Annotated in this window: 44 protein-coding genes, 1 tRNA gene and 1 rRNA gene (1 of these 46 cut by a window edge); 37 read left to right on the top strand and 9 right to left on the bottom strand. The window is 73.9% G+C overall.

Features of this window, described 5'->3' with window-relative positions:
• Positions 1-83 precede the first annotated feature (83 nt).
• Positions 84-200: ribosomal RNA gene (rrf, locus tag CCO04_RS20900) — 5S ribosomal RNA — on the top strand.
• A 234-nt stretch (positions 201-434) separates the two neighbouring features.
• Complete coding sequence (locus tag CCO04_RS20895; protein ID WP_215816071.1) at positions 435-803, top strand: single-stranded DNA-binding protein; 369 nt, start codon at positions 435-437, stop codon at positions 801-803.
• Here CCO04_RS20895 and CCO04_RS20890 read toward each other — a convergent pair.
• The gene (locus CCO04_RS20890; protein ID WP_215816070.1) at positions 763-1,920 is read right to left on the bottom strand and encodes a DUF1015 family protein; all 1,158 of its coding nucleotides are present in this window, start codon (positions 1,918-1,920) and stop codon (positions 763-765) included. The genes CCO04_RS20895 and CCO04_RS20890 overlap by 41 nt on opposite strands.
• 50 nt (positions 1,921-1,970) lie before the next feature.
• Between CCO04_RS20890 and CCO04_RS20885 the strand changes: the two genes are divergently transcribed.
• From CCO04_RS20885 to CCO04_RS20765, 25 genes are all read left to right on the top strand, one after another.
• Positions 1,971-3,044, top strand: coding sequence for an HAD-IIA family hydrolase (locus CCO04_RS20885; RefSeq protein ID WP_308281411.1), 1,074 nt, complete (start codon positions 1,971-1,973; stop codon positions 3,042-3,044).
• 9 nt (positions 3,045-3,053) lie between these two features.
• Positions 3,054-3,239: a hypothetical protein gene (locus CCO04_RS20880; RefSeq protein ID WP_215816069.1), complete on the top strand. Its 186-nt coding sequence runs from the start codon at positions 3,054-3,056 to the stop codon at positions 3,237-3,239.
• Positions 3,239-4,072 (top strand): TlyA family RNA methyltransferase, encoded by an 834-nt coding sequence (locus tag CCO04_RS20875; protein WP_215816068.1) that lies wholly within the window; start codon positions 3,239-3,241, stop codon positions 4,070-4,072. Before CCO04_RS20880 ends, CCO04_RS20875 begins: the two co-directional genes overlap by 1 nt.
• Positions 4,069-5,052 (top strand): NAD kinase, encoded by a 984-nt coding sequence (locus tag CCO04_RS20870; RefSeq protein ID WP_215816067.1) that lies wholly within the window; start codon positions 4,069-4,071, stop codon positions 5,050-5,052. Before CCO04_RS20875 ends, CCO04_RS20870 begins: the two co-directional genes overlap by 4 nt.
• The gene (gene recN / locus CCO04_RS20865; RefSeq protein WP_215816066.1) at positions 5,049-6,797 is read left to right on the top strand and encodes a DNA repair protein RecN; all 1,749 of its coding nucleotides are present in this window, start codon (positions 5,049-5,051) and stop codon (positions 6,795-6,797) included. Before CCO04_RS20870 ends, recN begins: the two co-directional genes overlap by 4 nt.
• 33 nt (positions 6,798-6,830) lie before the next feature.
• Positions 6,831-8,540 carry a CTP synthase gene (locus CCO04_RS20860; RefSeq protein ID WP_215816113.1) on the top strand — a complete coding sequence of 570 codons (1,710 nt, stop codon included), beginning with the start codon at positions 6,831-6,833 and terminating at the stop codon, positions 8,538-8,540.
• A 10-nt stretch (positions 8,541-8,550) separates the two neighbouring features.
• Positions 8,551-9,171, top strand: a complete 621-nt coding sequence (locus CCO04_RS20855) for an NUDIX domain-containing protein (RefSeq protein ID WP_215816065.1) — start codon at positions 8,551-8,553, stop codon at positions 9,169-9,171.
• The gene (locus CCO04_RS29915) at positions 9,164-9,649 is read left to right on the top strand and encodes an Lrp/AsnC family transcriptional regulator (RefSeq protein ID WP_215816064.1); all 486 of its coding nucleotides are present in this window, start codon (positions 9,164-9,166) and stop codon (positions 9,647-9,649) included. The genes CCO04_RS20855 and CCO04_RS29915 overlap by 8 nt, the downstream gene beginning before the upstream one ends.
• A 136-nt stretch (positions 9,650-9,785) precedes the next feature.
• On the top strand, positions 9,786-10,901 hold the full coding sequence (ald, locus tag CCO04_RS20845; RefSeq protein ID WP_215816112.1) for an alanine dehydrogenase: 1,116 nt from the start codon (positions 9,786-9,788) through the stop codon (positions 10,899-10,901).
• A 4-nt stretch (positions 10,902-10,905) separates the two neighbouring features.
• A complete protein-coding gene (xerD, locus tag CCO04_RS20840; protein ID WP_308281410.1) occupies positions 10,906-11,859 on the top strand; it encodes a site-specific tyrosine recombinase XerD in 954 nt (317 codons plus the stop codon).
• Complete coding sequence (locus CCO04_RS20835) at positions 11,852-14,362, top strand: RNA helicase (protein ID WP_215816063.1); 2,511 nt, start codon at positions 11,852-11,854, stop codon at positions 14,360-14,362. The genes xerD and CCO04_RS20835 overlap by 8 nt, the downstream gene beginning before the upstream one ends.
• A 226-nt stretch (positions 14,363-14,588) precedes the next feature.
• Positions 14,589-15,500 carry a ParA family protein gene (locus CCO04_RS20830; protein ID WP_374197017.1) on the top strand — a complete coding sequence of 304 codons (912 nt, stop codon included), beginning with the start codon at positions 14,589-14,591 and terminating at the stop codon, positions 15,498-15,500.
• A 2-nt stretch (positions 15,501-15,502) separates the two neighbouring features.
• A complete protein-coding gene (locus CCO04_RS20825; RefSeq protein WP_215816061.1) occupies positions 15,503-15,850 on the top strand; it encodes a hypothetical protein in 348 nt (115 codons plus the stop codon).
• The gene (locus CCO04_RS20820; protein ID WP_215816060.1) at positions 15,843-16,715 is read left to right on the top strand and encodes a ScpA family protein; all 873 of its coding nucleotides are present in this window, start codon (positions 15,843-15,845) and stop codon (positions 16,713-16,715) included. The genes CCO04_RS20825 and CCO04_RS20820 overlap by 8 nt, the downstream gene beginning before the upstream one ends.
• Complete coding sequence (gene scpB / locus CCO04_RS20815; protein ID WP_215816059.1) at positions 16,708-17,352, top strand: SMC-Scp complex subunit ScpB; 645 nt, start codon at positions 16,708-16,710, stop codon at positions 17,350-17,352. Before CCO04_RS20820 ends, scpB begins: the two co-directional genes overlap by 8 nt.
• Positions 17,342-18,094 (top strand): pseudouridine synthase, encoded by a 753-nt coding sequence (locus CCO04_RS20810; RefSeq protein WP_215816058.1) that lies wholly within the window; start codon positions 17,342-17,344, stop codon positions 18,092-18,094. The genes scpB and CCO04_RS20810 overlap by 11 nt, the downstream gene beginning before the upstream one ends.
• A gap of 15 nt (positions 18,095-18,109) precedes the next feature.
• Positions 18,110-18,949 carry a helix-turn-helix transcriptional regulator gene (locus CCO04_RS20805; protein WP_308281409.1) on the top strand — a complete coding sequence of 280 codons (840 nt, stop codon included), beginning with the start codon at positions 18,110-18,112 and terminating at the stop codon, positions 18,947-18,949.
• The gene (locus tag CCO04_RS20800; RefSeq protein ID WP_215816057.1) at positions 18,930-19,334 is read left to right on the top strand and encodes a VOC family protein; all 405 of its coding nucleotides are present in this window, start codon (positions 18,930-18,932) and stop codon (positions 19,332-19,334) included. The genes CCO04_RS20805 and CCO04_RS20800 overlap by 20 nt, the downstream gene beginning before the upstream one ends.
• A 26-nt stretch (positions 19,335-19,360) precedes the next feature.
• Positions 19,361-20,440 carry a prephenate dehydrogenase gene (locus CCO04_RS20795; protein WP_215816056.1) on the top strand — a complete coding sequence of 360 codons (1,080 nt, stop codon included), beginning with the start codon at positions 19,361-19,363 and terminating at the stop codon, positions 20,438-20,440.
• Positions 20,441-20,450: 10 nt separating this feature from the next.
• Positions 20,451-21,116 carry a (d)CMP kinase gene (gene cmk, locus CCO04_RS20790; RefSeq protein WP_257750753.1) on the top strand — a complete coding sequence of 222 codons (666 nt, stop codon included), beginning with the start codon at positions 20,451-20,453 and terminating at the stop codon, positions 21,114-21,116.
• Positions 21,113-21,808, top strand: coding sequence for a 1-acyl-sn-glycerol-3-phosphate acyltransferase (locus tag CCO04_RS20785; RefSeq protein WP_215816055.1), 696 nt, complete (start codon positions 21,113-21,115; stop codon positions 21,806-21,808). The genes cmk and CCO04_RS20785 overlap by 4 nt, the downstream gene beginning before the upstream one ends.
• On the top strand, positions 21,801-23,141 hold the full coding sequence (gene der, locus CCO04_RS20780) for a ribosome biogenesis GTPase Der (RefSeq protein ID WP_215816054.1): 1,341 nt from the start codon (positions 21,801-21,803) through the stop codon (positions 23,139-23,141). Before CCO04_RS20785 ends, der begins: the two co-directional genes overlap by 8 nt.
• A gap of 174 nt (positions 23,142-23,315) precedes the next feature.
• On the top strand, positions 23,316-23,924 hold the full coding sequence (locus tag CCO04_RS20775; RefSeq protein WP_215816053.1) for a hypothetical protein: 609 nt from the start codon (positions 23,316-23,318) through the stop codon (positions 23,922-23,924).
• The gene (locus CCO04_RS20770; protein WP_215816052.1) at positions 23,924-25,567 is read left to right on the top strand and encodes a DNA polymerase Y family protein; all 1,644 of its coding nucleotides are present in this window, start codon (positions 23,924-23,926) and stop codon (positions 25,565-25,567) included. Before CCO04_RS20775 ends, CCO04_RS20770 begins: the two co-directional genes overlap by 1 nt.
• Positions 25,568-25,741: 174 nt before the next feature.
• On the top strand, positions 25,742-26,314 hold the full coding sequence (locus CCO04_RS20765) for a hypothetical protein (protein WP_215816051.1): 573 nt from the start codon (positions 25,742-25,744) through the stop codon (positions 26,312-26,314).
• Here the strand turns inward: CCO04_RS20765 and CCO04_RS20760 are convergent.
• Entirely contained in the window at positions 26,311-27,135 is an 825-nt protein-coding gene (locus tag CCO04_RS20760) for a 2-phosphosulfolactate phosphatase (RefSeq protein ID WP_215816050.1), read from the bottom strand. The two genes, CCO04_RS20765 and CCO04_RS20760, sit on opposite strands and share 4 nt — an antisense overlap.
• Before the next feature lie 36 nt (positions 27,136-27,171).
• Here CCO04_RS20760 and CCO04_RS20755 point away from each other — a divergent pair, with 36 nt between their 5' ends.
• The gene (locus tag CCO04_RS20755; protein WP_215816049.1) at positions 27,172-27,564 is read left to right on the top strand and encodes a hypothetical protein; all 393 of its coding nucleotides are present in this window, start codon (positions 27,172-27,174) and stop codon (positions 27,562-27,564) included.
• Between the two features lie 39 nt (positions 27,565-27,603).
• Positions 27,604-30,915 carry an error-prone DNA polymerase gene (locus CCO04_RS20750; protein WP_215816048.1) on the top strand — a complete coding sequence of 1,104 codons (3,312 nt, stop codon included), beginning with the start codon at positions 27,604-27,606 and terminating at the stop codon, positions 30,913-30,915.
• Here CCO04_RS20750 and CCO04_RS20745 read toward each other — a convergent pair.
• Complete coding sequence (locus CCO04_RS20745) at positions 30,912-31,448, bottom strand: hypothetical protein (RefSeq protein WP_215816047.1); 537 nt, start codon at positions 31,446-31,448, stop codon at positions 30,912-30,914. The genes CCO04_RS20750 and CCO04_RS20745 overlap by 4 nt on opposite strands.
• Positions 31,449-31,647: 199 nt before the next feature.
• Here CCO04_RS20745 and CCO04_RS20740 point away from each other — a divergent pair.
• Positions 31,648-31,721, top strand: a tRNA-Pro gene (locus CCO04_RS20740).
• Positions 31,722-31,766: 45 nt separating this feature from the next.
• On the opposite strand, the gene CCO04_RS20735 is transcribed toward CCO04_RS20740, so the two are convergent.
• Positions 31,767-32,780, bottom strand: coding sequence for a YafY family protein (locus tag CCO04_RS20735; protein ID WP_215816046.1), 1,014 nt, complete (start codon positions 32,778-32,780; stop codon positions 31,767-31,769).
• A 186-nt stretch (positions 32,781-32,966) separates the two neighbouring features.
• Here CCO04_RS20735 and CCO04_RS20730 point away from each other — a divergent pair, with 186 nt between their 5' ends.
• Genes CCO04_RS20730 through CCO04_RS20720 form a run of 3 tightly spaced genes read left to right on the top strand, consistent with a single transcriptional unit; the run spans position 32,967 to position 35,035 of the window.
• Positions 32,967-33,140, top strand: a complete 174-nt coding sequence (locus CCO04_RS20730; protein WP_215816045.1) for a hypothetical protein — start codon at positions 32,967-32,969, stop codon at positions 33,138-33,140.
• 33 nt (positions 33,141-33,173) lie between these two features.
• A complete protein-coding gene (locus CCO04_RS20725; protein ID WP_215816044.1) occupies positions 33,174-33,866 on the top strand; it encodes a TetR/AcrR family transcriptional regulator in 693 nt (230 codons plus the stop codon).
• The gene (locus CCO04_RS20720; protein ID WP_215816043.1) at positions 33,863-35,035 is read left to right on the top strand and encodes a serine hydrolase; all 1,173 of its coding nucleotides are present in this window, start codon (positions 33,863-33,865) and stop codon (positions 35,033-35,035) included. Before CCO04_RS20725 ends, CCO04_RS20720 begins: the two co-directional genes overlap by 4 nt.
• On the opposite strand, the gene CCO04_RS20715 is transcribed toward CCO04_RS20720, so the two are convergent.
• On the bottom strand, positions 35,036-35,386 hold the full coding sequence (locus CCO04_RS20715) for a nuclear transport factor 2 family protein (protein ID WP_215816042.1): 351 nt from the start codon (positions 35,384-35,386) through the stop codon (positions 35,036-35,038). It abuts the gene before it with no gap.
• Between the two features lie 131 nt (positions 35,387-35,517).
• Here CCO04_RS20715 and CCO04_RS20710 point away from each other — a divergent pair, with 131 nt between their 5' ends.
• Positions 35,518-36,294, top strand: coding sequence for a helix-turn-helix domain-containing protein (locus CCO04_RS20710; protein WP_215816041.1), 777 nt, complete (start codon positions 35,518-35,520; stop codon positions 36,292-36,294).
• A gap of 27 nt (positions 36,295-36,321) precedes the next feature.
• Positions 36,322-37,365 carry an NADP-dependent oxidoreductase gene (locus tag CCO04_RS29910; protein WP_215816040.1) on the top strand — a complete coding sequence of 348 codons (1,044 nt, stop codon included), beginning with the start codon at positions 36,322-36,324 and terminating at the stop codon, positions 37,363-37,365.
• Between the two features lie 7 nt (positions 37,366-37,372).
• On the opposite strand, the gene CCO04_RS29905 is transcribed toward CCO04_RS29910, so the two are convergent.
• A complete protein-coding gene (locus CCO04_RS29905) occupies positions 37,373-38,062 on the bottom strand; it encodes a septum formation family protein (RefSeq protein ID WP_215816039.1) in 690 nt (229 codons plus the stop codon).
• Complete coding sequence (locus CCO04_RS20695) at positions 38,059-38,655, bottom strand: hypothetical protein (RefSeq protein WP_215816038.1); 597 nt, start codon at positions 38,653-38,655, stop codon at positions 38,059-38,061. The genes CCO04_RS29905 and CCO04_RS20695 overlap by 4 nt, the downstream gene beginning before the upstream one ends.
• 110 nt (positions 38,656-38,765) lie before the next feature.
• On the opposite strand from CCO04_RS20695, the gene CCO04_RS20690 reads away from it, so the two are divergent.
• Positions 38,766-39,362 carry a TetR/AcrR family transcriptional regulator gene (locus tag CCO04_RS20690; protein ID WP_215816037.1) on the top strand — a complete coding sequence of 199 codons (597 nt, stop codon included), beginning with the start codon at positions 38,766-38,768 and terminating at the stop codon, positions 39,360-39,362.
• Here the strand turns inward: CCO04_RS20690 and CCO04_RS20685 are convergent.
• Entirely contained in the window at positions 39,325-40,278 is a 954-nt protein-coding gene (locus CCO04_RS20685; protein ID WP_215816036.1) for an alpha/beta hydrolase, read from the bottom strand. The two genes, CCO04_RS20690 and CCO04_RS20685, sit on opposite strands and share 38 nt — an antisense overlap.
• Positions 40,275-41,222 (bottom strand): SDR family NAD(P)-dependent oxidoreductase, encoded by a 948-nt coding sequence (locus tag CCO04_RS20680; RefSeq protein WP_215816035.1) that lies wholly within the window; start codon positions 41,220-41,222, stop codon positions 40,275-40,277. The genes CCO04_RS20685 and CCO04_RS20680 overlap by 4 nt, the downstream gene beginning before the upstream one ends.
• A 115-nt stretch (positions 41,223-41,337) precedes the next feature.
• Here CCO04_RS20680 and CCO04_RS20675 point away from each other — a divergent pair, with 115 nt between their 5' ends.
• Positions 41,338-42,210, top strand: partial view of an NAD(P)/FAD-dependent oxidoreductase gene (locus tag CCO04_RS20675; RefSeq protein WP_215816034.1) — the beginning only. The gene runs 1,074 nt beyond the window's last position; 873 of the gene's 1,947 nt are visible here — the first part of the coding sequence; the start codon lies at positions 41,338-41,340; its stop codon lies off the right edge, out of view.

Below are 42,210 nucleotides of genomic sequence, written 5' to 3'. Positions count from 1 at the left end.
CCAACAACACACAAGATGAACACTTGGTGTGCTGCGCGTCCACATGAAGACCAACCCCAGACCATATATGGGGTTCATAGAGTTACGGCGGCCATAGCGGCAGGGAAACACCCGGTCCCATCCCGAACCCGGAAGTTAAGCCTGCCAGCGCCGATGGTACTGCAACCGAGAGGCTGTGGGAGAGTAGGACGCCGCCGGACATACATTGGCTCAGGGCCAGCACTTTTCAGTGCTGGCCCTGAGTTCTTTTTGCGTCCTTTTGCGTGTCAGCAGGCGCGAGATCGTCCGTGGATCGTCCCCAGGGGCGGTGGTGCGCGGGTCTTGTCCACAGGGCTGGGCGGAGCGCTTCGCGCGAGGGCGTGCGCGGGCGAGGATCGATGCGAAGGAGGAGCCAGGAGGCTCTTCACGCGGGTTCTCGGGAAGCAGGTGACGACATGACGGCGGACGTCGCGTCAGGAGCGGTGAGCAACAACAGCGTCGTGCTGAGCGGCCGGGTCGGCGGTGAGCCGGTGGAGCGCGAGCTGGCCAGTGGTGATCGGGTGTGCAGCTGCCGGCTCATCGTCACGCGTTCCGACGTGCGGGTGCTCGCGTCGGGGCGCCGGAGCTCCTCGGTCGACGTCATCGACCTGGTCAGCTGGACGCCACGGATCCGTCGGTCGATGCGCAGCTGGCACGCCGGCGACGAGGTCCGGGTCGAGGGTGAGCTGCGCCGGCGCTTCTTCAAGGCGGGGGAGCGGACCGCTTCGCGGGTGGAGGTCGAGGTCAGTGCGGCGCGGCGGAGTCGTCGCGGAGCGAGCGGATGAGCACGCCCAGGCTCGGTTTGGGCTGGAACGAGGTGGCCTTCTCCGGGAGCAGCCGGTCGGCCGCGGCGACGCGGAGCACGAGCTCGACCGAGGGTGCCGGCATCAGGACCGAGATGGCATCCGGCCGGGCGCCGCCGAGGGCGTCGTCGACCGTGTGGTGATAGGCGATCGCCGCGGGTCCGTGCGGCAGGGCCGGCACGATCCGGCGGTGCAGCGCCTCGACCGCAGCCTCGTCGGGTCCGATGTCGAGGGTGACCACGGCCCAGCGCTCCCCGTCGGTGGCAGCCAGCCGCTGGGCGGACAGTGCGCTGACGGCGTCGGCCTGGCTGTGCAGCCGGAACTCGAGCCCGAGCGTCTCGGCGGCGTCACGCAGGTCGTCGAGCGAGGTCCCGCTCAGGGTCCGGTGGATCGGACCGAGGAAGAGCGGCGTCGCGTCCTGGTCGACCAGCATGGCCAGGCCGAGGTCGGTCGGCGGCGGGGTGGAGGGCGAGGGTGCTCCGGCCTGGCGGCGCTGCAGGCGCAGGTACGCGGCGTAGCGGTGGTGCCCGTCGGCGATGAGGGCCCGGCTGTCCGCGAGCTGCTCGGCGATGGTGGCGAGGTCGGTGGCGTCGCGGATCGCCCAGATCCGGTGCTCCTGGCCGCCGCGGTCGGTGAAGGCGTGGTCGGGCTCGCCGTCCACCACACGGTCGAGGAGGGTGCGCAGCTGCGGTGTCCCCTGGTGCACCAGGAGGATGGGCGCGGGGTTGAGCTGCATCTCCTCCATCCGGTCGGCCAGGTCGTCGGCCTGGGCGGGGTGGATGCCCTCGTGCGGCAGGATCGCACGGTCCTCGGGCCGGGCGGCGCGGCGGGAGACGTCGAGGGCCCCGACCAGGCCGCGCACGGTCATCCCGGCGGAGCTGTACTCGTGGAGGTAGAGCGCCGGCTCGCGGTCGGCACGGACGAACCCGCGGGCCTGCCAGCGCAGGAGCCGGGCCGAGACGTCCTTGTAGGGCCGGGCGAAGGCCCGGCCGGTGGTCGGGTTGCCGACGCGGGCGGGCGCGAGCATGAGCGCCGCGAAGGGCTCGAGGCGCAACGGACCAGCGACGTACGGCGGCGTCACCAGGGTCGTTGCGTCCATCAGGGCATCGTACGGAGCCCGTGGGTGGGGCGGCTGGCAAGGTGGAGGCTGTGTTGCTCACATCCAGCGAACCGCTCGCCCACGCCTACGACCTCGCGATGCTCGACCTCGACGGCGTGGTCTACGTCGGATCGGACGCGGTGCCGGGAGCGGCCGCGCACGTGGGGTGGGCGCGGGAGGCGGGGATGCGGGTCGCCTTCATCACCAACAACGCCTCGCGGCCGCCGCAGGCGGTGGCCGCGCACCTGTCCGAGCTTGGGGTGAGCGCGACGGCTGACGACGTGGTGACGAGTGCCCAGGCGGCCGCGCGGGTGCTGCGCGAGCGCTACGGGGCGGGGGCGCGGGTGGTCAGCCTCGGGGCGGACGGGCTCCGGGCGGCGCTCGAGGAGGCGGGGCTGGTGCCGGTGGGCTTCGCGGACGAGGCGGTGGCGGTGGCCAGCGGGTACGGCCCCGACCTGCGCTGGAGCGACTTCATGCGGGTGGCGGTGCGGATCCGGGACGGGCTGCCGTGGCTGGCGAGCAACAGCGACCACACCATCCCGACCCCGTACGGCGTCGCGCCGGGCCACGGCGTCCTCGTGGACATGCTCAGCCGGTTCGCCGGGGTCACGCCGGAGGTCGCCGGCAAGCCGTCGCGGCCCCTGCTGGACGAGACGATCCGCCGGGTCGGCGGGGACCGTCCGCTGATGGTGGGCGACCGGCTCGACACCGACATCGAGGGCGCCCGCAACGCAGGCGTGGACTCGCTGCTGGTGCTGACCGGCGTGACCGGGCTGGGCGAGCTGGTCGCGGCGCGCGGGGCGCTGCGGCCGACGTACGTGGCGCCGGACCTGGGCGGGCTGACGACCGGGCACGGCGCGCCGGAGCGCGACGGGGAGCGCTGGGGGCTGGGCGGCTGGGCGGGCTCGGTCCGTGACGGCCGGCTGCAGGTCGACCGGCACGGCGCCGACGCCGCCGACGCCGCCGCCGACGCCGCCGACGCTGCCGGTGGCTGTGACGCGGCGGCCGCGGCCGACTGGTGGCGGGTGGCCGCGGTGACCGCCTGGCACCACCTCGACACGACGGGGACGGTGGTCGACATCGCCGGGGTCCGGGTCCCCGGGAGCGACGGGGCGGCGCGGTAGCCTCGCAGCATGACCGAGGTACCTGTGCCGGCGCCCACGCCGACCGGCATCGACGCCGTCGACCGCGTGCTCGACCTGGTCGCCGGGCTCGACCGGCGACCGCTCGAGGAGCACGCGGGTGTCCTCGAGGAGGCGCACGCCGAGCTGCGGCGCACCCTCGACCACCCGCCGGCTCCACCGACCGCCGCGCCGTAGTGCCACCGCGACGACTGCGGCTCGACGCGGAGCTGGTCCGCCGCGGGCTGGCGCCGTCCCGCGAGCGCGCGGCCCAGCTGATCGCCGACGGGCGGGTCAAGGTGGCGGGTGCGGTGGCGTCCAAGGCGGCCACGGGGGTCACCACCGACGTGGCGATCGTGGTGCGCGAGGGCGAGCACGGTCCGGACTACGTCTCGCGCGGGGCGCACAAGCTGCTGGGGGCGCTGACCGCGTTCGCTCCGCTGGGTCTGGCGGTGGCCGGGCGGCGGTGCCTGGACGCGGGGGCGTCGACGGGTGGGTTCACCGACGTCCTGCTGCGGGCGGGGGCGGCCGAGGTGGTGGCGGTCGACGTCGGCTACGGGCAGCTGCACTGGTCGCTGCAGCAGGACGAGCGGGTGAGCGTCCACGACCGGACCAACGTCCGGACGCTGAGCGCCGACGACATCGGGGGACCGGTGGACGTGGTGGTGGGCGACCTGTCGTTCATCTCGCTGCGCCTGGTCCTCGACGCCCTGCTCGGGGTGACCCGGGACGACGGCGACCTGGCGCTGATGGTCAAGCCGCAGTTCGAGGTCGGCAAGGACCGGCTGGGCAAGGGCGGCGTGGTCCGGGACCCGGAGCTGTGGGTCGAGACCGTCCTGGACGTCGCCCACGCGGCGGCCGAGCGGGGCTGGGGGGCGCGGGCGGTGACGGTGAGTCCGCTGCCGGGTCCCTCGGGGAACGTGGAGTTCTTCCTGTGGCTGCGCAAGGGGGCGCCGGAGCTGGACGACGAGTCCATCGCGGAGGTCGTCCGGCGCGGAACGTCGGGGGTGGATGAGAGGGTGAGTCCATGACCACCACAGGGACGGGCGCGACGCCGGCGGAGACGCCACGGCGGGTGCTCGTCCTCGCCCACACCGGCCGGTCCGAGGCGCGCGACGTGGCGCGGGCGTTCGTCAAGGAGCTGACCGGGCACGGCATCGTGGTCCGGCTGCTCCACCACGAGGCCGACGACCTCGACCTGGTGCCCGAGGACTACGTGCCGCGGGTCGAGCTGACCGACTCCGAGACCGACGCGAGCCACGGCTGCGAGCTGACGGTGGTGATCGGCGGCGACGGCAGCATCCTGCGCGCGGCCGAGGTGACCCACGAGCGCTCGACGCCGGTGCTGGGGGTCAACCTGGGCCACGTCGGGTTCCTGGCCGAGGCCGAGCACGAGGACGTGGCGGCGACGATCGACGCGATCGTCGAGCAGCGCTACACGACCGAGGACCGGCTGACCCTCGACGTCCGGGCGTTCGTCGACGGCGAGCTGGTCTACGCGACGTTCGCGGTCAACGAGGCGAGCGTCGAGAAGGCGGCCCGCGAGCGGATGCTCGAGGTGGTCGTCGAGGTCGACAGCCGTCCGCTCTCGCGCTGGGGCTGCGACGGGGTGGTGTGCGCGACGCCGACGGGGTCGACCGCCTACAACTTCAGCGCCGGCGGGCCGATCGTGTGGCCCCAGGTCGAGGCGCTGTGCATCGTGCCGCTGAGCGCGCACGCGCTGTTCTCCCGGCCGATGGTGGTGGCGCCGTCGTCGGTGATCGCGATCGAGGTGCTCCAGGGCAACCAGGGCTCCGGGGTCCTGTGGTGCGACGGGCGGCGCAGCGTCGACCTGCCGCCGGGGGCCCGGATCGAGGTGAGCCGGGGGCTGCGGCCGGTCCGGCTGGTCCGGCTGCACCAGGCGCCGTTCACCGACCGGCTGGTGGCCAAGTTCGGCCTCTCGGTCGAGGGCTGGCGCGGGGCGGCGGAGCAACGACGACAAGAACGACGGGCTCGAGGGGAGGACGCATGATCGAGGAGCTGCGGATCAGCTCGCTGGGAGTCATCGACTCCTCCACGCTCGAGCTCGGTCCGGGTCTGACCGTGATCACCGGTGAGACCGGTGCCGGCAAGACCATGGTGGTCACCGCGCTCGGGCTGCTGCTGGGCGGGCGGGCCGACAGCGGCGCGGTCCGGGCCGGTGCCAAGCAGGCGCGCGTCGAGGGCCTGGTCTCGGTCAAGGCGCTGCCCCAGCTGCTCGCCGCGGTCGAGGAGGCCGGCGGCGAGGCCGACGACGACGGCGTGGTGCTCGCCCGCAACGTGAGCGCCGAGGGGCGTTCGCGGGCGTTCGCGGGCGGTGCCTCCGTCCCGATCGCGACGCTGGCCGAGATCGCCGAGCCGCTGGTCGCGGTCCACGGGCAGTCCGACCAGCACCGGCTGCTCAAGCCGCAGACCCAGCGCCAGGCGCTCGACCGGTTCGGCAAGCTCGACAAGCTGCTGACGAAGTACGCCACCGTCCACGACCGGCTGGTCGCCACCGAGCGCGAGCTGGCCGAGGTGACCGCGACGGCGCGCGAGCGGGCCCGCGAGGCCGACCTGCTGAGGTTCGGCGTCGACGAGGTGGCCGCGGTCGCGCCCCAGCCCGGCGAGGACGCCGAGCTGGCGGCCGAGGAGGCCCGGCTGGGCCACTCCGACACCCTGCGCGGTGCCGCCGAGCAGGCCCGCGAGGCGCTCTCCAGCGAACAGGGCTCGCCCGACGCGATGGGAGCGGTCGCCGCGGCGCGGGGGCTGCTCGACGGCGTGCGCGACCACGACCCCGCCGCGGCCGAGCTGGCCGACCGGGTCACCGAGGTGAGCTACCTGCTCTCCGACGTGGCGGCCGACGTGGCGTCGTACGCCTCGCGCATCGACACCGACCCGCACCGGCTCGCGGCCGTCTCCGAGCGCCGGGCGGCGCTCGTCGCCCTCACCCGCAAGTACGGCGAGACGGTCGACGAGGTCCTCGCGTGGGCCGAGCGCTCCGCGATGCGCCTGCTCGACCTCGACTCCACCGACGACCGGATCAAGGAGCTCGCGGCCCGGTCCGCGGCGCTGCGGGCCGACCTGGCCGCCGCGGGTGCCGAGCTGACCGAGGCCCGGGTCAAGGCCGCCAGCCGGCTCGGTACGGCGGTCTCCGACGAGCTGACCCTGCTGGCGATGCCGCACGCGGTGGTCACCCTCCGGGTCGCGCCGCGGGCCGCCGAGGCGCCGGCCGATCCCGCGCACCCGCCGGCCGACCTGCTGCTGGTGGGGGAGCGCTGGGTCCGGTTCGGGCGCAGCGGGCTCGACGAGGTCGAGTTCCTGCTGGCGGCCAACACCGGCTCCGAGCCCCGCCCGCTCCACAAGGGCGCCTCGGGCGGTGAGCTGTCCCGGGTGATGCTGGCCGTCGAGGTGTGCCTGGCCGGCACCAGCCCGGTGCCGACGTTCGTCTTCGACGAGGTCGACTCGGGCGTGGGCGGTGCGGCGGCGGTCGAGATCGGGCGCCGGCTGGCGACGCTCGCCGGCGACGCCCAGGTCCTCGTGGTCACCCACCTGCCGCAGGTGGCCGCGTTCGCCGACCGGCACGTGCTGGTCGAGAAGTCCAGCGACGGCACGGTGACCAGCTCAGGCCTGGTCACGCTCGACGACGCGGCCCGCGAGCGGGAGCTCTCCCGCATGCTGGCCGGCCTCGCCGAGTCCGACACGGCACTCGCGCACGCACGCGAGCTGCTCGACCTGGCGCGGCGACGTAACGGTTGAGGACTTCGAGTAGTAGGATGGAATCCCGTGAACATGGCGCCGGGTAGTGGTTCGAATCGACAGGCAAAGCACGTCTTCGTCACCGGGGGCGTCGCCTCCTCGCTGGGCAAGGGCCTGACCGCCTCCAGCCTCGGCCGGCTGCTGCGCTCGCGCGGCCTGCGGGTCACGATGCAGAAGCTCGACCCGTACCTCAACGTCGACCCCGGGACGATGAACCCGTTCCAGCACGGCGAGGTGTTCGTCACCAACGACGGCGCCGAGACCGACCTCGACATCGGGCACTACGAGCGCTTCCTCGACACCGACCTCAACCAGATCGCCAACGTGACGACCGGGCAGGTCTACTCGTCGGTCATCGCCAAGGAGCGCAAGGGCGAGTACCTCGGCGACACGGTCCAGGTGATCCCGCACATCACCAACGAGATCAAGGACCGCATCCTGGCCATGGGCCACGGTGAGGAGCCGGTCGACGTGGTGATCACCGAGATCGGTGGCACGGTGGGCGACATCGAGTCGCTGCCGTTCCTCGAGGCCGCGCGCCAGGTGCGTCACGACATCGGCCGCGACAACGTCTTCTTCCTGCACGTCTCGCTGGTGCCGTTCATCGGCCCCTCGGGCGAGCTCAAGACCAAGCCCACCCAGCACTCGGTCGCCGCGCTGCGCCAGGTCGGCATCCAGCCCGACGCCGTGGTCTGCCGCGCCGACCGCGAGCTGCCGGAGAGCATCAAGAAGAAGATCTCCCTGATGTGCGACGTCGACCAGGAGGCCGTGGTCACCGCGGCCGACGCGCCGTCGATCTACGACATCCCCAAGGTGCTGCACCGCCAGGGCCTCGACGCCTACGTTGTGCGCCGGCTCAACCTGCCCTTCCGCGACGTCGACTGGACCGTCTGGGACGACCTGCTCCGCCGGGTGCACCACCCCAAGGAGGACGTCACCATCGCGCTGGTCGGCAAGTACATCGACCTGCACGACGCCTACCTCTCGGTCACCGAGGCGCTGCGCGCGGGCGGCTTCGCCCACGAGGCCAAGGTCCACCTGCGCTGGGTCGCCTCCGACGAGTGCGAGACCCAGGCCGGCGCGACCAAGCACCTGGCCGACGTCGACGCGATCTGCGTCCCCGGCGGCTTCGGCATCCGCGGCCTCGAGGGCAAGCTCGGCGCGCTGACCTACGCCCGGGCCCACGGCATCCCGACCCTCGGCCTGTGCCTGGGCCTGCAGTCGATGGTCATCGAGTACGCCCGCACCGAGCTCGGCCTGACCAAGGCCGGCTCGACCGAGTTCGACCCGGACACCCCGGAGCCGGTCATCGCCACGATGGAGGAGCAGAAGTCCATCGTCGAGGGCGCCGGCGACCTGGGCGGCACCATGCGCCTGGGTCTCTACCCGGCCCAGCTCAAGGCCGGCACGATCGCGCGCGAGGTCTACGGCGCCGAGGTGATCGAGGAGCGGCACCGCCACCGCTACGAGGTCAACAACGCCTACCGCAGCCAGCTCGAGGAGGCCGGGCTGGTCTTCTCCGGGCTCAACACCGACCTCGACCTGGTCGAGTTCGTCGAGCTGCCGCGCGAGGTGCACCCCTACTACATCGGCACCCAGGCGCACCCCGAGCTCCGGTCCCGGCCGACCCGTCCGCACCCGCTGTTCGCGGGTCTGGTCGGCGCCGCGATCGCCCGGCAGCGCGAGACGCGCCTCGAGATCGACGACTCCGGCCTGCACGCCGAGCCGACCGACGACGAGTGACGGCCGCGCCGTGGCGGTCCTGAGGGACACTCCCGAGGTCTGGCCGGTCGACTCCAGCACCGACCTGCACCGTGACGGCTGGGTGCTGGCCCTGCGCTCGGACCAGGTACGCCGGCCGGGCGCCGACGACGAGGGCGACTTCCGGCGCCTGGTCGTCGAGCACCCGGGCGCGGCGGTCATCTTGGCCGTCGACGCCGAGGACCGGGTGCTCTGCCTGCGCCAGTACCGCCACCCGGCGGCGCACCGGCTGGTCGAGCTGCCCGCCGGCGTGTGCGACCACCCCGGGGAGGACCCGGTCGAGGTCGCTCGGCGCGAGCTGCGCGAGGAGGCCTCGCTGGCCGCCGAGCGGTGGACCCACCTGCTCTCGACGTGGAGCTCGCCGGGCTACTCCGCCGAGCGGATCCACTACTTCCTCGCCGAGGACCTGAGCGAGGCCGACCGCGGCGACTTCGAGCTGCGCCACGAGGAGGCCGACCTCGAGGTGCTCTGGGTGCCCTTCGCCGACCTCGTCGACGCGATCCTGGCCGGCGACGTCGCCGACGGGCCCGTCGTCCAGGCGGTGCTCGCGCTCCAGGTCCGCCGGGACCGCGACCGGGACCGCGACCGGGACCAGGAGCCGCGCCGTGGTTGAGCTCGACCCGATCGACGCCGCCATCGTCCGCGAGCTCCAGGACGACGCCCGCCTCGCCAACAACGTGCTGGCCGCCCGGGTCGGCATCGCCCCCTCGACCTGCCACGGCCGGGTGCGCGCGCTCTTCGAGCGCGGGGTCATCCGCGGCGCGCACGCCGAGGTCGACCAGGCCAGCATCGGCCGCCCGCTCCAGGCGATGATCTCGGTCCGGCTGCGCCCGCACGCCCGGGGCGAGCTGAGCGCCTTCGCGCACGCCATGTCGACGCTGCCCGAGGTGCTCAACGTCTACTTCCTCGCCGGGGCCGACGACTTCCTGATCCACGTCGCCACGGCCGGCTCCGAGGAGCTGCGCGAGTTCGTGCTGCACCACCTCAGCGGCACCAAGGACGTCGCGATGACCGAGACCAGCCTGATCTTCGAGCACCTGCGGGGCAGTCCGGTCGCACAGGCTTCGGCGCAGCGCCCGGCGCAAGCCTGATCGCCGACGATCCGATCCGGATTTCCGCGCGCGGCACGAATTCTCGCTGGCGTGTCTAGCGGTGGCGCCGACTGATCTTCATGATTTCTCTCCACAGAGGAATTCGCCACGGATTCCACGATCAGGAGGGATGCCCATGCGCGTCGGCGTGCCGAAGGAAGTCAAGAACCACGAGTACCGGGTGGCGATCACGCCGATCGGTGTCCACGAGCTGGTGGCGCACGGCCACGAGGTCGTGATCCAGACCGGTGCCGGGGTCGGCTCGTCGATCAGCGACGACGACTACACGGCCGCGGGCGCCACGATCCTCCCCGACGCGGACGCGGTCTGGGGCAGCGCCGAGATGATCCTCAAGGTCAAGGAGCCGGTCGCCGAGGAGTACCACCGGATGCGGGAGGGCCAGGTCCTCTTCACCTACCTCCACCTGGCCGCCGACAAGGCGCTGACCGACGAGCTCGTCGCGCGCAAGGTCACCGCGATCGCCTACGAGACGGTGCAGCTGCCCTCGGGCGCGCTGCCGCTGCTCTACCCGATGTCCGAGGTGGCCGGCTGCCTGGCGCCCCAGGTCGGCGCCTACTCGCTGATGAAGGCCCAGGGCGGCCGCGGCGTGCTCATGGGCGGCGTCGGTGGCGTCGCGAACGCCAAGGTCGTCATCATCGGCGCCGGCGTCTCGGGTCAGAACGCGGCCAACATCGCGCTCGGCATGGGGGCGGACGTCACCCTGCTCGACACCGACCTCGACAAGCTGCGGATGTCGTTCTGGCGCTACAACAACCGGGTGCACGGCCTGGCCTCGTCCAAGCTGACGCTCGAGCAGCAGGTGATGGAGGCCGACCTCGTCATCGGCGCGGTCCTCATCCCCGGCGCGGCGGCGCCCAAGCTGGTCTCCAACGAGCTGGTCTCGCGGATGAAGCCCGGCTCGGTGCTCGTCGACATCGCCGTCGACCAGGGCGGCTGCTTCGAGGACACCCGGCCCACCACGCACGCCGACCCGACCTACCAGGTGCACGGCTCGACGTTCTACTGCGTGGCCAACATGCCGGGCGCCGTGCCGAACACGTCGACCTACGCGCTGACCAACGCCACCCTCCCGTACGCCGTGGCGCTGGCCGACAAGGGCTGGCGCGACGCGTGCCGGGCCGACGCGAGCCTGGCGCTGGGCCTCAACACCCACGCCGGCCTGCTGACCAACGCCCCGGTGGGCGAGGCCACGGGCGTCCCGGCGGTGCCGATCAGCGAGGCGCTAGCCTGACCAGGTGAGTCAGGGAGGTGCGGTGGATCGAGCGGTCCGCACCTATCTGGACCACCTCGCCGTCGAGAAGGGCCTGGCGGTCAACACGCTGACCTCCTACCGGCGCGACCTGCGCCGCTACCGGGAGCACCTCGCGGGCGAGGCGATCACCTCGCTCGACGAGGTCACCGAGGCCACCGTCACCGAGTTCCTGATGAGGCTGCGCGAGGGCGACGCCGAGCACCCGCCGCTGAGCGCGTCGAGCGCGGCGCGCACGGTGGTCGCGGTGCGCGGCTTCCACAAGTTCGCGGTCGCCGACGGGCTGGCCGCGGCCGACCCGGCCGCGGGGGTCAAGCCGCCCAGCCCGGCCAAGCGACTGCCGAAGGCGCTCCCGCTGGCCGACGTCGAGGCGATCCTCGAGGCGGCCGGCGCAGCGGACACCCCGCTCGCGCTGCGCGACCGGGCGCTGCTGGAGATCCTCTACGGCACCGGCGCGCGCATCTCCGAGGCGGTCGGCCTCGACGTCGACGACGTCAGCCACCTCGCGGTGCCCGAGCTCGACCAGGCCGACGCGACGGTGCTGCTGCGCGGCAAGGGCGGCAAGGAGCGGCTGGTGCCGGTCGGCTCCTACGCCCGCGCCGCGCTCGCGGCGTACCTGGTGCGGGGGCGGCCGGCGCTCGTCGCCGCCGCGACACCGGCGCTGTTCCTCAACGCCCGCGGCGGTCGGCTGAGCCGGCAGTCGGCCTGGGCCGTGCTGGTCAAGGCCGCCGAGCGGGCCGGGGTGACCCGCGACGTCTCACCCCACACGCTGCGCCACTCGTTCGCGACGCACCTGCTCGACGGCGGCGCCGACGTACGTGTCGTCCAGGAGCTGCTCGGCCACGCGTCGGTCACGACCACGCAGGTCTACACGCTCGTCACCGTCGACAACCTGCGCGAGGTCTTCGCCACCGCGCACCCGAGGGCCCGCCATGGCTGACGCCTACGACCGCATCCTGGAGCACGCCGAGAGCCAGGGGCTCACGCTCTACCCGCACCAGGAGGACGCGATCCTGGCGCTGCTCTCCGGCGACAACGTCGTGCTGGCCACGCCGACCGGCTCGGGCAAGTCGCTGGTCGCGATGGCCGCCGCGATGGGCGCGATCGCCGACGACCGGGTGACCTTCTACACCGCGCCGATCAAGGCGCTGGTGAGCGAGAAGTTCTTCGACCTGGTCGAGGTCTTCGGCGCCGCGGACGTCGGCATGCTCACCGGCGACGTCGCGGTCAACGCCGACGCCCCGATCATCTGCTGCACCGCCGAGGTGCTCGCCAACATCGCGCTGCGCGAGGGCACGGCCGCCGACGTCGGCATGGTCGTGATGGACGAGTTCCACTTCTACGGCGAGCCGGGCCGCGGCTGGGCCTGGCAGGTGCCGCTCATCGAGCTGCCCCAGGCGCAGTTCCTGCTCATGTCGGCGACCCTCGGCGACACGACCGAGCTCGCCGCCGACCTGACCCGCCGCAACGGGCGCGAGACCACGATCGTCGACGACGCCGAGCGGCCGGTGCCGCTGGACTTCAGCTGGTCGCTGGAGCCGATGGGGGACAAGCTCGAGGAGCTCGTCACCACCGGCCAGGGCCCGGTCTACGTCGTCCACTTCACCCAGGCCGCCGCGGTCGAGCACGCGGTCTCGCTGCTGAGCGGGCCCGGCCGCCTCGACACGGTCCTGCCCAAGGACCGCAAGGAGCAGATCGGCGAGCGGATCGCCGGGGTCCGGTTCGCCGCCGGCTTCGGCAAGACCCTCAACAAGCTGCTGCGCCAGGGGATCGGCGTCCACCACGCCGGCATGCTGCCGCGCTACCGCCGCCTGGTCGAGCAGCTCGCCCAGGCCGGCCTGCTGACCGTCATCTGCGGCACCGACACCCTCGGCGTCGGCATCAACGTCCCCATCCGCACGGTGCTGTTCACCGGGCTGGCCAAGTTCGACGGGTCGCGGCAGCGGGTGCTGCGCACCCGGGAGTTCCTCCAGATCGCCGGGCGCGCGGGCCGTGCGGGCTACGACACGGCCGGGTACGTCGTCGTCCAGGCGCCCGAGCACGTCATCGACAACGAGAAGGCCAAGGCCAAGTCCGAGGCCAAGAACGCCGCCAACCCCAAGAAGAAGTCCAAGCCCCAGCTGCGCAAGCCGCCCGAGGGCACGGTCGTGTGGAGCGAGCAGACCTTCGAGAAGCTGGTCGCCGGCAAGCCGGACCCGCTCAAGTCGCAGATGAAGGTCGACAACGCGATGCTCGTCAACGTCCTCTCCCGCGAGGAGGACGCCTTCCCGGTGCTGCGCCGGCTGCTGATGGACAACCACGAGGAGCGGCGCAGCCAGCTGCGGCTGGCCAAGCGGGCGGTCCGGCTGGCCCGCAGCCTGGTCACCTCCGAGGTGGTGACCCGGCTCGACGAGCTCGACGGCTTCGGCCGGCGCTACGTGCTGACCGAGGCGCTGCCCGACGACTTCGCGCTCAACCAGCCGCTCTCGCACTTCGCGCTGGCGGTGCTCGACGTGCTCGACCCCGACAGCGACACGTTCATGCTCGACGTGATCTCGGTCGTCGAGGCCACGCTCGAGGCGCCGCGGCCGCTGCTCATGGCCCAGCGCCACGCGGCCCGGGGCGACGCGATCGCCGCGCTCAAGGCCGACGGCGTCGAGTACGACGAGCGGATGGCCCTCGTCGAGGACATCACCTGGCCCGAGCCGCTGAGCGACCTGCTGGAGCCGCTGTTCGAGACCTACCGCGAGCGCCACCCCTGGCTCTCGCCCGACGCGCTGGCGCCCAAGTCGGTCGTGCGCGAGATGTGGGAGCAGGGGATGGGGTTCACCGACCTCGTCTCCCGCTACCAGGTGGCGCGCTCCGAGGGACTGGTGCTGCGCTACCTGACCGACGCCTACCGGGCGCTGCGCCAGACCGTGCCGGCGTCGTACCGGACCGAGGAGCTGGAGCTGCTCGTCGACTGGCTGGGCGAGACGGTGCGCCAGGTCGACTCCTCGCTGCTCGACGAGTGGGAGGCGCTCAACGACCCCGCCCACGCGACGCGCGAGGTCAGCCACCACGCGCCGCCGCCCCCGCCGCGACCGCTCAGCCAGCAGGGCCGGGTCTTCGACGTCATGGTGCGCAACGCGATGTGGCGCCGGGTCGAGCTCTTCGCCCGCGATGACGTACCGGGGCTGGCCGCGCTCGACGAGGGCGGCGACTACGGCGAGGCCCAGTGGGACGCCGCGCTCGAGGCCTACTTCACCGAGCACGACCGGCTGCTCACCGACGGCGACGCCCGCGGCCCGGTGCTGCTCACCGTCGAGAAGCGGCCCGGCACCACCTGGGAGGCCACCCAGACGCTGCACGACCCGGAGGGCAACCACGACTGGGTGATCGTCGCCGACGTGGACCTCGCGGCCAGCGACGAGGCGGGGGAGGCCGTCGTACGGACGGTCGACGTGCGCTCGCTCACCGACTGAGCCCGACGCCACGCCGCGGCGCTCCGGCGCGCCTCCAGAATGTCGCCGTGTCGACATTGTTGGATGAAGGGGTCACGGGCTCTGGGGAAGGAGCCCGACCACAACACACGTGAGGTGAGCCACCATGGTCGGCGGTTTCTACGGAGGATCCAGCGCGCCGGACATGCCGCCGCGGGCGCCGATCCCGGCCCCGGGCAGCGACGTCCCGCTGGGGACGGAGGATGCGATGACACTGCAGTTCCCGGTACCCGAGCGCGAGCCGGAGCCCAGCCGCGCGTCGGTCCAGACGCTCAGCGGCGAGCCCGGCCCGACCGGTCGCCCGATGCCCGAGCTGCCCGACCCGAAGCCGGTCGCCCAGCACGGCAACGCGCGCGTGATCGCCATGTGCAACCAGAAGGGCGGCGTCGGCAAGACGACGACCACCATCAACCTCGGCGCCGCGCTGGCCGAGTTCGGCCGCAAGGTGCTGCTGGTCGACTTCGACCCGCAGGGCTCGCTGTCGGTGGGCCTGGGGCTCAACCCGCACGAGATGGACCTGACGGTCTACAACCTGCTGATGGACCCCGAGACGCGCCTCGACGAGGTCGTCGTCCCCTCGGGCGTGCCCGGCATGGACCTGCTGCCCTCCAACATCGACCTGTCGGCCGCCGAGGTGCAGCTGGTGCACGAGGTCGCGCGCGAGCAGACCCTGCAGCGCGTGCTGGCCCCCGCCGTCGCCGAGTACGACGTCATCCTGATCGACTGCCAGCCCTCCCTGGGCCTGCTCACGGTCAACGCGCTGACCGCCTCGAACGGCGTGATCGTGCCGCTGGAGTGCGAGTACTTCGCGCTGCGCGGCGTCGCGCTGCTCAAGGCGACCATCGACAAGGTCAAGCAGCGGCTCAACCCCGACCTCGAGGTCGACGGCGTCCTCGGCACCATGTACGACGGCCGCACGCTCCACGGCCGCGAGGTGCTCGAGCGGCTGGTGCAGGCCTGGGGCGACCAGGTCTTCCACACCGTCATCCGCCGGACCGTGAAGTTCTCCGACTCCACCGTGGCCGGCGAGCCGATCACGTCGTACGCCTCCGGGTCGAGTGGAGCGGAGGCGTACCGCCAGCTCGCGAAGGAGGTGGCGCTGCGGTGTCCCGACGTGTGAGCATGCCCGCCGCGGACGACCTCTTCCGGCCGACCGCGGACGGCGAGGCGCCGGCGGCGCGCCGGGGCAAGGTCCGCGCCGTCCCCGACGCCCCCGAGCCGGTCGCGACCGAGCCCGAGGCCGAGCCGCAGAAGGCCCCCAGCGGCCGGATCCGGCACGACGAGAAGATCACCGTCTACGTCACCTCGGCCGAGCTGATGGAGCTGGAGCAGGCGCGGCTCACCCTGCGGGGCGAGCACGGCCTGGCCGTCGACCGCGGCCGCCTCGTGCGCGAGGCGCTGCACCTGGTCCTCGGTGAGCTCGAGTCCGAAGGAGAGAGCTCCGCGCTGGTCAGGCGCCTGCGTGAGTGACGACACCGGAGCGCCGGTCGAGGCCGCGGTCGAGGAGAACGAGACCGCGGCCACGACCGGCTTCCAGGTCCACCTGGCGAACTTCGAGGGACCGTTCGACCTGCTGCTGGGCCTGATCTCCAAGCACAAGCTCGACGTCACCGAGATCGCGCTGTCCAAGGTCACCGACGAGTTCATCGCGCACGTCAAGAACCTGCCCGACAGCGACCTGGAGGAGACGACGTCGTTCCTCCTGGTCGCGGCGACCCTGCTCGACCTCAAGGCGGCCCGGCTGCTGCCGGCCGGCGACGTGGAGGACGAGGAGGACCTCGCCCTGCTCGAGGCCCGGGACCTGCTGTTCGCGCGGCTGCTGCAGTACAAGGCCTACAAGCAGGTCGCCGCCGTCCTCGACGGCCGGCTCCAGGCCGAGGCGAAGAGGTTCCCGCGCGCGGTCGGGCTGGAGGAGCGCTTCGCCGGGCTGCTGCCCGAGGTGCTCATCGGCATCGGCCTGGACCAGTTCGCCGCGCTCGCGGCCAAGGCGATGACGCCCAAGCCCGAGCTCCAGCTGACCCTGCACCACATCCACGCCCCGACGGTCAGCGTGCGCGAGCAGGCGGCCATCGTGGTGGACCGGCTGCGCCGGAGTGGGACGATGACCTTCCGGGCGCTGTGCGGCGACTCGCCCGACACGCTGACCACGGTGGCGCGCTTCCTGTCGCTGCTCGAGCTCTTCCGCGAGGGAGTGATCGGCTTCGACCAGATGACGCCGCTGGGCGAGCTGACGGTGCGCTGGACCGGCGACGAGGCGGTCGACATCGAGGACCTGATCACCGACGAGTTCGACGGGGCGGCCCCGCCCCCGGAGGAGACACCGAGCGATGACTGAACAGACCGAGGAGCCGGACGGCACCGCGGAGGAGGCGCTCCCGCTCGTCGAGCTGCGCCCCGCGCTCGAGGCGGTGCTCATGGTCGCCGACCAGCCGCTCGACGAGCTCGCCCTGGCCTCCGCCGTGGGCCACCCGGCCCCCGACGTCGTCACGGCGCTCGCCGCCCTCGCCACCGAGTACGACGAGCAGGGCCGCGGCTTCGAGCTGCGCAACGTCGCCGGCGGCTGGCGCTACTACACGCGCGAGGAGTTCGCGCCCGTCGTCGAGGCCTTCGTCCTGGAGGGCCAGCAGGCCCGGCTCACCCAGGCCGCGCTCGAGACGCTCGCCGTCGTCGCCTACCAGCAGCCCGTCTCGCGGGCCCGGGTCTCGGCGATCCGCGGGGTCAACGTCGACGGCGTGATGCGCACCCTCATCAGCCGCGGTCTGGTCGAGGACGCCGGCCAGGACGGCGAGCACGGCGCGACGCTGTACCGCACGACGTCGTACTTCCTGGAGCGGATCGGCATCGTCTCGCTCGACGAGCTGCCCGACCTCGCGCCGCACCTGCCCGACCTCGCCGAGGTCGAGGAGGAGCTGGCGCCCACCCCCGAACCGCAGCCTGACGACCAGAACGAGGACACCCCTGATGACGCGTGAGATCGCCGTCGACGACGACGGCCAGATCCGCCTGCAGAAGCTGCTCGCCCAGTCCGGCGTGGCCTCGCGCCGGCGCTGCGAGGAGCTCATGCTCGCCGGGGAGGTCGAGGTCGACGGCGAGGTCGTCACCCGCCTCGGCACCAAGGTCGACCCGCGCACCGCGGTGATCAAGGTGTCCGGCAAGCGCCTGCCCCCGGTCTCCGACCACGTCTACCTCGTGCTCAACAAGCCGCGCGGCGTCGTCTCGACGATGTCCGACCCCGAGGGGCGCCCGACGCTGACCGACCTCGTCGCCGACCGCGAGGAACGGCTCTTCCACGTCGGGCGGCTCGACACCGACACCTCCGGCCTGCTGCTGCTCACCAACGACGGCGACTTCGCGCACCGCATGGCGCACCCGTCGTTCGAGGTCGAGAAGACCTACGTCGCCGAGGTCGCCGGGCGGCTGGCCAAGGGCACCGTCGGCGACCTGCTCGCCGGCGTGACGCTCGAGGACGGCCCGGTCGAGGTCCGCCGCGCGCGCATCCTCGCCACCGCGGCGGACAAGTCGATCATCGAGCTGGTCATCCACGAGGGCCGCAACCGCATCGTGCGCCGCCTGCTCGACCAAGTCGGGCACCCGGTGCGCCAGCTCAGCCGCACGAAGTTCGGTCCGATCGAGCTCGGCACGCTGCGCAGCGGCACCCTGCGCGAGCTCTCCGACGACGAGCTCGGCCAGCTGCTGGAGCTCGTCGGTCTCTAGACCTACGGTGGACGGGTGATCCCGGTCGCCCCGGTACCGGCCGCGCTGCGGCGCTATGTCGTCTCCCGGATCCCCTACGACGTGGACTTCGGCGCGCCCGGCGTCCACCGCGGGCTGCCATCGACCACGCTGACCTTCGTGCTCCCGGTCGACGAGCCGATCCGGGTCTCGTGGGCCGGCCGGGACGAGACCCTGCACGCCGGGTGGACCTCGCTGTCGGGGCTGCACACCGCGCCCGCGGCGATCCACCACACCGGCACCCAGCGCGGCGTCCAGCTCGCGCTCACCGTCGCGGGCGCGCGGGTCCTGCTGGGGCGCCCGGCCGCCGACCTGGCCGGCGCGCTGACCGACCTCGACGAGGCCGACGCGCTGCCGGCGCTCCTGCGCGCGCTGCCCGAGCGGCTGCACGCTGCGCCCACCTGGGCTGCACGCGTGGCGCTCGTCGACCGCACCCTGGCGACCCTCGCCGCGCGGGCCGGCGACCCGGCGCCGCGGGCGGAGGTCGCCCGGGCGCTGGGCCTGCTCACCTCCGCGGTGCGGGTCGCCGACGTCGCCGGGGACGTGGGCTACAGCCGGCGGCGGCTGACCAGCCTGGTCCAGGCCGAGTGCGGACTGGCGCCCAAGGCGTTCCAGCGGGTGGCCCGGTTCGAGGCGGCGCGGCAGCTGCTCGGCGTACGGCCGCTGGCCGAGGTCGCCACGGCCTGCGGCTACAGCGACCAGGCGCACCTGACCCGGGAGTGGCGGGCGCTGGCCGGCTGCACGCCGACGACCTGGCTGCGCGAGGAGTTCCCGTTCGTTCAAGACCGCGACCCGGGTCGGGGAGGAGGCTCGGGCCATGAGCACCTTAACCCGTGATCAGGCAGCGACCGTCCGGCTCTGGCCGGCCCTGCAGTTCCACGACGTCGACACGATGATGGGCTGGCTGGGGGCGATCGGCTTCGTCGAGCACGCCACCCACCGCGACGAGTCGGGCACCGTCGTCCACGCCGAGTGGCTGTGGCCCGGCGGGGGCGGGCTGATGTTCGGGGCCGTGCGCGCGGAGAGCCCGCTGCAGCCGGCCGGCACCGGGGCGGCGTACCTGGTGAGCGAGGACCCGGACGCGCTCTTCGCGGCCGCGCTCGCCGCAGGCGGCACGGTTCAGCGGGCGATGGTCGACCAGGACTACGGCGGGCGCGGCGGCAGCGTGCGCGACCCCGAGGGCAACCACTGGTCGTTCGGGTCCTACCAGCCGGGCTCCTGAGCGGGGCGTCCTCTAGCCTTTCCTGCGTGAAGGAGACGAGTGCGCGGCTGGTCGGACCGGTCGAGATCGTCGGCACCGGCCTGATCGGCACCTCCATCGCGCTGGCCTGCCGCCGCGCGGGCCTCGAGGTGCTGCTCACCGACACCGACCCCGACCACGTCCGTACGGCGACCGGGCTCGGCGCCGGACGCGCCCGCACCCCCGGCGACGTCCCCCAGCTCGTCGTGGTCGCCGTACCGCCCGACGCCCTGGGCGCGGCGATCACCGCGACCCTCGACGCGGCCGGTCCCGACACCGTCGTCACCGACGTCGGCAGCGTCAAGGCCGCTCCGCTGGCCGCCGTCGCCGGGCACCCGGCGATCAGCCGCTACGTCGGCAGCCACCCGATGGCCGGCACCGAGCACTCCGGGCCGCTCTCGGCGAGCGCGGCGCTCTTCGACGGACGGCCCTGGGCGGTCACCCCCGGCCCGGACGCGACCCCGGCGGCCGCCCGGCTGGTGGAGGCGCTGGTGGTGCTGTGCGGCGCCGTACCGGTGCCGTTGTCGCCGGTCGAGCACGACCGCGCGGTCGCCCGTACCTCCCACGTCCCGCACCTGATGGCCTCGCTGGTCGCCGGCACGCTCGCCGGCGCCTCGGCCGACCACCTGGCGCTCTCGGGCACCGGCGTGCGCGACGTGACCCGCGTCGCCGGGGGAGACCCGCGCCTCTACAGCCAGATCATCGGCGGCAACGCCGGCGCGGTCGCCGCGCTGCTCACCGAGGTGCGCGCCCGGCTCGACCTGGCCATCGAGGCGGTCGCCGGTGACGACCGGGCCGGGCTGGAGTCGCTGCTCGCCTACGGGCAGGCCGGCACCCGCGCGATCCCCGGCAAGCACGGCACCGCGCCCCAGGCGATGGAGGCCGTCCGGGTCTCGGTCCCCGACCACCCCGGCGAGCTGGCCCGGCTGTTCGCCGATGCCGGTGCGAGCGGGGTCAACATCGAGGACGTGCGCATCGACCACGACCCCGGCCGGCCCGTCGGACTCGTCGAGCTCGACGTGGTCGCGGCGCGGGCCGAGGAGCTGCGGGTCGCACTGGAGTCGAACGGCTGGGTGACTCACCGGTAAGGTGCCGCCCGTGAACGTGCCGGTGAATGTGGTGGTAGCAGTCGACGGAACCTCCGGCTCGGGCAAGTCCAGCACCTGCCGCGCGGTCGCCGACCGGCTCGGGCTGCGCTACCTCGACACCGGCGCGCAGTACCGCGCGATCACCTGGTGGATGCTGCGCGAGGGCGTCGACGTCCACGACGCCGCGGCGGTCGCGGCCCGGGCGGCCGAGCCGGTGCTCGTCTCGGGGACCGACCCGCTCGCGCCCTCGATCACCGTCGACGGCGTCGACGTGTCGGTCGAGATCCGCAGCGACGAGGTCAACGGCGCGGTCTCGCCGGTCAGCGCCGTGCCCGAGGTGCGCAGCCGCCTCGTCGACCTCCAGCGCGAGCTGATCGGCGCCGGCGGCATCGTCGTCGAGGGCCGCGACATCGGCTCCGTCGTGTGGCCCCAGGCCGAGCTCAAGGTCTACCTGACCGCCGACCCCGCCGCCCGCGCGGCGCGACGCGCGCTCGAGAACGGCGGCGCCGACCTCACCGCGACCCAGGAGTCGCTGCTCGCCCGCGACAAGATCGACTCCGGGCGCGCGGTCGCGCCCCTGACCATGGCCGACGGGGCGATCCACGTCGACTCCACGGACCTGACCCTCGCCGAGGTCGTCGACGTCGTGGTGGGCCTGGTGATGGAGCGCGGGTGAGCGCGCACCGTGCTCCGCGGCCCGCGCGCTGGCTCCTGGTCGGGGGCCGACCGACCTCGCGCTGGCTGATCCGGCGGCGCTGGGACGTGCGGGTGCACCACGCCGAGCGCTTCCCGCGCACCGGTCCGGCCGTCGTGGCCGGCAACCACATCGGCTTCATCGACGGGCCGCTGATGGCGATCTTCGCGCCGCGCCCGGTGCACGCGCTGACCAAGATCGAGATGTTCTCGGGGCCGCTGGGGGTCTTCCTCAAGGCGTCGGGGCAGATCCCGCTCGACCGCGACCACACCGATCCGGCGGCCGTCCGGATCGCGCTGGGGGTGCTGGGTGAGGGGCACGCGGTCGGGGTGTTTCCCGAGGGGACGCGGGGACCGGGGGACCTCGAGACCTTTCACGGCGGGGCGGCGTACCTGGCGCTGGTGACCGGGGCACCCGTCGTACCGCTGACGTTCCTGGGCTCGCGCGACCCGGGTGGATCGAGCAGCTCGCTGCCGCGCAAGAAGGCCCGGATCGACATCGTCGTGGGGGAGCCCTACGCCGTCGATGCGGTGCCCTGGCCCCGGACGCGGGAGAATGTCCGTCTGACCTCGGCCGCGCTGCGCGATCACATGCAGCGGCAGCTGGCCGAAGCCCTGGACGAGACGGGGCGGCGCCTACCCGGCCCGCTCCCGCAAGGAGAACGTGATGAGTGAAGTCACCCCGACCGGGGTGGTCCCGGTGCTGGCCGTCGTCGGCCGCCCCAACGTCGGCAAGTCGACCCTGGTGAACCGGATCCTCGGCCGCCGCGAGGCCGTCGTCGAGGACATCCCCGGCGTCACCCGCGACCGGGTGTCCTACGACGCGGAGTGGTCCGGACGGGCCTTCACCCTCGTCGACACCGGTGGCTGGGACCCGGATGCGCGCGGCATGGCCGAGCGGATCAAGGCGCAGGCCGAGATCGCGGTCGGCCTGGCCGACGCGGTGCTCTTCGTCGTCGACGCGACCATCGGGATCACCGACGCCGACGAGGCCGTCGTCCGGGTGCTGCGCAAGTCCGGCAAGCCCGTCGTCCTGGCCGCCAACAAGGTCGACGACGAGCGGGCCGAGGCCGAGGCGCACGCGCTGTGGAACCTGGGCCTGGGCGAGCCGTTCACCGTCTCCGCGCTCCACGGCCGCGGCTCCGGCGACCTGCTCGACGCCGTCCTCGCGGTGCTGCCCGAGGCGCCCGAGCAGGGCGAGGCCGAGATCGGCGGTCCCCGCCGGATCGCCATCGTCGGGCGCCCCAACGTCGGCAAGTCCTCGCTGCTCAACAAGCTCGCGGGCGAGGAGCGCGTGGTCGTCGACAACGTCGCCGGCACGACCGTCGACCCGGTCGACGAGCTCGTCGAGCTCGGTGGCGAGACCTGGCGCTTCATCGACACCGCGGGCATCCGCAAGCGGGTCAAGGAGGCCTCGGGCCACGAGTACTACGCCTGGCTGCGCACCTCGACCGCCATCGAGCGGGCCGAGGTCTGCGTGCTCGTGCTCGCCGGCAACGAGTCGGTGGCCGAGCAGGACATCCGGATCCTCCAGGAGGTCCGCGAGGCCGGCAAGGCCCTCGTCATCGCCTTCAACAAGTGGGACCTCGTCGACGACGAGCGCCGCTACTACCTCGACCGCGAGATCGAGCGCGACCTCGTCCAGGTGCAGTGGGCGCCGCGGATCAACATCACCGCCAAGACCGGCTGGCACATCGACCGGCTCGTGCCGGCGCTGAACCGGGCGATCGAGGGCTGGGAGACCCGGGTCTCCACCGGCGCGCTCAACGCCTTCCTCGGCCGGATCGTCGCCGAGCACCCACACCCGGTGCGCGGCGGCAAGCAGCCGCGGATCCTCTTCGGCAGCCAGGTCCAGAGCGCCCCGCCGGTGTTCAAGCTGTTCACGACCGGCAAGCTCGACCAGGGCTACGAGCGGTTCATCGAGCGCCGGCTGCGCGAGGAGTTCGGGTTCGTCGGCACGCCGATCGAGATCAAGGTGCAGCCGCGGGAGAAGCGCGGACGCCGCTGATCCACCCGGTCCACCACCGGTCAGCCACCCTCTCCGGGGCTCCGAGTCGTTGCGGTTTGGTCCCAAACCGCAGTGATTCGGGGGTTTCGGCTGCAGTTCCTGCCCAAATGCAACTCGTTCCACCCCACTCGGACCCAGGTTGCATCGTTCGAACAAATGTTCGAACATGGGTAGGTGAGTGTTCGCCCCCTTGAGATCGACGACCCCCGGCTGGTGCTCGACCAGCTGCGGGGCAAGATCGCCGCGCTCCAAGGGGGGCCGAGCCGGCTGGGCGTGCCGGTGCTGCCGCTCTTCGAGGGGCTCCTCACGCTGCGCACCGGCGGCGTCTACGGCGTCGACTCGGCCACCCTGGGCATGGCGCTGGCCGCCGGGGCCTCCCAGGCCGGCGAGTGGGTCGGCTTCGCGGGGTGGGACGACTTCGGCGTCGAGGCCGCCCACCAGCAGGGCATCGTGCTCGCGCGTACCGTGCTCGTCCCCGCGCCGGGCGAGCACTGGCTCGAGGTGACCGCCGCGCTCGTCGACGTGCTCAAGGTCGTCGTGCTCCGCCCGCCCGGCACCGTCGACGCCAAGTCCGCCTCGATCCTCGACGCCCGGCTCCGTGCTCGGTCCGCGGTGCTCGTGGTCCAGGGGGAGTGGCCCCGCTGCGAGGCCCGGATCTCCGCCGAGCACATCGCCTGGGACGGGCTCGACGCCGGGCGCGGGCGGCTGCGCGAGCGGCGGGTCACCCTGGTCGCCCGGCAGCCGGGGCGGGCGCCGGTCCGGGCGCGGGCGGTGCTGCCCTGATGCGGACCATGGTGGTGTGGTGCCCCGACTGGTCGGTGACCGCGGCCCTGCTCGAGCGGGCGGACACGGCCGAGGCGGTGGGCGTGGACGCGCCCGCCGTGGTGCTGGCCAACAACCGGGTCGTCGTGTGCAACGCCGCCGCCCGGGCCGAGGGGGTACGCCGGGGCCAGCGCCGGCGTGACGCCCAGGCGCGCTGCCCCGAGGTGGTGCTGCTGGCCGCCAATCCCGATCGCGACGCACGGTGGTTCGAGCCGGTCCTCAGTGCGGTCGAGGAGGTACGCCCCGGCGTCGCGCCGCTGCGCCCCGGCCTGCTCGCGGTGCCCGCCCCGGGCCGCTACTTCGCCCGCCCGGGAGCCGGGATCGACGGCGAGGAGGCTGCCGCGGCGGTGCTCGCCGAGCACCTCGTCCGGGCGGGGGTGTGGGACAGCCGGTTCGGAGCGGCCGACGACCTCTACACCGCCGAGCGCGCGGCGCGCAGCGCGCCGGAGCAGGGCTGCGTGACGATCGCGCCCAGCAGCTCCTCCGCCTTCCTGCGCGGCCTGCCGGTGACCGTGCTCGCCGACGACGGTCCCGAGGGGGCCGAGCTGGCCGGGGTGCTGCGCCGGCTCGGCCTGCGGCTGCTCGGCGACTTCGCCCGGCTGCGCGCCGGCGAGGTGAGCAACCGCTTCGGCGGCTACGGCACCGAGGTGTGGCGCCGGGTCCAGGGCGAGGAGGTCGCCCGCCTCGCCTCCCGCACCCCGCCCCCCGAGCTGACCTGCGAGATCGCCTTCGAGCCCCCGCTCGACTCCGCCGAGGCAGTCACCTTCAGCGTCCGGACCACCGCGGAGCGCTTCATCGCCGGGCTCGCCGACCGCCAGCTGGTGGCGACCGGGGTCCGGGTCGAGGCCGAGTTCGAGGAGGGCGTCTCCGCCCGCACCTGGCTGCACCCCCGCTGCTTCACCTCCCGCGACCTCGTCGACCGGGTGCACTGGCAGCTCCAGGCGGGGATGGCGACCTCCGGCCTGCGCAGCCGCAAGAACACCGGCGAGAACATCACCTCCCCGGTCACCCTGGTCCGCTTCCTCCCCGACACCGTCGAGCCCGCCGGCGACCACGCCGACGGACTGTGGGGCGGCGGCGCCGACGACCAGGTCGTGCGCGGGGTGGCCCGGGTCCAGGCGATGGTGGGCTACGACGCGGTCCAGGTGCCGGTGCTCCAGGGCGGCCGCGGCGCGGCGGACCGCCAGGCGCTCGTGCCCTGGGGGGAGCGCCCGGTCGGCCTGCGCCCGGTCGAGCGGCCCTGGCCCGGGCGCATCCCCGGACCTGCCCCCAGCCGTGTGTTCGCTCACCCGCCCCTCGCGGAGGTCGTCGACGAGGCCGCCGTACCGGTGGGGGTGACGGTGCGCGGCCTGGTCACCGGCGAACCCTGGCGCTTCCGCCTCAGCGCCGCTGCCGCCGCCACGCGCGCCCTGCCCTGGATGCCCATCGCCTCCTGGGCCGGCCCCTGGCCGGTCGACGAGGGCTGGTGGCTCCTCGCCGGATCGCCCGCCCGCGCGGCCCGCTTCCAGGTGGTCGGCGTCGACGGCCGGGCCTGGCTGCTGCGCTGGAGCGCCCGCGGCCCCGACGCCCGGGGCACCTGGGAGGTGGAAGCCGCCTACGACTGACCCGGCCCCGCCCGGCGCTGGCCGGCCCCGACCCGGCCCGGCCCGGCCTCGCCCCGACCGGCATCCTCGCGCCGCCCCCAGTTGCGGCGTTACGCTGCACCACGAGCACGCCGGTGAACGGCGGGCGGTGAACGGTGCGGCGGCAGCGATCGGGAGGCGGCCATGGGGACATCGGTGAATCCGGCGGACCTGATCATCCGCAACCTCCGCGCGCTGCACGGCGCACTCGAGCACAGCGTGACCATCCAGGCGACCCGGCTCCAGGAGCTCATGGACGACCTCGTCGCCCGCGGCGCCCTCACCCGCGCCGAGGCCGACCACCTGGTCGGCCAGCTGGTCACCACCAGCCGCGCCTACTCCCAGGCGCTCCTGCAGGTACTCGACTCGGTCACCGCGGAGTCGCGCAAGGTGCTGTCCGCGCCCAAGGTGCTGACCTCGCCGGTCCGGGCGACCGCCGGGCTCCTGGTCGGTACCGTCCGGCAGGCCCCCAAGCTCGTCCCCGGCCGCCGGACCACCGCGACCGCCACCGAGACTGCCGCCCCAGCCACCCCGGCCGCAGGCGCCCCGGCGGCGCCCGAGGTGCCGGACCTGCCGGATCTGGCCGACCTCACCGTCGCCCAGGTCAAGCCCCGCCTGGCCGGACTCGACGCGCCCGCGCTGCGCCGGGCCCGCGACCAGGAGAGCGCCGGCAAGAACCGCAAGGGTGTTCTCGCCGAGATCGACCGGCTCCTCGGCCCCCGCGCCTAGGCCGGCGCGAACCCGTCCGCCCCGAGCACCGGTACGACGTCGTCCGCGTCCAGCGCCGCCGCCACGACCACGTCCGCACGGAACCCGACCCCGACCAGCTCCCGTCCGCTCGCGCAGTCGAGCAGCGCCGCCTCGAGCGTCCCCGTCCCGGACTCCGTCCCCGCGACCGCGCGGTAGGCCGCCCGGGCGTGCCGCGCCTCCGTCCCGAGTGACGGGGTCTCGCTGCCGAGCGCGTCGAGCACCGCTCCCGCGCCCCACAGGTCCTCGACGGCGGGGCGCAGGCTGCCGTCGGGCCAGCGTTCCCCGGCCGGGACGAGTGCGACCTGCGCACCCGCCGCGACCTGCGGGGCCAGCCAGCGGGCGACCGCGGACCGGTTCCGCAGGGACGCCCCGGCCACCGTCAGGCCGGGGCGCGCCGCCCGGAGCGCCGCGCAGATCGCCGAGCCGTTCGGCGAGGGGAGCACCAGCCGCGGCGCCGGTACGGCGTCCAGCAGCTGCGCCGGCGACAGGCTCGGCAGCGCTCCACCCGAGCCGCCCAGGGCCCGCGCCTCGAACCGCCCCACCGCCACGACCGCGCCCCGCTCCCGTGCATAGGCCGCCGCCGCGCGCTCGTCCTTCCAGGCGAACGGGTGCACCCGCGTCCCGCGCGCAGTCGCGATCGTGAGCGTGGTCGTGAACGACAGCACGTCGACGACGACCGCGATGTCCGCGTCGGCACTGATCGCCGCGCCGCCGGTCGGCCCCCACTCCAGCCGGACCTGCCGGCCGTCCTGGGCGTGCGCGCGGGCGACGGCGTCCTCGGGTCGCGACGATCCGGTCATCGGGGAAGCGTAGGCCGCGTGTGCCACGCTGGCGCCGTGAGCCCGCAGGTACGCCGCGCCCTCGTCGGGCTCGCCACCGCCGGGCTGGTCGCGGGCACCGCGTTCCTGGCGGTGCTCCTGCTCAACGTCACGCTCTACCTCGAGCCGTCGGGCCCGTCCGAGAGCGAGCTCCCCGAGCTGCCGCCGGGGCTGGCGATCGGCGACGAGCCGGGGACCCGGATCGACACCTGCGGCTCGGGGAGCTGCTACCGCGAGTTCGACGTGGTGGGGGAGGCGGGGGAGTCCGCTGCCGAGGTCCGGGCGCGGCTGCCGGTGCGCGAGGAGTGCGGACGGCGTTCGCTGGTGGACTGGCGCCCGCGCTGCGTGGGCTACGACCTGCGGGCCGGCCGGGTCCGGGGGTACGTCTCGATCGGCGCCTGGCTCGACTGAGCACTCGCATTCGAACATCTGTTCGACTACGCTGAGGTGATGGGCTGGAACAACCCACCCGTCCCGTGGCGCGAGCTCGAACGCCGCCTCTCGGGCCGGGCTCCGGGTCCCGAGAGCGAGGCGCCGGTGTCGCGCCGCAAGCGCCCGCGCGCCGATCCGGTCCCGATCCTGCGCCCCGACCAGGGGACGCCCTACGCCGAGCTCCACTGCCACAGCCACTTCAGCTTCCTCGACGGCGCGAGCTCGCCGCGCGACCTGGTCGAGGAGTCGGTCCGGCTGGGGCTCTCGGCGATCGCGCTGACCGACCACGACGGGTTCGCGGGGGCGCCGCTGTTCGCCGAGGCGGGTACCGACCACGGCCAGAGCACCGTCTACGGCGCCGAGCTCACGCTCGGCATCGCCCAGTCCCAGAACGGCGTACCCGACCCCGAGGGCAACCACCTCCTGGTGCTGGCGCGCGGGGTCGAGGGCTACCACCGGCTCTCCGGCGCGATCACCGAGGCGGGCCTGCGCGCGCCCGAGAAGGGCAGCCCGGCCCACGACCTCGACGAGCTCGCCGAGCGCGGCCGCGGGCACTGGGTGGTGCTGACCGGGTGCCGCAAGGGCACGGTCCGCCACGCCCTCCGGTACGACGGCCCGCCCGGCGCCGCCCGTGAGCTCGACCTGCTGGTCGACCGGTTCGGCCGCGACCACGTGGTGGTCGAGCTGACGGCCAGCGACCACCCCGGCGGTGAGGAGGACAACGACCTGCTCGCCGCACTCGCCGACGACCGGGGGCTGCCGGTGGTGGCGACGGGCAACGTCCACCACGCGACGCCCGACAAGCGGCGGCTGGCGGCGGCGGTCGCGGCGGTCCGGGCCCGGCGCAGCATCGCCGAGCTCGACGGCTGGCTCGACCTGTCCGGCGGGGCCCACCTGCGCAGCGGCGACGAGATGCTGCGCCGGTTCCGGCACCGGCCCGACGCGGTGCACCGCAGCGTCGTCCTGGCCGGCGAGCTGGCCTTCGACCTGCGCAAGGCCTCGCCGCGGCTGCCCAAGCAGGGCATCCCCGAGGGGCGGACGCCGGCCGAGCACCTGCGCGACCTGCTCGAGCGCGGGTTCGCCCTGCGCTACGACCACGAGCCGCACGCCCGCGAGGCGCGGGTGCGGGTGGAGCGGGAGATGAAGGTGATCCTCGAGAAGGACTTCGCCGGCTACTTCATCATCGTCCACGACATCGTCGCCTTCGCCCGCAAGGAGGGGATCCTGTGCCAGGGCCGGGGCTCGGCGGCGAGCAGCGCGGTCTGCTACGCGCTGGGGATCACCGCGATCGACTCGGTCCTCTTCAACCTGCCGTTCGAGCGGTTCATCTCCCAGCACCGCGAGGAGGAGCCCGACATCGACGTCGACTTCGACTCCGACCGCCGCGAAGAGGTGATCCAGTGGGTCTACGACACCTACGGCCGGCGCAACGCGGCCCAGGTGTGCAACGTGATCAGCTACCGGCCGCGGATGGCGGTGCGTGACGCCGCCAAGGCGCTGGGGTTCTCGCCGGGCCAGCAGGACGCGTGGTCCAAGCAGGTCGACGGGTGGGGGAGCGAGGTCGACCCGAGCCTGGACATCCCCGACCAGGTGGTCGGGCTCGCCGAAGAGCTGATGGGCGCGCCCCGCCACCTCGGGATCCACTCCGGCGGCATGGTGCTCACCGAGCGTCCCATCGGCGAGGTGTGCCCCATCGAGAAGGCCCGGATGCCGAACCGGACCGTCCTGCAGTGGGACAAGGACGGCTGTGAGTCGATGGGGCTGGTGAAGTTCGACCTGCTCGGGCTGGGCATGCTCGGCGCCCTCGACCACATGATCCGCCTGGTCGCGGAGCACCGCGATCAGCACTGGACGCTCGCGACGCTGCCCAAGGAGGAGAAGGCGGTCTACGACATGCTCGGCCGGGCCGACTCGATCGGCGTCTTCCAGGTCGAGTCGCGCGCCCAGATCGGCACGCTGCCCCGGCTCAAGCCGCGCAGCTTCTACGAGCTGGCCATCGAGATCGCGCTGATCCGCCCCGGCCCGATCCAGGGCGGCGCGGTGCACCCCTACATCCGGCGCAAGACCGGGCGTGAGCCGGTGGAGTACGACCACCCGTCGCTCGAGCCGATCCTCGCGCGCACGCTCGGCGTCCCGCTGTTCCAGGAGCAGCTCATGCAGATGGCGGTCGCGCTGGGCGACTGCAGTCCCGACGACGCCGACCTGCTGCGCCGGGCGATGGGCTCCAAGCGCGGGGTGGAGCGGATCGAGAAGGTCAAGGGCAAGCTCTACGCCGGCATGGAGGCCAAGGGGATCACCGGCGACCGGGCCGACGCGATCTACGTCAAGATCCTGTCGTTCTCGGGGTTCGGCTTCGCCGAGTCCCACGCGCTGAGCTTCGCGCTGCTGGTCTACGCCTCGTCGTGGTTCAAGCTGCACTACCCGGCGGCCTTCCTCACCGGGCTGCTGCGCAACCAGCCGATGGGCTTCTACTCCCCGCAGTCACTGGTCGCCGACGCCCGCCGGCACGGGGTGAGCGTGCTGCGCCCCGATCTCGTCCACTCCGGCGCCCAGGCAGGGCTCGAGCCGTGCGCGCCCCAGGCCACCGACCCCCTCCGGTACGACGACGGGCTGGCTGTGCGCCTGGGCCTCGACGCCGTCAAGGGGATCGGGGCCGACGTCGCGGCCCGCATCGTCGCGACGCGCGCCGAGGCGCCGTACGCCGACATCCGGGACCTGTCGCGCCGGGCCGCGCTGACCGCGGCTCAGCTCGAGGCGCTGGCGACCGCGGGCGCGCTCGATGGCTTCGGGCTCGACCGGCGCCAGGCGCTGTGGATGGCGGGCTACTCCGAGAGCGAGGGCCAGCTCCCCGGCAGCACGCCCGCGCCCACCGCGCCCCGGCTGCCGGAGATGTCCCCGCTCGAGGTGACCCTGGCCGACCTGTGGGCGACCCGGATCTCCACCGACCTGCACCCGGTCGAGCACTTCCGCACGACGCTCACCGACGCGGGCATCAAGGCGGTCGGCGACCTCCCCGGCGTCACCGCCGGCCGCCGGGTCCACGTGGCCGGCCTGATCACCCACCGGCAGCGGCCGGGGACGGCCGGCGGGGTCACCTTCCTCAACCTCGAGGACGAGACCGGGATGCTCAACGTCATCTGCTCCCCGGGCGTGATGCGCGCCCACCGCCAGGCCGCCCGCAACCGGGTCGCGGTGGTGATCCGGGGCGTCGTCGAGCGACAGGACGGCGTGACCAACCTGCTCGCCGACGGGGTCCAGCCGCTCGACGTCGTGCTGCCCGGGGTGGGTGACGCGCTCCAGGCCCGGCAGTCCTCGCGGGACTTCCGCTAAGAGACGTTCGCGCAGACGACCTGGCCCACGATGCCCCAGTTCTGCGGCATCGACGGGGCGTAGCCGTAGAACTTCACGCCGGTGCCGTCGCCGATGATCGAGCCCTGGGCCACCGAGCTGTAGTAGACGCCGATGCCCTGGATGTCGCCCGGGTCGAGCTTGGTCCAGGTGACCCCGTGGGTGAGCACCTTCTTGCCGGCCGGGCAGCTGACCGTCACGTCGACCCAGTCGCCGGCGCCGGTCGACTTGGCGCTCGTCCCGGTGACGACCTGGTAGCCGCTGACCCCCGGCGTACCCGGCGTCCCCGCGGCACCCCGCGGACCGGTCAGCCGGGTCCGGGCCTCGGCGGAGAGGTCCGCGGAGGTGACCTGGCCGTTCTTGATGTGCTTGCTGGTGATCGCGTTCTTGGCGATCTGCTGGCCGGTGATCTTGCCGGCGGCGTACGCCCCGCCGGACAGCGCGACCACCAGCGCGAGCAGCGCGACGACGCCGGTGAACATCCCGGGCCGGAGCCGGAAGTGGAGCCGGAACATGAGTCCTCCCTCGGGCCCACCGACCCTCGGTGGACCCGACGACGCTAGGGACGACGGAGCCCCCGTGGCATCAGGGAGCCACCCGAACATCTGTGCTGCCGGGGCGCCGCGACACCGCGACGGGGAGGGCGATTCGGGAGACTCGGACCGGCTGGGGTAGTGTTCCGTTCGCCCTGGACGGCGATCCCGGACGGGGCTTCGGGCTGTAGCGCAGCTTGGTAGCGCACCTGACTGGGGGTCAGGGGGTCGCAGGTTCAAATCCTGTCAGCCCGACCGAAGGAACCCTGGTGAGATCACCTGATCTCACCAGGGTTCTCGTCATTTTCCCGGCGGCTGCGCGGCGGCCCGGAACCGCTCGGCGAGGACGTCGGCCGCCGCCCGCAGCGGCTCCGGCCCGACGATGGTGAACGGGACGTCGAAGCGCGCCGCCTGGGCCAGGACGCCGGTCCAGGACCAGGAGCCGACGGTGATCCGGGTGCTCCCGTCCGGCCGCTCCTCGAGCGCCCCGTCGCCGAGCCACGGTGCGACCTCGCGGGCGGGGAGGGGAAGGTCGAGCACGCCGGTGCAGGGCCAGCGGTCCTCGGCCGCGGAGCCCTTCGCGCGGGCGGCGAGGAAGGTCAGCGCGTCGGGCGCGGGCAGGTCCCGGTCGGCGCGGGAGAACCGGACGCCGCCCGTCTTGAGCGTCATCCGGTCCAGGCGGAAGGTGCGCCAGTCGGCGCGGTCGAGGTCCCAGGCGACCAGGTACCAGCGGCCGGACCGGGCGACCACGGCATGGGGCTCGGTACGCCGGGGCGGCCCGGCCGCCGGGGCGTCCCCGTCGTCGAAGCCCCCGTAGTCGAAGCCCAGGGTCCGCTCGTCACGCACGGCGATGCTGACCGCCTCCAGGACAGCCGGGGCGACCGGGCCGGCCGGGCTGACCGCGCCGCCGGGAGCGGCCGGGGCGGGGCCGGCGGCGAACCCGATCCCGTCGATCCGGTGGCGCAGCCGCGAGGGCATCACCTGGCGCACGGTCGCCAGCGCGCGGGCAGCGGCCTCGCCGACGTCCACGCCGCTGGCGGGGGCGTGGTGCAGGGCGACGGCGAGGGCGATCGCCTGCTCGTCGTCGAAGAGGAGGGGCGGCAGGTCGGACCCGGCGGCGAGCCGGTAGCCGCCGTCCGGGCCGGGGCCCTTCGCGGCCTCGATCGCGTAGCCGAGCTCGCGGAGCCTGTCGACGTCGCGGCGCACGGTCCGTGCGGTGACACCGAGCCGCGCGGCCAGGACCGGCCCCGGCCAGGTGCGCCGGGCCTGCAGCAGGGACAGCAGCGCGAGCATCCGCGCGGAGCTTCCGACCATGGCGTCATTCTCGCCGAAGTAGCGGACCGGACCTGTCCGCTTCGTCCGGAAGGGTTCGGATCGACCGCACCACCCACCCTCACCACCCGAAGGACACCTCGTGAGCATCACGACCACCACAGCCGCGCCGGCACCACGACCCGGGCGGACGGCCTGACCCACACCGACCGGGCGTTCTTCCAGTCGGTGCGCGGCACGAGCCTGGCCGAGGTCCAGGTGTGCTGGGACGGGCTCAGCGACGGAGCGGAGGTGATCGAGCCGCTGGCCGCGTCCGCGTGGAGCGCGGGTTTCGGCATGCTCACCGACCGGTACGGCGTCACCTGGGTCCTCGACGTGCAGGCGCCGGTCGAGAACGGCTGACAACTCCGCACCACCGATGTCATCATTGATGACATGACCGCGCACCACGCCCGCGCCCGCGCCCGCGCCCGGACCCCGCTCACCCCCGAGCGGATCGTCGACGCCGCCCTCGCGATCGCGGCGCGCGCCGAGCCGGACGGCCTGACCGGGCGGGCGCTGGGTGAGGAGCTCGGCGTGGACCGCTCGGCGGTCTGGCGCCACTTCGCCGACCGCGACGCGCTGCTGCTCGCGGTCGGCGACCGGCTCCTCGCGCTGGCCCTGGCCGCGGTCCCCGACGGCCCGCTCGCCCCGCACGAGCGGATGATGGCGCTGGGCCGCGGTCTGGTGGCCGCCTTCGAGGCGCACCCGCACGTCGGCGCCCTGGTCGCCTGCCGCACGACGCAGGGCCCCGGCGAGCTCGCCGTGGTCGAGACGATGCTGCGGGCGCTGGGCGAGGTCGGCGTCCCGTCGGCGCTGGTGCCGCGCTACCAGCGGATGCTGGCCGACACCCTGCTCGGGTACGCCGGGCTGCGGGCCGGCTACGCGTGCCTGAGCGAGGACGTACGCCGTCGCGACCAGCTGGCCTGGGTGGGCACCTACGCGACCGCCGCGCCCGCGCAGCACCCCGAGATCAGCTCCCGCGCGCTCGACCTCGGGGCGGTGAGCGACGACGACGTCCTGGCCACGCTGCTCGACGCGCTCTGGTCGGCGGTCCGGGCCGTCGCCGCGACGGGAGCGGACGCGTGAGCCGGCGGCGCAAGGTCCTGGTCGCGGTGGTGACCGCGCTGGCCCTCCTGGCGGGCGGTGCCTACGCCGCCACGGCGCTGCTCGCCGTCCCGCCCCCGCACCAGCTGGCCCGCCTGCTCGCGACGGCGCCCTCGGAGCAGGGCCGGCTCTTCCCCAGCCGCACGGTCGAGGCGTCCGCGTCGCCGCGGGCGCTGCCGGCCAGCACCGAGCAGATGCCGGAGACCGTGCCGTGGAAGGGCGAGGACGTCACGGTCCGCACGTTCCTCGACACGACGCACACCCGCGGGTTCGTCGTCCTGCGCCACGGCCGGGTCGTCGAGGAGTGGTACGCCGACGATGCCGGCGAGCGCACCCGGTTCTCGTCGTGGTCGGTGGCCAAGTCGGTGGTCTCGCTGCTCGTCGGGCAGGCCATCGCCGCCGGGGACCTCGCCGAGGACGACCGGCTGGTCGACCTCGTGCCCGCGCTGCGCACCGGAGGCGCGTACGACGCGATCACGGTGCGCGACCTGCTCGACATGGCCTCGGGGGTCGACGTCGCCGAGAACTACCGCGAGTACTGGCCCTTCACCGGCACCGCCCGGCTGTTCCTCAGCACCGACCTGCCGGGCTTCCTGGAGGACCACCGCGAGCTGCGGTTCACCCCGGGCTCGCAGGGGGAGTACCGCAGCGTCGACACGCTGCTGCTCGGGATGATCCTGCGCACCGTCGAGAAGGAGCCGCTGACCACGCTGCTCACCGAGCGGCTGTGGCAGCCGATGGGCGCGGAGTCCTCGGCGACCTGGAACCTGGACCGCGAGGGTGGCGTCGAGAAGGCGTTCTGCTGCCTCAACGCCACCGCTCGCGACTTCGCCCGGATGGGCCAGCTCGTCCTCGACGGCGGCGTCGTCGAGGGGCGCCAGGTGGTGCCGGCGGCGTGGATCGACCGGATCAGCACGCCGGCGCCGCACCCGGTCAGCGACTGGGGCTACTCGGCGCAGTGGTGGCACCCCGAGGGGGCCGACGACGACTTCACCGCGATCGGCGTCTACGGCCAGTACGTCTTCGTCGACCCCGACGCGGACACCGTCGTGGTCAAGCTGAGCGACCACGGCACCGAGCAGGACGAGCTCGAGACGGTCGGCGCGCTGCGCTCGATCGCCGCCCAGCTCGCCGCCGCGGACGAGCGGTAGTCAGGCCGGCACCCGGTCCAGGAAGCCGTGCACGTCGCGGATCCGGCCCGCGTCGTCCAGGACGACGACGTCGAAGCCGATCACCGCGGGCTCGGCGCCCTCGGGGCCCAGGCCCCACTGGAAGCGGATCCGGTCGTGGTGCCCGTCGACGGTGCCGACCGGGGTGAACACGAAGCCGGGGAACTGCGCGTGCACCCCGTCGACCAGGGCGTGCAGGCCGTCGTGGCCGGCGACCTGGGCCAACGGGTCGGTGTAGGAGACGTCGGGGGAGAAGTGCTCGGCCAGCAGCCGGGCGCGCTCGGCGGGCGCGGCGTTCCAGGTGGCGAGGTAGGCGTCGACGACGTGGTTCATGATCTGCTCCGATGCGTTCGGGGTTCGTGCGGGGTGGATGGACGACGCCAACGCTGGACCCGGTGGGTGCCGTACGGCCATGACCTCCGAGGTCATGGGGACGGTGCCGCCGGCTCCCTAGGGTGGAGCCCATGACCGCCGTCGCCGAGAGCCCGCGGGTCGGGCCGATGCTCCGGGAGTGGCGCGAGCGCCGCCGCTACAGCCAGCAGGAGCTGTCGAACCGCTCGACCGTCTCGACGCGCCACCTGAGCCGGGTCGAGACCGGCCGCGCGCACCCGACGCCGGAGATGATCCTGCACCTGGCCGACAACCTGGAGGTGCCGCTGCGCGAGCGCAACCGGCTGCTGCTGGCGGCCGGCTACGCCCCGCGCTACGAGGACCGCGCCTGGGACGACGCCGCGCTCGCGGTCGTCATGGACGGCCTGCGCAACCTGCTCGACGCGCACCTGCCCTACCCGGCCCTGCTCCTCGACGACCACTGGGACGTCGTCGACGCCAACGCCGCGGTCGCCGCGCTCCTCGACGGCTGCGCACCCGCCCTGGTCGAGCCGCCGGTCAACGTCGTCCGGCTCTGCGTCCACCCCGAGGGGCTCGCCCCGCGGATCGAGAACCTGGACCAGTGGGCGGCCCACCTGCACCACCAGGTGGTGCACCGCGCCGAGCGCACCCACGACCCCCGCCACCGCGCGCTGGCGGCCGAGATCGCGGAGCTGCGCGGCGGCGTACCGCGCTCGGACCCGGCGGCGAGCGGGCCGGTGGTGACGATGCAGCTGCGGCGGGGGGAGCGGACGCTGCGGATGTTCAGCACCTCGGCCCAGCTGACCACGGCGACCGACGCGGCGCTGGAGGGTCTGCACCTGGAGACCTTCCTGCCGGCGGACGAGGAGACCCGCGCGTTCTTCGGCTGAGTGGGACCGGCTGGCTAGATTCGACGCGTGCCCACGAACCGGACGTCCACCCAGATCCGTCTCGCCGCCCGCCCGGTGGGCGAGCCCGCCGACAGCGACTTCGCCGTCGTCACCGACGAGGTGCCCGAGCTCGCCGAGGGCCAGGTGCTGCTGCGCACGGTCTACCTCTCGCTCGACCCCTACATGCGCGGGCGGATGAGCGACGCCAAGTCGTACGCCGCACCCGTCCCGGTCGGTGGGGTCATGGTCGGGGCGACGGTGTGCGAGGTGGTCGAGAGCCGCTCGGAGCGGCGGGCGGTCGGGGACCTGGTGCTGGCCTACACGGGGTGGCAGACGCTGGCCGCGGCCGATGCGCGCCACACGCGCCGGCTCGACCCGGCGGCGGCGCCGGTGTCGACGGCGCTGGGGGTGCTGGGGATGCCCGGCTTCACGGCGTACGCCGGGCTGCTCGAGATCGGCCGTCCCCAGGAGGGCGAGACGGTCGTGGTCGCCGCGGCGACCGGCCCGGTGGGCTCGGCCGTGGGCCAGATCGCCCAGCTCAAGGGGGCGCGCGCGGTGGGCATCGCCGGTGGTCCGGACAAGGTGCGGGCGCTGACCGAGGAGTTCGGCTTCGACGTGGCGCTCGACCACCGCTCGCCGACCTTCCGTGAGGACCTCGCGGCGGCGACGCCCGACGGGATCGACGTCTACTTCGAGAACGTCGGCGGCCAGGTCGCCGAGGAGGTGAGCCGGCGGCTCAACCTCTACGCGCGGATCCCGGTCTGCGGGCTGGTCGCCGACTACAACGCGACCTCCGCGCCCGAGGGGCCGGACCGGCTGCCGGGGTTCATGGGCCGGGTGCTGCGGCTGAGCCTGACCGTGCGCGGGTTCATCCAGAGCGAGTTCGAGCCGACCCTGCAGGAGCCCTTCCTGCGCGACATGGCCGGATGGGTGCGCAAGGGCGAGGTCCGCTACCGCGAGGACGTCGTCGAGGGGCTCGAGAACGCGCCCGAGGCGTTCCGCGGGCTGCTCGTGGGCCGCAACTTCGGCAAGCTGCTGGTCCAGGTGGGCGCGGACCCGACCCAGGCCTAGGCCCGGGCTAGCGGCGGCTGTCGCGCAGCGAGCCGGTCAGCGGCTCGCCCGCCGGGTCGCCCACGATGCAGGCGACGTAGCGGTTGGGCTCGGCCCAGGTGACCGCGTCGGGGTAGTAGCTGAACGTCGTGAGTGCCGAGCGCGCGCGGTCGACGCCGACGTAGTCGCGGAACAGGCGACCCTCGCAGCGCTGGGCGACGCGCTCGACCGCGGCGTCGCCGGGGTAGGCCCCGGCCGGGAGGGGGACCTGCGCGTAGACCTCCGCGTCGTGCGTGCTCCCGCAGGGGACGACCCGGTCGCGGCTGGTCTCGTCGCCGAGGACGACGCAGGTGGACGCGGTGAGGACGTCATAGCTGACGACCGCCGCGGGGTTGGCGTTCTCGAGGGGGCGGGCGACCCGGCCGTCCTCCAGGGAGCCGAGGCCGAGACCGAGGTAGACGTAACCGAGGAGCACGAGCGAGCCCGCGGCGACCGCGTTGATCGCGAGCGCCGCCACCGCCAGCGAGACGGGGGTGCGGTCGGGCCGGCGGCTGCGGCGGTCGTCGGCGAGGATGTCGAGGGCGATCTTGGTCGAGTAGAGGTTGCCGAGGTAGCAGCAGCTCACCAGGGACAGGCCGAGCGCCCAGCCGGCCGCCGAGGTGCCCGGGCGCGACGGGGAGTCGCTGCCGGCCGCGAGGTCGCGGAAGTCGTCGCTCACGCGCCCCGGCCCCCGATCGGCTCGTGGAGCGAGGTGCCGTCGGCGCGCAGCAGCAGGCACGCATAGGTGTCGCCGTACGACGCCCGGTCCGGGTCGCCGTCGAGGACCACCAGGACGTCGTAGCGGGCCGACTCGGCCGCCGAGAGGTAGGGCTCGGCGTACCGGTTCGCGCAGATCTCGGCCCCCGACCGGAGCGCGAAGGACTCGGCCTGGCTGTAGTCGAGCGTCCCCGTCACGGCGACCTCGGCCAGGTGCGCCTCGCTGCAGGAGCGGGACCCGAAGGCGACGTCCTCGGTGGCGAGGTCGTCCAGGTCGAAGCCCGGCGAGACGCAGTCGCCGACCGCGAGGTCGTCGACCGGGCGCACGTTGTCGCGGAACCAGCTCCCCAGCCACAGTCCGCCGATCATCGCCACGATGCCGAGCCCGCCCCCGATCACGCCGAGCACGGCGCACCACCGGCCCCGGCTCCGTCCGGACCCGGTCCGGCGCAGGCCGCGCACCCCCAGCACGAGCGCGACCGGCGCGAGGACGAGCGTCCCCACGAGCAGGAGGGAGGCGACCGCGCCGCGGTCGTACTCCACAGGTCGATTCATTGCCCCTCCTTGCCCGTCCCCGGGTGGGGCCGGGCAAGTGTGGCACAACGAACCGGTCCGGTGCAGGTCCTCGCGCTGGTCGTCGTGGACCCGGACCCTAGACTGGGAGTATGGAAATCGTACCCGCGCCGCGTCCGTCCCTCCGGGAGCAGCAGAAGCGGCAGACCCGGGCGACCATCCTCGACGCCGCGGCCGAGCTGATCGGCGCGCAGGGCTTCCGCGAGACCACCATCGACGACATCGCCAAGGCCGCCGGCGCGAGCCGGGCCACGCTCTACTCCTACTTCCCGAGCAAGGACCTCATCGTCCGCGAGATCGTCATCGAGCTCTGGAACGAGGCCGAGACGCTCTACCGCGTCTTCGGCAACCTCGAGGAGTGGACCCGGGAGAGCATCGGCGGCTGGGTCGAGCACCTGGTCGACGCCTGGGAGGCGAGCGCGGTCCGGCTGCGGGTGCAGAACTCCGGGCTGGTCCGCTACGACGACTTCTACGTCGACTACCACCGCCGGTTCGTCACGGCGCTGACCGCGAACGCCGCGCTGTGGGCGCGCTTCGACGAGGACGACGTGCCGCGCCGGGCCCTGGTGCTCATCGGTGGGCTCGCCACGTTCATGAACACCTGGTTGGTCCGCGGGTGGGAGACCGACCGGCCCGGCGCGGTGGCCACGCTCACCGACGTGTGGTGCGCGATCCTGCGCGTGCCGTGAGCTTGGCCCGCACCAGCCCGCCGATCTCGGCGAGGGCGAGGCGGGCGCGCTCGTGCCGGTCGGCGTGCATGAGGAAGCCGTGGGCGACCCCGGGGTACCGCAGCAGCGCGACCTGGGTGCCCGCGGCGCGCATCCGCTCGCCGTACTCCTCGGCGCCGTCGCGCGCGGGGTCGTGCGAGGCGGTGACGACGATCGCGTCGGCCAGGCCGGAGAGGTCGCGCGCCAGCGTCGGTACGCCGTACGGGTGGTCGCGCTCGGGGTCCGGCCCCAGGTAGAGGCTGGTCGCCCAGGCGAAGTCGCCCGCGGTGATGATCGGCCCGTCGGCGTGCTCGCGCACCGAGGGACGGGTGTCGTCCCGGTCGATCCCGGCGTAGAGGTGCAGCTGGAAGACCAGGGGCGTGCCGCCCTCGTCGCGGGTGCGCAGCGCGACGCCGGCCGCGAGCGTCGCCCCGGCGCTGTCGCCGGCCACCGCGATCCGGCCGGCGTCGACGCCGAGCTCGGCGGCGGCCCCGGCGAGCCATTGGACCGCGAAGTAGGCCTCCTCGGTGGCGACCGGGTAGACGTGCTCGGGCGCGAGCCGGTAGTCGACGCTGACCACGACCGCCCCGGAGGCCTCGGCCAGCAGCCGGGCCAGCACGTCGAAGTCGTCGATGCTGCCGATGACCATGCCGCCGCCGTGGAAGTAGGCGATCGCGGGCAGGCCCGGCTCCGCGCTGGGCCGGTAGACCCGCAGCCGCAGCGGGCCGTGCGGCCCGTCGACGACGCGGTCCTCGACGTGGTGCATCGCCGGTCCCTCGCGCCGGGGCAGGGCGGCGAGGGCGGCGCGCGAGGCCTCGATGCCGGCGACGTGCATCGGCACCCAGGTCTCGCCGCGCCCGGCGAGGTAGGCCGCGACGTCGGGGTCGAGGGCGGTCATCGCGCACCCGCCTTGCCGGTCACGTCGGGGGAGACCTTGACGGCCGCCCAGTCGGCCCGCGCCTGCGGGCCCATCCGGCCGACGAAGGCGTCGAGCTGGGCCCACAGCGAGCGGGCGACCAGCACCTGGTCGGGCTCCTCGGGAGCGAGTACCTGGTCGATGAGGGCCGGCCAGGCCTCGGGGACGTGGGCGTCGGCGTACGCGCCCGGGGTCTCGGCCTGCACCACCCGGCTGACGAGCCCGCCGCCGACCGCGAACGCCTCGCCGCTCAGCGGGGTGTCCGCGTGGAGCAGGTACGCCGCGAACGCGGCCACCGCCTCGGGCGGGAAGTGCGCCTCGATGAACGCGCCGAAGCCGGGCTGCTCGATGCCCGCCGTGGAGCGGGTCCACGCCGCGGGCAGGATCGCGTTGGCCCGGAGGCCGGCGGGCCGCCCGAGGATCGCCTGGGTGCGGGTGAGCGAGAGGATCGCGCCCTTCGCGGCGGCGTACCCGGGCATCGCGGGTGCGCCGTAGCTGCCGTTGGAGGAGATGTTGAGGATCCGCCCGGCGCCGCTCGCGACCAGGTGCGGCCAGGCCGCCTCGCTGATCCGGTGCGCGCCGCGCAGGTGCACGTCGACCTGGGTGTCGAAGTCCCCGCCCGCGCCGGCGTTGTTGACCACCACGTCGAGCCGCCCGAAGGCGGCGACCGCGGCCTCGACGATCCGCTCGGCCTCGGTGACGACGTCGCCGGTCACGCCGACGGCGGTGGCGCCCTCGGCGGCGAGGAGCGCGACGGCCTCGTCGGTGGCGGGGGCATGGGTGCCGCCGGTCCAGTCCCGGCCGAGGTCGTTGACCACGACCCGGCACCCGCGCGCGGCGAGCCGCCGGGCGTAGGCGAGGCCGAGGCCGAAGGTCGAGACACCGGTGACGAGAGCGACCTGGCCGTCGAAGCGCAGCTCTTGCATGGGATTCCTTTCGAAAGACTCTCGATACGAAAACCGAGACGAGAGTCTGGACAGTAGTCGAAGAGTCCACCTAATGTCCTGGCTCACACCGAACGCGTCCCCAAGGAGTCCTCTCGTGTCCGTCGTCGTCCACGACCACCTCGCCGCCTCGCCGGGAGCCGCCGCGCCGCCCGCCGCCGCGGACCTGCGCGCGCACCTGGAGCACGCCGATCCGGCCGTCCTCCTCGCCGTCCTGGCGCAGCTGACCCGGGACCCGGCGGTGCTCGACGAGCTCGGCCCCCGGATCGCGCACGTCCCGGACCCGCCCGAGATGGCGGGCCGCACCGACGCCGCGACGGCCGCGGAGGTCGTCGACCGGCTGGTCGCCGCGCTGACCGCACCGGAGGTGCCGGCGGCCGCCGGCGGCCCGGCGCCCGACGACCTCGCCTTCTTCACCCGGCTCGTGCCGATCGCGATGGGCCTCACCCCGGCGCCGGAGTACTACCCGATGCTGCTGGAGCAGGGCGGCTTCCGGCGGGCCCAGCCGGTGGTGCCGCGCACCCGGCCGCTGCCGGAGTCGGTCGACCTGGCGATCCTCGGCGGCGGGCTGGCCGGCATCGCCGCGGCGCTCACCGCGCAGCGCGAGGGCGTGCGCTACCGGATCTACGAGCGCAACGACGAGATCGGCGGCACCTGGCTGACCCAGACCTATCCCGGCGTCGGCGTGGACACGCCGTCGTCGTACTACTCGCTGTCCTCGCACATCAACCCGGACTGGTCGAGCTACTACCCCAAGGGCGGCGAGTACCAGGACTACCTGCGCGAGGTCGCCGACCGGCACCTCCTCCGCGAGCACGTCGCCTTCGGCACCGAGGTCGAGGGCCTGGTCTGGGACGACGACCGTGCCCGCTGGCGGATCACCGTCACCGACGCCGACGGCACCCGGGTCGAGGAGGCCGCCGTGGTGCTGACCGCGCTCGGCTACCTCAACCGGCCGCAGTACCCCTCC

The sequence above is a fragment of the Pimelobacter sp. 30-1 genome, assembly GCF_018831735.1.
Lineage (GTDB): Bacteria > Actinomycetota > Actinomycetes > Propionibacteriales > Nocardioidaceae > Nocardioides.
The sequence above is the reverse complement of the archived record's forward strand: the minus strand, read 5'-3'. Positions and strand labels throughout refer to the sequence as shown.

Coding starts and splice junctions, on each gene's coding strand:
- CCO04_RS20895 (WP_215816071.1), top strand. CDS start 435: ATGACGGCGGACGTCGCGTCAGGAGCGGTGAGCAACAACAGCGTCGTG.
- CCO04_RS20890 (WP_215816070.1), bottom strand. CDS start 1,920: ATGGACGCAACGACCCTGGTGACGCCGCCGTACGTCGCTGGTCCGTTG.
- CCO04_RS20880 (WP_215816069.1), top strand. CDS start 3,054: ATGACCGAGGTACCTGTGCCGGCGCCCACGCCGACCGGCATCGACGCC.
- CCO04_RS20870 (WP_215816067.1), top strand. CDS start 4,069: ATGACCACCACAGGGACGGGCGCGACGCCGGCGGAGACGCCACGGCGG.
- recN (WP_215816066.1), top strand. CDS start 5,049: ATGATCGAGGAGCTGCGGATCAGCTCGCTGGGAGTCATCGACTCCTCC.
- CCO04_RS20860 (WP_215816113.1), top strand. CDS start 6,831: ATGGCGCCGGGTAGTGGTTCGAATCGACAGGCAAAGCACGTCTTCGTC.
- ald (WP_215816112.1), top strand. CDS start 9,786: ATGCGCGTCGGCGTGCCGAAGGAAGTCAAGAACCACGAGTACCGGGTG.
- CCO04_RS20835 (WP_215816063.1), top strand. CDS start 11,852: ATGGCTGACGCCTACGACCGCATCCTGGAGCACGCCGAGAGCCAGGGG.
- CCO04_RS20830 (WP_374197017.1), top strand. CDS start 14,589: ATGACACTGCAGTTCCCGGTACCCGAGCGCGAGCCGGAGCCCAGCCGC.
- CCO04_RS20825 (WP_215816061.1), top strand. CDS start 15,503: ATGCCCGCCGCGGACGACCTCTTCCGGCCGACCGCGGACGGCGAGGCG.
- scpB (WP_215816059.1), top strand. CDS start 16,708: ATGACTGAACAGACCGAGGAGCCGGACGGCACCGCGGAGGAGGCGCTC.
- CCO04_RS20810 (WP_215816058.1), top strand. CDS start 17,342: ATGACGCGTGAGATCGCCGTCGACGACGACGGCCAGATCCGCCTGCAG.
- CCO04_RS20800 (WP_215816057.1), top strand. CDS start 18,930: ATGAGCACCTTAACCCGTGATCAGGCAGCGACCGTCCGGCTCTGGCCG.
- der (WP_215816054.1), top strand. CDS start 21,801: ATGAGTGAAGTCACCCCGACCGGGGTGGTCCCGGTGCTGGCCGTCGTC.
- CCO04_RS20770 (WP_215816052.1), top strand. CDS start 23,924: ATGCGGACCATGGTGGTGTGGTGCCCCGACTGGTCGGTGACCGCGGCC.
- CCO04_RS20760 (WP_215816050.1), bottom strand. CDS start 27,135: ATGACCGGATCGTCGCGACCCGAGGACGCCGTCGCCCGCGCGCACGCC.
- CCO04_RS20750 (WP_215816048.1), top strand. CDS start 27,604: ATGGGCTGGAACAACCCACCCGTCCCGTGGCGCGAGCTCGAACGCCGC.
- CCO04_RS20745 (WP_215816047.1), bottom strand. CDS start 31,448: ATGTTCCGGCTCCACTTCCGGCTCCGGCCCGGGATGTTCACCGGCGTC.
- CCO04_RS20735 (WP_215816046.1), bottom strand. CDS start 32,780: ATGGTCGGAAGCTCCGCGCGGATGCTCGCGCTGCTGTCCCTGCTGCAG.
- CCO04_RS20725 (WP_215816044.1), top strand. CDS start 33,174: ATGACCGCGCACCACGCCCGCGCCCGCGCCCGCGCCCGGACCCCGCTC.
- CCO04_RS20715 (WP_215816042.1), bottom strand. CDS start 35,386: ATGAACCACGTCGTCGACGCCTACCTCGCCACCTGGAACGCCGCGCCC.
- CCO04_RS20710 (WP_215816041.1), top strand. CDS start 35,518: ATGACCGCCGTCGCCGAGAGCCCGCGGGTCGGGCCGATGCTCCGGGAG.
- CCO04_RS20695 (WP_215816038.1), bottom strand. CDS start 38,655: ATGAATCGACCTGTGGAGTACGACCGCGGCGCGGTCGCCTCCCTCCTG.
- CCO04_RS20690 (WP_215816037.1), top strand. CDS start 38,766: ATGGAAATCGTACCCGCGCCGCGTCCGTCCCTCCGGGAGCAGCAGAAG.
- CCO04_RS20685 (WP_215816036.1), bottom strand. CDS start 40,278: ATGACCGCCCTCGACCCCGACGTCGCGGCCTACCTCGCCGGGCGCGGC.
- CCO04_RS20680 (WP_215816035.1), bottom strand. CDS start 41,222: ATGCAAGAGCTGCGCTTCGACGGCCAGGTCGCTCTCGTCACCGGTGTC.